The sequence below is a fragment of the Galbibacter marinus genome, from assembly GCF_000300875.1.
Classification (GTDB): domain Bacteria; phylum Bacteroidota; class Bacteroidia; order Flavobacteriales; family Flavobacteriaceae; genus Galbibacter; species Galbibacter marinus.
The window spans coordinates 1-57671 of record NZ_AMSG01000010.1 but is presented as its reverse complement, the minus strand read 5'-3'; the positions used below and the strand labels follow the sequence as shown (position 1 = coordinate 57671).

At 37.4% G+C, this 57671-nt stretch carries 43 protein-coding genes and 1 tRNA gene (1 of these 44 running past the window's edge); 18 read left to right on the top strand and 26 right to left on the bottom strand.

Features of this window, described 5'->3' with window-relative positions; genetic code table 11:
- From I215_RS08850 to I215_RS08840, 3 genes are all read right to left on the bottom strand, one after another.
- Positions 1-706, bottom strand: the 5' portion of a protein-coding gene (locus tag I215_RS08850) for a DUF58 domain-containing protein (protein WP_008991620.1). 161 nt of this gene lie to the left of the window's left edge; only the first 706 of its 867 coding nucleotides appear in the window; it begins with the start codon at positions 704-706; its stop codon lies off the left edge, out of view.
- A gap of 69 nt (positions 707-775) precedes the next feature.
- Positions 776-1777 carry an AAA family ATPase gene (locus I215_RS08845; RefSeq protein ID WP_008991619.1) on the bottom strand — a complete coding sequence of 334 codons (1002 nt, stop codon included), beginning with the start codon at positions 1775-1777 and terminating at the stop codon, positions 776-778.
- Positions 1778-1929: 152 nt separating this feature from the next.
- Positions 1930-3006 carry a DUF4382 domain-containing protein gene (locus I215_RS08840; protein WP_008991618.1) on the bottom strand — a complete coding sequence of 359 codons (1077 nt, stop codon included), beginning with the start codon at positions 3004-3006 and terminating at the stop codon, positions 1930-1932.
- Positions 3007-3267: 261 nt separating this feature from the next.
- Here I215_RS08840 and radA point away from each other — a divergent pair, with 261 nt between their 5' ends.
- Entirely contained in the window at positions 3268-4632 is a 1365-nt protein-coding gene (radA, locus tag I215_RS08835) for a DNA repair protein RadA (protein WP_008991617.1), read from the top strand.
- Positions 4633-4711: 79 nt separating this feature from the next.
- Here radA and pckA read toward each other — a convergent pair whose 3' ends face one another.
- The gene (gene pckA, locus I215_RS08830; protein WP_008991616.1) at positions 4712-6319 is read right to left on the bottom strand and encodes a phosphoenolpyruvate carboxykinase (ATP); all 1608 of its coding nucleotides are present in this window, start codon (positions 6317-6319) and stop codon (positions 4712-4714) included.
- Between the two features lie 76 nt (positions 6320-6395).
- Positions 6396-6785, bottom strand: a complete 390-nt coding sequence (locus I215_RS08825; protein ID WP_008991615.1) for a DUF423 domain-containing protein — start codon at positions 6783-6785, stop codon at positions 6396-6398.
- Between the two features lie 66 nt (positions 6786-6851).
- Here I215_RS08825 and I215_RS08820 point away from each other — a divergent pair, with 66 nt between their 5' ends.
- The 4 genes from I215_RS08820 to I215_RS08805 all read left to right on the top strand — a co-directional run bounded on the left by I215_RS08820 (position 6852) and on the right by I215_RS08805 (position 11142).
- A complete protein-coding gene (locus I215_RS08820) occupies positions 6852-8228 on the top strand; it encodes a saccharopine dehydrogenase family protein (RefSeq protein WP_008991614.1) in 1377 nt (458 codons plus the stop codon).
- Between the two features lie 71 nt (positions 8229-8299).
- Positions 8300-9058 (top strand): SDR family NAD(P)-dependent oxidoreductase, encoded by a 759-nt coding sequence (locus I215_RS08815; RefSeq protein ID WP_008991613.1) that lies wholly within the window; start codon positions 8300-8302, stop codon positions 9056-9058.
- 94 nt (positions 9059-9152) lie between these two features.
- Positions 9153-10289, top strand: coding sequence for an ATP-binding protein (locus tag I215_RS08810; RefSeq protein ID WP_008991612.1), 1137 nt, complete (start codon positions 9153-9155; stop codon positions 10287-10289).
- A 115-nt stretch (positions 10290-10404) separates the two neighbouring features.
- Complete coding sequence (locus tag I215_RS08805) at positions 10405-11142, top strand: metallophosphoesterase family protein (RefSeq protein ID WP_008991611.1); 738 nt, start codon at positions 10405-10407, stop codon at positions 11140-11142.
- A 63-nt stretch (positions 11143-11205) separates the two neighbouring features.
- Here I215_RS08805 and I215_RS08800 read toward each other — a convergent pair whose 3' ends face one another.
- On the bottom strand, positions 11206-11730 hold the full coding sequence (locus tag I215_RS08800; RefSeq protein ID WP_008991610.1) for a hypothetical protein: 525 nt from the start codon (positions 11728-11730) through the stop codon (positions 11206-11208).
- 21 nt (positions 11731-11751) lie between these two features.
- Entirely contained in the window at positions 11752-12648 is an 897-nt protein-coding gene (locus I215_RS08795; protein ID WP_040460126.1) for an OmpA family protein, read from the bottom strand.
- Positions 12649-12969: 321 nt separating this feature from the next.
- On the opposite strand from I215_RS08795, the gene I215_RS08790 reads away from it, so the two are divergent.
- A complete protein-coding gene (locus I215_RS08790) occupies positions 12970-13959 on the top strand; it encodes an acyl-ACP desaturase (RefSeq protein WP_008991608.1) in 990 nt (329 codons plus the stop codon).
- 79 nt (positions 13960-14038) lie between these two features.
- Here I215_RS08790 and amaB read toward each other — a convergent pair whose 3' ends face one another.
- Entirely contained in the window at positions 14039-15592 is a 1554-nt protein-coding gene (gene amaB, locus I215_RS08785) for an L-piperidine-6-carboxylate dehydrogenase (RefSeq protein ID WP_008991607.1), read from the bottom strand.
- 159 nt (positions 15593-15751) lie between these two features.
- Positions 15752-16294 carry a 3-hydroxyanthranilate 3,4-dioxygenase gene (locus tag I215_RS08780; protein WP_008991606.1) on the bottom strand — a complete coding sequence of 181 codons (543 nt, stop codon included), beginning with the start codon at positions 16292-16294 and terminating at the stop codon, positions 15752-15754.
- A gap of 251 nt (positions 16295-16545) precedes the next feature.
- On the opposite strand from I215_RS08780, the gene I215_RS08775 reads away from it, so the two are divergent.
- The 4 genes from I215_RS08775 (at position 16546) to I215_RS08760 (ending at position 27256) form a co-directional block, all read left to right on the top strand.
- Positions 16546-17595, top strand: a complete 1050-nt coding sequence (locus I215_RS08775) for an isoaspartyl peptidase/L-asparaginase family protein (RefSeq protein WP_008991605.1) — start codon at positions 16546-16548, stop codon at positions 17593-17595.
- A gap of 45 nt (positions 17596-17640) precedes the next feature.
- Positions 17641-23163 (top strand): alpha-2-macroglobulin family protein, encoded by a 5523-nt coding sequence (locus I215_RS08770; RefSeq protein WP_008991604.1) that lies wholly within the window; start codon positions 17641-17643, stop codon positions 23161-23163.
- A 14-nt stretch (positions 23164-23177) separates the two neighbouring features.
- Positions 23178-25541 (top strand): penicillin-binding protein 1C, encoded by a 2364-nt coding sequence (gene pbpC / locus I215_RS08765; RefSeq protein WP_008991603.1) that lies wholly within the window; start codon positions 23178-23180, stop codon positions 25539-25541.
- A 65-nt stretch (positions 25542-25606) separates the two neighbouring features.
- Entirely contained in the window at positions 25607-27256 is a 1650-nt protein-coding gene (locus I215_RS08760; RefSeq protein ID WP_008991602.1) for a glycerol-3-phosphate dehydrogenase/oxidase, read from the top strand.
- Positions 27257-27285: 29 nt separating this feature from the next.
- Here I215_RS08760 and dnaE read toward each other — a convergent pair whose 3' ends face one another.
- A complete protein-coding gene (dnaE, locus tag I215_RS08755) occupies positions 27286-31668 on the bottom strand; it encodes a DNA polymerase III subunit alpha (protein ID WP_008991601.1) in 4383 nt (1460 codons plus the stop codon).
- 229 nt (positions 31669-31897) lie between these two features.
- Between dnaE and I215_RS08750 the strand changes: the two genes are divergently transcribed.
- Positions 31898-32332 (top strand): TerB family tellurite resistance protein, encoded by a 435-nt coding sequence (locus tag I215_RS08750; protein WP_008991600.1) that lies wholly within the window; start codon positions 31898-31900, stop codon positions 32330-32332.
- Between the two features lie 66 nt (positions 32333-32398).
- On the opposite strand, the gene fbp is transcribed toward I215_RS08750, so the two are convergent.
- Positions 32399-33406: a class 1 fructose-bisphosphatase gene (gene fbp / locus I215_RS08745; protein WP_008991599.1), complete on the bottom strand. Its 1008-nt coding sequence runs from the start codon at positions 33404-33406 to the stop codon at positions 32399-32401.
- A gap of 113 nt (positions 33407-33519) precedes the next feature.
- On the opposite strand from fbp, the gene I215_RS08740 reads away from it, so the two are divergent.
- The gene (locus I215_RS08740) at positions 33520-34002 is read left to right on the top strand and encodes a GNAT family N-acetyltransferase (protein ID WP_008991598.1); all 483 of its coding nucleotides are present in this window, start codon (positions 33520-33522) and stop codon (positions 34000-34002) included.
- A complete protein-coding gene (locus I215_RS08735; protein WP_008991597.1) occupies positions 33999-35249 on the top strand; it encodes an aspartate kinase in 1251 nt (416 codons plus the stop codon). Before I215_RS08740 ends, I215_RS08735 begins: the two co-directional genes overlap by 4 nt.
- A 97-nt stretch (positions 35250-35346) precedes the next feature.
- On the opposite strand, the gene I215_RS08730 is transcribed toward I215_RS08735, so the two are convergent.
- Positions 35347-36081, bottom strand: coding sequence for a hypothetical protein (locus tag I215_RS08730; protein WP_008991596.1), 735 nt, complete (start codon positions 36079-36081; stop codon positions 35347-35349).
- Positions 36082-36644: 563 nt separating this feature from the next.
- On the opposite strand from I215_RS08730, the gene I215_RS08725 reads away from it, so the two are divergent.
- Positions 36645-38468 carry a GNAT family N-acyltransferase gene (locus I215_RS08725; RefSeq protein WP_008991595.1) on the top strand — a complete coding sequence of 608 codons (1824 nt, stop codon included), beginning with the start codon at positions 36645-36647 and terminating at the stop codon, positions 38466-38468.
- A gap of 17 nt (positions 38469-38485) precedes the next feature.
- Here I215_RS08725 and I215_RS08720 read toward each other — a convergent pair whose 3' ends face one another.
- The 11 genes from I215_RS08720 to I215_RS08670 form a co-directional block, all read right to left on the bottom strand.
- Positions 38486-38797 (bottom strand): ArsR/SmtB family transcription factor, encoded by a 312-nt coding sequence (locus I215_RS08720; protein ID WP_008991594.1) that lies wholly within the window; start codon positions 38795-38797, stop codon positions 38486-38488.
- 103 nt (positions 38798-38900) lie between these two features.
- Entirely contained in the window at positions 38901-39275 is a 375-nt protein-coding gene (locus I215_RS08715; RefSeq protein ID WP_008991593.1) for a TM2 domain-containing protein, read from the bottom strand.
- A 343-nt stretch (positions 39276-39618) separates the two neighbouring features.
- The gene (locus I215_RS08710) at positions 39619-40560 is read right to left on the bottom strand and encodes a 2-hydroxyacid dehydrogenase (RefSeq protein ID WP_008991592.1); all 942 of its coding nucleotides are present in this window, start codon (positions 40558-40560) and stop codon (positions 39619-39621) included.
- Between the two features lie 66 nt (positions 40561-40626).
- Positions 40627-41097, bottom strand: coding sequence for a hypothetical protein (locus I215_RS08705; RefSeq protein WP_008991591.1), 471 nt, complete (start codon positions 41095-41097; stop codon positions 40627-40629).
- Between the two features lie 128 nt (positions 41098-41225).
- Positions 41226-42578, bottom strand: coding sequence for a magnesium transporter (gene mgtE / locus I215_RS08700; RefSeq protein WP_008991590.1), 1353 nt, complete (start codon positions 42576-42578; stop codon positions 41226-41228).
- Positions 42579-42634: 56 nt separating this feature from the next.
- Positions 42635-43489, bottom strand: a complete 855-nt coding sequence (gene rsmA / locus I215_RS08695) for a 16S rRNA (adenine(1518)-N(6)/adenine(1519)-N(6))-dimethyltransferase RsmA (protein WP_040460124.1) — start codon at positions 43487-43489, stop codon at positions 42635-42637.
- Positions 43490-43605: 116 nt separating this feature from the next.
- Positions 43606-43917 (bottom strand): DUF4286 family protein, encoded by a 312-nt coding sequence (locus I215_RS08690; protein WP_008991588.1) that lies wholly within the window; start codon positions 43915-43917, stop codon positions 43606-43608.
- Between the two features lie 36 nt (positions 43918-43953).
- Positions 43954-45741: a tetratricopeptide repeat protein gene (locus tag I215_RS08685; protein ID WP_008991587.1), complete on the bottom strand. Its 1788-nt coding sequence runs from the start codon at positions 45739-45741 to the stop codon at positions 43954-43956.
- Between the two features lie 273 nt (positions 45742-46014).
- Positions 46015-47286, bottom strand: coding sequence for a serine--tRNA ligase (serS, locus tag I215_RS08680; protein ID WP_008991586.1), 1272 nt, complete (start codon positions 47284-47286; stop codon positions 46015-46017).
- Positions 47287-47392: 106 nt separating this feature from the next.
- Positions 47393-48718, bottom strand: a complete 1326-nt coding sequence (locus I215_RS08675) for an HTTM domain-containing protein (protein WP_008991585.1) — start codon at positions 48716-48718, stop codon at positions 47393-47395.
- Complete coding sequence (locus tag I215_RS08670) at positions 48708-49646, bottom strand: bifunctional riboflavin kinase/FAD synthetase (RefSeq protein WP_008991584.1); 939 nt, start codon at positions 49644-49646, stop codon at positions 48708-48710. Before I215_RS08670 ends, I215_RS08675 begins: the two co-directional genes overlap by 11 nt.
- Positions 49647-49846: 200 nt before the next feature.
- Here I215_RS08670 and I215_RS08665 point away from each other — a divergent pair, with 200 nt between their 5' ends.
- Both I215_RS08665 and I215_RS08660 read left to right on the top strand, forming a co-directional pair.
- Positions 49847-53620, top strand: a complete 3774-nt coding sequence (locus I215_RS08665; protein ID WP_008991583.1) for a reprolysin-like metallopeptidase — start codon at positions 49847-49849, stop codon at positions 53618-53620.
- A gap of 21 nt (positions 53621-53641) precedes the next feature.
- A complete protein-coding gene (locus I215_RS08660; RefSeq protein ID WP_008991582.1) occupies positions 53642-54328 on the top strand; it encodes a hypothetical protein in 687 nt (228 codons plus the stop codon).
- Positions 54329-54342: 14 nt separating this feature from the next.
- On the opposite strand, the gene pth is transcribed toward I215_RS08660, so the two are convergent.
- From pth to I215_RS08645, 3 genes are all read right to left on the bottom strand, one after another.
- Positions 54343-54966, bottom strand: coding sequence for an aminoacyl-tRNA hydrolase (pth, locus tag I215_RS08655; RefSeq protein ID WP_008991581.1), 624 nt, complete (start codon positions 54964-54966; stop codon positions 54343-54345).
- Positions 54967-55040: 74 nt separating this feature from the next.
- Positions 55041-55652, bottom strand: a complete 612-nt coding sequence (locus tag I215_RS08650) for a 50S ribosomal protein L25/general stress protein Ctc (protein ID WP_008991580.1) — start codon at positions 55650-55652, stop codon at positions 55041-55043.
- 23 nt (positions 55653-55675) lie between these two features.
- Positions 55676-56617, bottom strand: a complete 942-nt coding sequence (locus I215_RS08645; RefSeq protein ID WP_008991579.1) for a ribose-phosphate pyrophosphokinase — start codon at positions 56615-56617, stop codon at positions 55676-55678.
- A gap of 177 nt (positions 56618-56794) precedes the next feature.
- Between I215_RS08645 and I215_RS08640 the strand changes: the two genes are divergently transcribed.
- Together I215_RS08640 and I215_RS08635 are read left to right on the top strand one after the other, a co-directional pair.
- Positions 56795-56876 (top strand) — tRNA-Leu (locus I215_RS08640).
- Positions 56877-57114: 238 nt separating this feature from the next.
- Positions 57115-57671 (top strand): Arm DNA-binding domain-containing protein (locus tag I215_RS08635; protein ID WP_008991578.1); only part of this gene is annotated, 557 nt, incomplete at its 3' end.

Sequence of the window (57671 nt, the reverse complement as noted above, 5' to 3'; positions counted from 1 at the left end):
TATTGACAAGTAGCAATTCTCCAGTTTCTGCATCTTCCATTTGAACAAATCCGATATTGGGCATTTCAGCTTCTTTTTGATCATAGATACGAATCCCAGTGATATCGTGTTTATTTGCGGCAATTTTTAGCGCTTGATCGTAATTATCACCCATAAAATCTGAAAGAATAAACGCAATGACTCGCTTTTTACTTACCCCTGACATAAAGCGAAGGGCTTCGTCTATATTGGTTTGCTTATTCTCTGGTTTAAATTCTAAAAGTTCTCGGATAATTCTCAAGACGTGAAATCTGCCTTTTTTTGGTGGAATGTAGAGTTCTATTTTATCAGAAAATAAAATTAAGCCGATTTTATCATTGTTTTGCATGGCAGAAAAAGCCAATGTCGCAGAGATTTCAGTAATAATATCTTTTTTGAATTGCTTAGAGGTACCAAAATTCTCAGATGCACTCACATCAACCAGCAGCATCATGGTAAGCTCTCTTTCTTCTTCAAAAACTTTCACATAAGGCTCATTATATCTTGCGGTAACATTCCAATCAATATTTCTGACATCGTCCCCAAATTGATAATTTCGAACCTCACTAAAGGTCATACCTCTTCCTTTAAATGTGGAGTGATACTCTCCCCCAAAAACATGATCGCTCAATCGGCGGGTTTTAATTTCAATTTTCCTGACCTTTTTTAGTAGTTCCTTAGTGTCCATTTGAATTTGAAAGATAAACTTAAAGTTCGTATATCAATATAATTATAAACTATGGTGATAAATTACTTCCTAAGGTACGTCTATCTCATTTACAATCTTATTGATAATATCTTCAGGAGTGATATTCTCAGCTTCAGCCTCATAGGTAATCCCTACTCTGTGACGTAATACATCGAGTACAACAGCACGAACATCCTCTGGGATTACATACCCTCTACGCTTAATAAAAGCATAACACTTAGCAGCAGAAGCTAAATTAATACTTCCCCTAGGTGAGGCGCCAAAACTAATGAGTGGCTTAAGCTCTTGGAGATCATATTTTTCTGGGTATCGTGTGGCAAAAATGATATCGAGGATATACTTTTCAATCTTCTCATCCATATAAACCTCGCGAACTGCAGTTTGTGCTCTTAAAATCTGTTCGATTGAGACAACTTGATTTACCTCGGCAAAGGAACCTTTTAAATTAGCCCTTATGATGAGTTGCTCTTCATTGAGTTTTGGGTAATCAATTACAGTCTTAAGCATAAAACGGTCAACCTGTGCCTCAGGTAATGGATACGTCCCTTCCTGTTCTACTGGGTTTTGAGTAGCCATTACTAAAAAGGGTCTATCCAAAGTGAAGGTTTCATCTCCAATGGTCACTTGTTTTTCTTGCATGGCTTCCAATAATGCGGATTGTACCTTTGCAGGAGCTCGGTTAATCTCATCAGCCAAAACGAAATTGGCAAATATGGGACCCTTTTTAATGGAAAAATCATTTTCCTTTATATTATAAATCAACGTACCAACAACATCAGCTGGCAATAAATCTGGTGTGAACTGAATTCTACTAAAACTACCATGAACGGCTTTGGATAGGGTATTAATCGCTAAAGTCTTTGCCAAACCAGGCACTCCTTCTAAAAGTATATGCCCTTGTCCAAGTAATCCGATTAACAATCTTTCAACCATGTGCTTTTGCCCAACTATGACTTTATTCATCTCCGTGGTCAACAAATCAATAAAAGCACTTTCTCGCTCTATTTTTTCATTAATTGCAGTGATATCTAATGTAGTATTTTGCTCCATTTATGTTAATTTTTTGTGGCATCAATATAACACCAACTATAATAGCATGCAAATTGAAAATTTATTTAGATTGACTCTGTTAACAATAGGTTAAAATATAAAGAGTAGCCCAAAGATTAGGCTACTCTTAATACTATTTTACAGATTCTTAACTATTGCAGGGTAATCTCACCTAATGCAGTAGCTTCATTATCGGTTACTACAACATCTGTAATTTCCACTTGAGCAAAAGCAGAACCTTCAGCTGGAGTTAAAGTAACGGTGTATGTTCCGGCAGGTACACCTTCTAATGTAAATGTACCATCTTCTCCAATAGTAGTGCTCAAAGTTTCATCTGAAACCACTACAGAAACTACAACCTCAGCATCAGCATTTAAAATACTTCCACTTATACTTCCACCCTCTAAGGCAACTTCTAAATCGGTGGTTCCAACATCGGTAATTTGTCCGTTTTCAACGACCACATCAGAGACACTCGTTAGCCTGTAACCTGAGTCAGTTTCAGGTTGTAAACTTACCTGGTAGGATCCAGCAGGAACTCCGTAGAGAACATAAATACCATTCTCATTGGTAAAGCTACTAATGGTATCATTGTCCTTTGTAATTACTGAGGCTATTGTCTGAAATTCAGACGGATTAACTACCCCAGTTATTTGCCCAGAATTAACCTTCCAACTTGCGTTGATTACTGGCTTGAGGATATACTGTGAAGATTCACCTGCTTTAACGACCGATTTATCGGCGTCAAAATCCAATACAATCTCATAGGTAAATCCATCTTCTAGCTCTGTGTCATCCAAATCAATTTTTAATCCAGATTGTTGAGCACTCGGGGTCGTTAATGGTACCTCTTCTGCGTCGATTACTAATGAATTCTGATCACCTAAAACAAGTCTAATTTGTTCTAACTCTCCAGTGGCTAGATCATTTTCTGCCAAAAGTACACTTGCACCTCCTGTGAGTTCTAACAAATCATATACTCCTGTGTTCACATCAGTTAAACTTTCCCAACCACCTTCACTTTCGTCGGTTCGGTTAATCATAACATCCTGAATGTCTACATTGACCTTTTCATAGTCACCAGGGGCATCTACTAGGCGTACTGTTACCTTGGCCATTCCGTCACTAGGTAGATTTGAATCGTCGTCATCATCACTACAACTACTTGCTATAAATAATAGAGAAAAAAGAATTAGTAGGGAACTTGAAAATCCTTTTACATGTTTCATAAAAATTAATTTTAAAAATGAATTAATAATACGTTTGATAAAAAATGCTTCAGTATATATACGGACATAATACATTTTTTAGATTTGTATTTGGATTCGCTAAACTTATCACCTAAACTATCATACTTACAATTAAGAAGTTATAAGAATTCTAATCTATCTAGCTTTTCAAAAAAGTTCGATTTTCTAGTAATTAACCAAAACAATTAATCCATAACTACTTTTAGTTAATTTGTACCTTTGAGTTTTAAAAATCAAAGGATGGCTAAACTTAAAACGACCTTTTACTGTCAAAATTGCGGTGCCCAATCTGCTAAATGGCAAGGGCAATGTTCTTCATGTAAACAGTGGAATACTTTAGTAGAAGAAATTATTCAAAAGGAGGATAATAAGTCTGGGTGGAAACCCACAGATTCTTCATCCAAGCGTCTTGCAAAGCCACTTCTAGTGCATGAAATTGACGGGAGCCAGGAAATGCGTATGGCAACGGGAAGTTCTGAACTTGACCGTGTTTTAGGCGGAGGAGTCGTTCCTGGCTCCGTAACCTTATTAGGTGGAGAGCCTGGAATCGGAAAAAGTACCTTACTACTTCAAATAGCACTAAAACTTCCCTTTAAAACCTTATACGTCTCAGGAGAGGAAAGCCAAAAGCAAATCAAGATGCGTGCTCAGCGTATTCATCCCGAGAGTGAAAATTGTTTTATTCTAACAGAGACCAAAACACAAAATATATTTAGACAAATAGAAGGCATGGATCCCGATATTCTTATTATTGATTCTATTCAAACCCTTCAAACAGATTTTATTGAATCCTCAGCAGGGAGTATTAGTCAAATAAGAGAATGTACCTCCGAGCTAATTAAGTTTGCCAAACAATCAAATACTCCAGTAATTCTAATTGGGCATATTACCAAAGACGGACATATTGCAGGGCCTAAGATTTTGGAGCATATGGTGGACACGGTTTTACAATTCGAAGGAGATCGCAACCATGTTTACCGAATTGTGCGTGCCTTAAAAAATCGTTTTGGGTCGACATCTGAGTTGGGTATATATGAAATGTTAGGTAGCGGGTTAAGAGAGGTAACCAATCCTTCAGAACTTCTAATATCCAAAACAGATCAGGAGTTATCAGGTACAGCCATCTCTGCAACCTTAGAAGGAATGCGTCCACTGATGGTTGAGATTCAAGCTTTGGTAAGTACCGCTGTCTATGGGACTCCACAAAGAAGTACCACAGGATTTAATGCAAAACGTCTTAATATGCTTCTTGCGGTTTTAGAAAAAAGAGCTGGCTTCAGACTTGGAGCTAAGGATGTCTTTTTAAATATAACAGGAGGTATTTCCATCGATGACCCAGCCTTAGACCTGGCCGTTATTGCTGCGATACTTTCAAGTAACGAAGATATTGCGCTCGAGAAGGATAATTGTTTCGCAGCCGAAGTTGGACTTGCTGGTGAAATTAGGCCAGTCCAGCGTGTGGAGGCTAGGATAATAGAGGCTGAAAAATTAGGATTTACTCGGATTTTTGTATCCAAACAAAGTAAAATCACCTTAAAGAAAACAACTATACAAATACAGAGAGTAAGTAAAATCGAAGATTTAGTGTCTTTTTTATTTGGATAAAAAAGCCTCTGAATAAACAGAGGCCTTACTACTAACTATTTGGCAAGCTAGGGAGGCGCTTCACTCCCTTTATTGTGACTTATGCTGGTCCACCACTGATGATAGTTTCATCGGCATAAGCTTTGAATTTTTCAAAATTCTTATTGAACGCATTTGCGAGTTCATTTGCCTTAATGTCATATGCTTGCTTATCTTCCCAGGTGTTTTTAGGACATAAAACTTCACTTGGAACATTAGGACATTGGTTTGGATAGGCGATTAGAAAAGTAGGATGAATCGTATAGGTTTCACTAGAATAGGCTCCTAATTTTCCAGACATTGCTGCCTGGATCATAGCTCTTGTATACTTTAATTTCATACGAGAACCTACACCGTACGGACCACCAGTCCAACCTGTATTAACTAGCCAAACATTTACATTGGCGTCTTTTATCTTTTTACTGAGCATCTCAGCGTAAACCGTGGGGTGTAACGGCATAAAAGGTGCTCCAAAACATGCGGAAAATGAAGGAACTGGTTCAGTTACTCCATCTTCTGTTCCAGCGATTTTAGCCGTATATCCAGAGATAAAATGATACGCTGCCTGCCCTGGGGTTAATTTCGAAATCGGAGGAAGGACGCCGAAGGCATCGGCTGTTAGAAAAAATATGTTTTTCGGATTGTTCCCAATGGAGGGTACTTGTATATTTTTTATGTGATGAATTGGGTAACTAACCCTGGTGTTTTGAGTAATGCTTGTATCGGTATAGTCAACCTCTGCTTGTTTATCCACTATAACATTCTCTAACAGTGCTCCTTTAGTGATAGCTCCATAAATATCAGGTTCAATTTCTTCAGAGAGATTGATCACTTTGGCGTAACACCCACCCTCGAAGTTAAATATGTGATTATCTAAGGTCCAACCATGCTCATCATCTCCTATGAGTTTACGTGCAGGATCTGCTGAAAGCGTCGTTTTTCCAGTTCCAGAGAGCCCGAAGAAAATTGAAACATCTTCATCCTTACCAACATTAGCACTGCAATGCATCGGCAGGGTGTTTCTAAAAACAGGAAGTATAAAGTTCAATGCCGAAAAGATACCTTTCTTAATTTCACCAGTATAACCAGTCCCTCCAATTAATATAATCTTCTTAGTAAAGTTTATAATGGTGAAGTTTCCTTGACGCGTACCATTAACAGATGGATCTGCTTTAAATTCCGGTGCATTGACGATTAACCAGTCTTCCTTAAAATTTTCTAGTTCATCCTCACTAGGACGCAAGAACATATTATAGGCAAACAGATTACACCAGGAGTATTGATTGATTACCCGAATGTTCATTCGATAATCTTTATGAGCGCATGCATAACAATCGCGAACGTAAATTTCTTGAAGGGACAAATAGTCTACCATCTTATCGTACAAAGCATCAAATTTCTCGGGTAAAATCGGTTGGTTTATTTCTCCCCACCATACCTTATCACTAGTAATCTGATCCTTTACAATAAATCGATCCTTAGGAGCACGTCCCGTAAAAGTTCCAGTATTGACCGCCAAGGCACCTGAACTAGTCTCCACACCCATCTTATTATCGATAGTAATTTCGTGTAAATCTTCAGGATGTAATTGATAATTCACCAAGGGGCTGTCGATTCCGTATTTTTTTAACGAAATCGTTTTCGTAACTAAAGTTTTTTCCTCAGTCATTGTGTTGTGTTTGTTGTTAGATTGCACAACAAATGTATAAAAATAATCCAACTACAACGTTTGAGGCTGTGTTTTTTTACAGATTTCTCAGTTGAATAAACTTATAAATCAACACACACCAAGCAGCAATCAACAAAGCACCTCCTATTGGAGTAATAAACCCGATTTTTCTAAAATCAAAACTCGTCAAGCTATTTGTAGACAATCCATAAATCGATCCAGAAAAAAGTATAATTCCAGCTATTACCAAATACATTATTGTAGTTTTGGTGGAATTACTTAATAATGTATTTCCGCCGACAAGTAGAAGAAGTAAAGCGTGGTACATTTGATACTTCACACCTGTTTCAAAAGTTTTTACCGAATCGGGGTCTACTAAATTTTTTAAACCATGAGCACCAAAAGCCCCTAAGATCACCGCCAAGGCGCCGAATACAGCACCCGTAATTAAAATTCCTTTATTCATTGTTTGATTTTTTTTGTTATAAATACAACATTTTAATACATTAGTGTGAAATTTTAAACCAAAACTATGAGAACCATTCTTCTAATCGGTGCAGGAAAATCAACTTCCTATTTATTGCAGTACTTACTGCGCAACGCTGAAAAAGAACAGTTACATATTTTAGTTGGGGATAAAGACCCAAACAATGCTATAGAGCTGTTAAATAATCACCCACTTAGTACCGCTATAAAATTAGATATTTTTAATGAGCAACAGCGTGTAAATGCCATAAAAAAAGCGGATTTGGTGATATCCATGCTGCCGGCAAGATTTCATATTCAGGTGGCTAAAGATTGTCTTGCTTATGGGAAAAATATGGTTACTGCTTCCTATGTAAGCCCAGATATGGAGCAGCTCGATTCACAGGTAAAAAACAAAGGCCTTATATTTCTAAATGAAATTGGAGTAGACCCTGGCATAGATCACATGAGTGCCATGAAGGTCATTGATGAAATTCGATCTAAAGGCGGGAAAATGTTAATGTTCGAATCCTCTACGGGTGGGTTAGTTGCTCCAGAGAGTGATACCAACCTATGGAACTATAAGTTTACTTGGAATCCACGCAATGTAGTGGTGGCAGGCCAAGGTGGAACCGCTAAATTTATACAAGAAGGAAAATTCAAATACATCCCTTATCACAGACTCTTTAGAAGAACCGAATTTATAGATATCGAAAATTATGGGAAATTTGAGGTGTACGCCAATAGAGATTCTTTAAAATACCGAAATGCATACGGACTTAAAGATACCCTCACCTTATTTAGGGGTACAATTAGAAGGGTGGGCTTCTCCAAAGCCTGGGATATGTTTGTACAATTAGGTCTTACTGATGATTCGTATACCTTGGATAATTCAGAGCGTATGACCTATCGGGAGTTTATAAATACATTTTTGCCCTATTCTCCAACGGATTCAGTAGAGCTCAAACTACGGCATTATTTAAAAATAGATCAAGACGATATTATGTGGGGAAAATTAACCGAACTCGACTTGTTTAATCAACAAAAGACAATAGGTATTGTAAATGCCACTCCAGCACAAGCCCTTCAAAAGATACTGGAAGAAAAATGGACCTTAGATAAGGATGATAAAGATATGATTGTGATGTATCATAAGTTCGGGTACGAGCTAGAAGGTAATAACCATCAGATTGATTCGAGCATGGTAGCCATTGGGAAGGACACCAAATACACTGCTATGGCAAAAACCGTAGGATTACCCTTAGGTATCGCCGCGTTAAAAATTCTCAACAAACAAATTACCACCACTGGGGTTATTATTCCAATTTTAAAAAATGTGTATCAGCCCATTCTCGAAGAACTAGAAAATCACGACATTATATTTAAAGAAAAAGAAGTTCCTTATATCGGATACAATCCTTTAAAAGACGCCCGCACAATTTAAATTAGAGTTTGGAAGGTTATAATTTTTCTAATACCTAACTTGCAATAACGAACTTTTAAATACAAATTCGAATGCGCAAAACGGCCTTAATTACAGGAGCAAGTAGTGGTATTGGAAGAGCCACAGCTAGGATATTTGCCGATAACGGCATTAACCTTATTATATGTGGACGACGCAAGGAACGGTTAGAAAAACTACAAAAACAGCTCCGAGCTAAAGTAGATATTCATGTTCTCGATTTTGATATTCGAGATAAAAGCGCTGTATTTAAAGCATATGATTCGTTGCCAGAAGAGTTTTCTAAAATTGATATATTAATTAACAATGCTGGAAATGCTCATGGTCTTTCTCCAATCGACCAGGGAGATATTGATGATTGGGATGCTATGATGGATATTAATGTAAAAGGATTACTCTATATAAGTAAGGCCATTATTCCCTCGATGATTAAAAACAACACAGGTCAAATTATCAATATTGGTTCAACCGCTGGCAAGGAAGTATATCCAGGGGGCAATGTATATTGTGCAAGTAAGCATGCCGTGGATGCCATTAACCAGGCCATGCGAATTGATCTTAATCAATATGGCATACGCGTTGGTGCCATAAACCCTGGACTGGTCGAAACTGAATTTAGTGAAGTTCGCTTTAAAGGAGACCGTGATAGGGCAAAACAAGTATATCAGGGTTACACACCCCTTACAGCAGAGGATGTTGCAGAAATTATTTATTTTACCGTAAGTCGCCCGGCGCATGTCAATATCGCTGATTTAATCGTGATGCCAACCGACCAAGCCAGCAGTACTATAGTAAACAAAAAGTTGCTTTGATTTAAATCCAAAAAAATCAAAAAAGGTTAAATCTTTTTGTACGTAAATCGTAACGTCCTATATTTAAGAGCAAAAGGAAACCCTTGCTACAAACATGATTAATAAACGACTTTTAATTAAAAATTTACTTGCTCATAATGATGAGAATAGTTTTTATGACAAGAAAAGGTTTATCAACATTGGGGACAAACAAGGCAAGGCAAAGTTTATCAAGCACATATGTGCTTTGGCTAACTCTAATCCCAAAAACAACTCTTTTATAGTAATTGGTGTTGAGGATGAGGATAACAGTATTGTAGGGGTTGATTTTTTTGATGATAGTAAGATCCAAAATCTTGTGAATGCCTATATTCAAAATCCCCCAATGATCGCATATGAAAACATTCGTTTTCCGGATCTTCCGGAAGATAAGGTAGTAGGTCTTGTAACCATACGCTCCTCTGGAAAACTGGCTGCACTTCGTAAAAATATTTGGAAATACTGGGGAGGAACAGTGTTTTTTAGAGATGGTAGCATTAGCATGCCCAAGGTTTTCGACATTGAAATCAAAGACACCAATTCTGCTATTGTAGCGGAAATCGAACGACATGCTAAAAACAATATCGAACTCACCTTAGATGGGGTGATTGATTTTATAGTCAACCGACATGCTGCCCTGAATCCCAAGTACAAAGTTTTTAAAGAACAATTTATAGTTTGCTGGGCTGGAATTGAAAAAAAAATTGGAGAGGAGAAGTATTATTCCCGTGTAGACATCGAACTTATCAATGAGCAGGTAAAACTTTTTTATTCAGCACTTGATGAGGTACAAATTGAAATCGATGAACACCATTTCTCCATTACCGAATATCTACAACTTGGCCTACATAACAACAAGCAGCTTTATCCTTTGGAAAAAGTGGAAATCCAATTCAATGACAATGGCTCTTATAAAATAGATAGCACCTTGATCTTTGATCCGCCACTATATGATCGTAAAATGCTCTATCATATTTTCAATACCAACAACACTATTTTGGAAAAACTTAAAAAGAAACTGCCTTTAAGTACTCAGGACGAAAAAGATCTAAAAAACATTCCTGCTACTCATTTGATATGCTATTTAAACGGTTTTAGTGGCGCCAAACAAATGCTTGAGGATTACCGATGGTATGTAAAAGCCTATGATCGTATGACCTACAAATCCTTAAAGGAAGCCTTGCGTATTTTGCGCAAAGTCCAGTATGCTTAAAAACTCGGTTTGATCACTAAGATTGCTTTTCTTTTCCACGGTTTTTGGTAATTTTTGTGTTTTCCTAAGGTCGTTTCTACACTAAAGCTTAAATTTCCATAAAATTTGATATTACATGTCTAAACAAAACAGAACATTTGTTATAGGTGATATACATGGCGCAAACAAAGCACTCATACAAGTACTTAAGCGCGCTGAGGTTAAACCTGAGGAAACCTTGATATTTTTGGGAGACTATGTAGATGGTTGGAGTGAATCACCAGAGGTTATCAACACCTTGATTCAATTAAATAATACCCATAACTGCATTTTTATAAAAGGGAATCACGACGCATTATTTTTAGAGTGGCAACAAACCAAAAAGTACAATCAAAATTGGCTCCTTCATGGCGGTCAAGCTACCCTAGATGCCTACGACAAGATCGACAGAACCACTTTGAATATACATCTTCGTTTTTTCGAAAACCTAGATTACTACCACATCGATAAGCAAAACAGGTTGTTTGTTCACGCAGGTTTCTCAAATATCCACGGAGTTTCAAACGAGTATTTCCCAGAAATGGTATATTGGGATCGCTCACTTTGGGAAATGGTCCTTGCTATGGATAAATCACTTAATGAAGATGACTTGCTTTACCCACAACGACTTCGACACTACGCGGAAATTTTTATTGGCCACACCCCCACAATCCGCCTTAATCAGACAACGCCTATTCAAATGGACAAGGTCTGGAATGTAGACACTGGCGCGGCATATAAGAGCCCGTTGACTATTATGGATGTCGATACTAAAGAATTCTGGCAAAGCGATAATGTAAACACGCTTTATCCCGATGAGATTGGCAGAAATTAAAAAAGACATCATCTATTAAACAATGTCCTTTTCAAATTGGTTGGTTAGTCTACGTTAAAAATCTTATCGGCCACCATCAAGGGTTTTTTGCCATTGCCTTAATTCCTCCCAAAGACCGTTATAAGCCATCTCTGCTTGTTTAGGCCAGGTATCTGGTCTGTGTATTTCAAAGGCCTTTCCGCCTGATTTTAATATTTTCTTGCATCGTAGTACAGTAGTTTCTGAAAGATCCTTCCAAGTTTTAATACCGTTATTGTGGAAAAGCTCTTCGATTTTTGGCCCTATACCTTCTATAATTTTAAGATCGTCCTGTCTAACTTTTTTACCAAATACAGCCTTCACCTTAGCCGCATCAAAAGGTAAGACACTTCCAACAGAGTCCATCTCCCTTTCTAATTCTAATGATTTTCTACATTCGGCCAATTGCCCTTCTAAGTCTGCATATTTCTGCCTCCATTTTAACACTTGTGTGTTATCAACGTCTTTAATAACCTTTGTAGTGGAAGGGGCCGATTGCTTTCCTAATAAATACCCCAACAGAGCACATATTAGGCCGACAATTAAAGGAATAATAAAACACCAGTTCATAAAAATTATATTTTTAGTTTATTAATTCACCGTTATAACTATTCTTCTATTTTGAGCTCTTCCTTCTTGGGTGTCATTACCCGCGATAGGTTCTAGTTGGCCTTTGGATACTGTTTGAATCCGGATAGGTGCAATACCGTTACTAACCAAATATTCCTTTATAAATTCGGCTCGTTTTCTACCCAGTACTTGGTTTGCTTCCGCCTCACCGGTATTGTCTGTATGCCCTTCCACCAATATCGATACATTATCAACCTTGTCTAATGCCCTGACCATGTTTAGGTACTTCTCTCGTTGATTTTGATTTAATCGTATACTACTTTTTCCAGAATCAAAATACAATACAATTGGGTGCTGTTTAATGTTATCTATAATAGCCTGCGCATCTTTAATATTGGCATTTTCGGTGATAGCAATTGCTATGGGTCCCTCCACAATAGATTCTTCTTCCATTACTAAGACTTCTTTAGAGCTTCCATGAATATTTAATTTCTTAGAAGACACCCCTAAAGACAACAGGTAGTTTTTTACAGCATTCGCTCTTGCTAATCCTAAATTAGGGAATGCAGAATTATTTTCTTCCATTGGATCATAAAACCCAGTGATATCCACAAACTTATTATTTTGATTGCCTATATATGATTTTAGAGATACAACACCCTTCTCAATTTGGGATGAAACTGGTCTTTTAATAATGAAGTTAGATTTATTAAAATAGAAATTGGAATCTGACTTAAACAAGAAATCACCCGTTTGGTCTCTGATGATAAGTGGACTTGCTAAAGATGTTACATTTTCTTTAGCTCCATTTTCATCTTCAGCACCGAGGACATTATCAGACTCGCAGCAGAGGATCCAGTTGAAAAAACTACCCAAAATAATGGACAGCACTATACCGACTAGATATACAGGTTTCATTTCTATTTGGTTGGTTTGTAAAATATTACACTCAAAATTAGTTAATTTATTACAAAATCCCATCTATTGTCCAAAAAACTTTAACACTTTGCCTAGTTATACCGCTTCTAGAAAGAGATTTTGAGATTATTTTTGTACCTTTAATATTATCATAAATAGCTTTTATAGTTCTTGACAGAATTCTATCTTAGCCAAAAATACTAGTGCTGACGGTCATCTTGCCTTTTAATAACGACTTAAATCAGGATTTTAAAGTAAGTGCAGTAAAAAAATCACTCTTGGGTTTATTAGAGTTGATTTAAAGAATTAAAATAAAATATTATGTCACTACATAACATTAGATTAGAAGTAATGAAAACGATGGAAAAGAGAATTGACTCTTTTCTAGAGGATTACTTGATACCAGTAGATAAAATATGGCAGCCAACAGATTTCTTACCAAACTCTCAAGGAGATAATTTCTTTGAGGAAGTTCGACAATTAAGAGGTGAGGCAAAAGAATTGGGTTATGATTTTTGGGTAGTCCTTGTAGGAGATACCATTACAGAGGAAGCGCTTCCGACGTATGAGTCTTGGCTTATGGACGTAGAGGGTGTTGATCAGCATGCAAACAACGGATGGGCTAAGTGGGTAAAACATTGGTCCGCTGAAGAAAACAGACACGGAGACGTGCTCAACAAATATCTTTATCTCGCTGGTCGAGTAAATATGAAAGAAATTGAAAAAACCACGCAACATCTTATTGCTGATGGTTTTGATGCAGGAACAGATAGAGATCCGTATAAGAACTTTGTATACACTTCCTTCCAAGAGTTAGCCACTAATATTTCTCATAAAAGAGTGGGTCAACTTGCTAAAAAGAGTGGAAGCAAGATGCTATCCAAAATGTGTAATGTAATTGCTGGTGATGAAATGAGACACCATTTGGCATACCGAGAATTTGTGAAAATAATTTTAGAGTATGATCCAAATGAAATGCTCAACGCCTTTGCACATATGATGAAACAGAAAATTGTTATGCCTGCACAATTTGTTCGGGAAGCAGGTGAACCTATCGGAAGTGCCTTTGAGAATTTCTCCAATGCCGCTCAGCGATTAGGCGTTTATACAGCCTTAGATTATGTTGATATTCTAGAGCGTTTAAACCAGTATTGGGAGATTGATAAACTTAGAGAATTAAATGATCAAGGTGAACGCTCAAGAGATTATTTGATGAAACTTCCAGATCGACTAAGAAGAATCTCTTCTAGAATAGCCACCCCTGTGGATCAACATATCTTTAAGTGGGTTGAACCAAACGGAGTGATATAATAAAAACATCAAACACGATATAATCAAAATGCTGTAAATGATCTAATCTTTTACAGCATTTTGACTTTTAAATACCTTTTTACAAATCAAACTTTATACCTTGAGCAAGCGGGATGGTTGTGGTATAATTAATAGTATTGGTTTGTCTTCGCATATAAACCTTCCAGGCATCAGATCCACTTTCACGTCCTCCTCCTGTTTCCTTTTCTCCACCAAATGCGCCTCCAATTTCAGCACCACTGGTTCCAATGTTCACATTGGCTATACCACAATCAGAACCCTGATTGGACAAGAACAGTTCGGCTTCTCGAAGATTATTTGTCATAATGGCCGAAGAAAGACCTTGAACGACTCCATTTTGCATGGCGATGGCGTTTTCAAGATCACCATCGTATTTTATTAGATATAAAATCGGTGCGAAGGTTTCTTGTTGAACGATATTAAAATCATTGGATGCCTCCACTACAGCCGGCCTTACATAACATCCACTTTGGTACTCATTCCCTTCTAGCCTTCCACTTTCAGTAAGTACTACCGCTCCTTGTTCCTTGGCTTTTTCTAGTGCATCAAGATACATTTTCACTGCATCTGTATCTATTAGTGGCCCTACGTGATTCGCCTCGTTTAAAGGATCACCGATCTTTAGTTGCCCATAGGCTTCCACTAAGGCGTCTTTCACTTGATCGTAAACCTTTTGGTGCACAATTAGTCTTCTTGTGGAAGTACAACGTTGACCGCAGGTTCCTACTGCTCCAAAAACTGCTCCAATCACGGTCATTTTAATATCAGCATCTGGAGTGACAATTATTGCGTTGTTTCCCCCTAGTTCTAATAAGGATTTTCCAAGTCTACTTGCGACGGCCTTCGCTACAATTTTACCCATACGCGTTGATCCTGTTGCAGACACAAGTGGGATACGGGTATCTTTACTAAGTAGCTCACCTACTCGAGAATCACCGGTCACTAAACATGAGATTCCCTCAGGTAGACTATTATCACTTAGAACTTGGGATAATAATTTTTGACATGCCACGGCCGTAAGAGGAGTCTTTTCAGACGGTTTCCAAACGCATACATCCCCACAAACAAGTGCTAGTGCAGAATTCCACGACCATACGGCTACGGGGAAATTAAAAGCAGATATGATCCCGACAATACCCAGAGGGTGCCATTGTTCATACATACGATGTCCTGGTCGCTCAGAATGCATGGTCAAACCGTGCAATTGTCTTGAGAGTCCTACAGCAAAATCACAAATATCAATCATCTCCTGAACCTCCCCGAGTCCCTCTTGAAAAGATTTTCCCATTTCATAGGAAACCAGTTCTCCTAGTGCAGTTTTATTAGCCCTGAGTTTATCAGCGAATTGCCGTACGATTTCTCCTCGTTGTGGCGCAGGGACTTTTTTCCACTTCTCAAAGGCCGCGGTGGCAGTTTCAATTACCTTATTATAATCTTCCTTGCTAGAGGTCTGGACTTTGGCCATCAAATTTCCATCAACTGGTGATACAACATCAATCCATTCTCCGCTTGAAAACCAATTCGTACCAGTTGAACTTCCTTTATTTTCTCCTGCTATTCCAAGGATTTCTAAAACATTTTGATATGAGGATCCTTTTGTTTGAATTGTCATTTTTGTAACTTTTTTAATTCAATTTGTTAAATTTGACACCAATATAGGGATTCTTTCAGGAAATCAGTAGAAAAACATAGTTAATCCCATGAACCTATTTCATATAGGTACAACTTATACGGTGTTTATCCTAAAGCTTTATGGGAAAGCAGAAAAGTATTACTGATCCTCGGAGACAAAACCTGGAGCCACTGGCATAACGGTTCCGCAATTGTCACAGCTACGAAGATTTTCGTCTTTATAAAACTCATTAAAGTGTTTTAAAAAATCCTTTTCAATGTTATTTAGTGGGAAATAGACCTCATGTAATTTATGATTGCAATTATCACAGTACCATATTAAGCCATCCTCAATATCGAGATCAATTCGTTTACGTTCAATCACTAAACCTATGGAACCTTCATTTCGTTCTGGACAGTGAGGTACCTTAGCTGGATGTAGGTACATATCACCAGGTCCGAGTTCCATTGTTCTCTTTTTTCCATCTTCTTGTATGTGGACCCTTATATGACCTTCTAACTGATAGAACAATTCTTCTGTCTCGTTATAATGATAATCCTTTCTCGCGTTTGGACCCGCAACGACCATCACTATATAATCACCAGCATCCTGGTAAAGATTCTTATTCCCAACAGGTGGTTTTAATAAGTCTCTATTTTCATCCAGCCAATGCTGTAAATTAAAAGGAGGTTTGATCGCCATAGTATAAATTTTTAAAATCCAAAGTTAATCATCTTCACAAAAGAATTAAAAAAAGTTGACCTTTTTAATAAATTCGCATCGGTAAAAGTGAAAACACAACATAATTTTCCTTCTTATCCGTAGGAAAAACAAACAACACTTTGAATTTAAATGACATACTGCGTCAATCAAATTATTATTTTTTACTGCATTGCTCTTTCTGAAACTGTATAATTTAGTATCTTAAACTTTTAAATCATGTCTTTTATCTAATGAAAAAAACTATTCTTTTCATCTGCATCAGCCTGCTATTGTATGCTTGCACTGAAGGAAACAAAGCATCCAACGCTTCTGACCCAACACCTACCCAAACAGAAAAGCAACCATTTGCCATAGTAATACATGGCGGCGCAGGAACAATTTTAAAAGAAAACATTTCTGATTCTATGGAATTGGCCTATAAAACTGTTTTAGAACAATCAGTTCGCATGGGATATAAAATTCTTAACGATGGGGGCAGTAGTTTAGATGCAGTTGAAGCTTGCATTAGAATATTAGAAGATTCTCCACTTTTTAATGCTGGAAAAGGCGCTGTATTCACTAATAATGCCACTAACGAACTCGATGCTTCTATTATGGAAGGAAGAACTAAAAATGCTGGTGCGGTGGCTGGGGTAACCACCATAAAAAACCCTATTACCCTGGCTAGGGCAGTTATGGAGCAGTCTGAACATGTTATGCTTGCTAGAGAAGGAGCTGAAGAGTTTGCCAAACAGGTCGGAGTCACCTTAGTGGATCCAGAATACTTCTATACAGAAAGTCGAATGAAGGCTTTAAAGGTTGCACAAAATAAAAATAGTATTTCACAAACTAGCCTTTACGATCCATACGCAAAGGATGATAAATTCGGGACCGTAGGCTGCGTCGCACTAGACAAAGAAGGAAATATTGCTGCAGGCACCTCCACCGGTGGCATGAATAATAAACGCTGGGGACGCATAGGGGATTCTCCTGTTATTGGGGCAGGTACATATGCAAATAACAGAACCTGCGGAATATCTGCCACAGGATGGGGCGAATACTTTATTCGAGGGGTGGTTGCGTATGATATCTCTGCGATGATGGAATATGCAAACCTTGGTTTAAATGATGCTGCTCATAAAGTCATACATGAAAAGTTACCAGAAATGGGCGGAGACGGTGGAATTATCGGAATTGATCATATGGGCAATATTGCCATGGTATTTAACACCCCTGGAATGTTTAGAGCCAGTATTGATAAAACTGGAGATTTGTCCATCAAATTGTACAGTGAAGATTAGTAAATCAAACTTATAACACCCAATTTTAACTTAAAAGCCAACAAAATGTCTATCAAAAAAATTCTGTTTATTACTCTTGCAATAGTGCTTGTAGGATGTAAAGACAAAAAAGATACTGCCTTGGAGCAGCGTGAAAATTTATATGAATTTCGCCAATATATCTCCAATGTCACAAGCGGGGTTATTTCAACCCAATCCGATGTAAGGGTGGTACTTAGAAACCCAACGGCAAAGTTTCAAGGTAATCAGATTTTGGAAGATGACATTCTGAAAGTTTCACCACAAACACAAGGTAAAGTGGTTGCTCTGAATAATCAGAGCATTGCATTTGTTCCTGAGAATGGCTTTAAGCAGGATACTGAATATAGCTTTACCTTGGACCTAAAGGCCATTATAGACACCATCGATTCCGATTATAAGAACTTTACTTTCAAAGTAAAAACTATAAAACAGCAATTTAATATTACCACTGAACATCTTCAATCTTACAGCAAAGATTGGCAGTACGTACAAGGAATACTAAGAAGTAGTGATGTTATGGATCTCAGAACCGCCAAATCTCTAGTTAGTGCTTCTCAAAATGGAAAGTCCTTATCGATCAAATTCAATGAAGCTGTTAAAAAATCAACGCAAATCCCCTTCACTATCGACAGTATTCAACGACTTGATGAAGACTCAGAAATCGTGATACAATGGGATGGTTCTGATCATAACATCCAAGACAAAGGTGAGGCCTCGGTAACCATCCCTGGAAAATCCAATTTTACAATTGTAGATGTGTTAACCTTCGGGGGCGAAGACCAACACCTAGAAATCAATTTTTCAGATCCACTTAAAAAAGATCAAAACATAGATGGATTAGTAAGTTTACAAGGGGCAAACAAACTTTCATTTATCATAGAAGGGAATGTGCTAAAGGTCTATCCAGATCAAAAAATAAAAGGAGTTTCTGACTTAACTGTATTTGAAGGAATTGTCAACAGTCAAGGCAATCCATTAAAAAGCATACTACAGGAAAAGGTTGCTTTTGAACAATTAAAGCCACAAGTTCGGCTTCTTAGCAGTGGGAATATCCTTCCGAGCTCCAATAACTTGAAGATTAATTTCGAAGCTGTTAACCTTAGAGCAGTAGATGTAACTGTGATTAAAATTTACCAAGATAACATTTTACAATTTCTTCAAAATTCCGATTTAAACCAATCAGGGAGCCTTAGGAATGTCGGAAGACCTATTGCAAAAAAAGCAATTCAACTCCAAAATAATTTAACAAACAACTCAGGGGATTGGAAAGCATATGCCCTAGATCTTCGAGAGATCATTAGCCCGGACCCTGGTGCTATATATCGGGTCGAATTTTCTTTTGATAAAAAATATAGCGCATATACTTGCCAGGATAATAGCGATAATTTTGAGTTAAATAATTTTGAGGATTTCAAACAAGATATGCTTGATTCCAAACAATGGGATCCCACGGATGATTCATACTACTATGACAATTATAGCTACGATTACAATTGGAATGACAGGGAAGATCCGTGTACAAATTCATACTACTACAACAAGGAAGCTTCCACTAATATTATAGCAAGTGATCTTGCGTTGACCGTAAAGAAAGGAAAGAATGAATCCTATTTTGTAGCTGTAAACCATATTGTATCCACTGAGCCACTACCAGGTGCCAAAATAACCTTTTACAATTACCAACAACAGCCTATCGGGGACATCACAACCGATCAAACAGGAACAGCAATTTTTGACTCCCCTATGCCAGCTTATTTTGCGATTGCTGAAAATGACAATCAAAAGACCTATATCAAACTTAATGATGGAAATGCCCTATCTATAAGTAAGTTTGACGTCTCTGGTGTGGAGTTACATAAAGGCATCAAAGGATTTATATACGGAGAACGAGGTGTATGGCGACCTGGAGACACCATCCATTTGAATTTCATTCTCAACGATACCAAAAGCCCTATTCCATCACAACATCCTGTGGTGTTTGAACTCTCAGACCCTTATGGAAAAGTGATCGACAAAAAGACTAATATAGAGGGCGAAGGTGGTTTCTATAACTTTTCTACACCAACGAATCCCGAGGCCACCACTGGTAACTACCTAGCTAAGGTTAAAATAGGTGGCGCTACTTTTAGCAAACGCATTAAGGTAGAAACCATTAAACCAAATCGTCTTAAAATAAAGACTAGTTTTGATCATGAAATTCTAAGCTCACAACAACCTATAGAAGGAGAGCTTGAGGTGCATTGGTTACATGGGGCAATTGCCAAGAATTTAAAAAGTGATATTAATGTTCGTTTTTCTAAAACAAAAACTAGTTTCAAAGACTTTCCAAATTACGTATTTGACGATCCTACTTCCTCTTTTAATTCACAGGATCTCACCATTTTCAATGGTAGTGTTAACGCAGAAGGTAAAGCAAGTTTTAGTCTTAATCCAGAATTAAAAGGTAAAGCGCCAGGACAATTACAAGCTACTTTTATCACTAAGGTTTATGAGAACGGCGGTGATTTCAGCACAGATGTTACTTCTGTTTCTTACTCCCCTTACCAGACTTTTGTGGGATTAAAGGTCCCAGAAGGTGATCAAAGAAATATGCTGGTGACAGATCAAGATCATAATTTTGAGGTGGTCACAGTAAATACAGCCGGTGAGCCAGAGGCGGTGGAAGATTTGGAGGTTTCTGTGTATAAAGTCAATTGGAGATGGTGGTGGGATACCTCCCAGGAAAATTTGTCCACATTTAACAGCAGCAATTACCAAGAAAAAGTCTACAGCACCACTATAAGTACGAAATCCAATGGAAAAGCTTCTTTTAATTTCAGTATCGAATACCCAGAATGGGGAAGGTATTTAGTGCGCGTTGAGGATAAAAAAGGGATGCATTCAACCGCAGAGACAGTATATATTGACTGGCCAGGTTGGGCTGGAAAATCCAAAAATCAAGATTCAGAAGCCGCTACTATGTTAGTCTTCTCCACAGATAAGGAGTTCTATACCGTGGGCCAAGAAGCCATGGTGACTTTTCCTTCATCGCTGGGTGGCCGTGCACTAGTTACCATTGAAAACGGAAATGAGGTCTTGGAATCCTTATGGGTTTTAACACAACAGGGAGAAACTAAATTTCAATTACCTATCTCTGGGGAATATGCTCCAAATGTTTATATCCATATTTCTTTAATTCAACCACACGCTAAGACTGAAAATGATGCGCCTATACGCATGTATGGTGTGATTCCAATAAAAGTTACAGATCCAGAAACGGTTTTACACCCCCGCATCGCTATGCCTGATAAATTAGCACCCGAGGGCAACTTTACGATAGAAATTTCGGAGGAAAATTCCAAAGCAATGACATATACAGTAGCCATAGTTGATGAAGGGCTATTGGATCTAACTAATTTTATAACCCCTAATCCATGGGATGATTTCTTTGCAAGAGAAGCACTAGGGGTTAAAACATGGGATGTGTACGATCAGGTTGTAGGTGCATTCGGAGGACGAATAGACCAGGTATTCAGTATTGGTGGTGATGGTATGGCCTCGGCAGCAAGTACTAAAAAAGCCAATCGTTTTGAACCCATGGTCCTATTTTTAGGCCCTTTCCAATTAGGTCAAGGGGAGAAAAATAGCCATAAGATTCATGTGCCAAAATACATCGGTTCTGTACGAACTATGGTTATTGCTGGCAATGTTGATCAAAACGCCTATGGGATTGCAGAGAAAACTACGCCTGTAAAAAAACCACTAATGGTGCTAGCCTCTGCGCCCAGAAAAATAACACCAAAGGAGCGAGTGACATTGCCAGTAACGGTATTTGCGATGGAGTCGTCAGTTAAAAATGTCACCGTAAAATTAAAGGAAAACCCTCATTTTGAAATTATAGGTCAGGATACAAAAACGGTACAATTTGATCAACCTGATGAGAAAATGGTTTTCTTTGATCTTCAGGTAAACCAAATTACAGGAATAGGTGAAATTGAAGTTCTCGCACAGGCAGCAAATCAAAAAGCTAGCTATGAAATTGAGCTCGATGTTATCAATCCTAATCCAGTCACCACACAGGTTACTCCACTGACCTTAGAAGGGAATAAACAAGCGGATTTGGATTTTAAAACCTTCGGAATCACTGGTAGCAATACAGCAGAAATAGAGTTCTCTACTTTACCTCCAATGGATTTTACTAATCGCTTGCAATACCTTATTAGATATCCATATGGCTGTATAGAGCAGATCACCTCAGCTGCCTTCCCACAACTTTATTTGGAGAGCATCTTTGACCTGACATTTGATAAGAAAAAAGACATTCAACGCAATGTGGAAAAAACTATTGAGCGGTTAGGTAGATTTCAACTAGTAGGTGGAGGATTTTCATATTGGCCAGGCCAATCTTATGCCAATGATTGGAGCAGTTCATATGCAGGCCATTTCTTATTGGAGGCTGAGAAATTAGGATATGTAATGCCAATTGGATTCAAATCAAAGTGGGTACAATACCAACAACAACGCGCTAGGGCCTGGAGGTCTTCAGCTAATGGTTCCTCACTTGCTCAGGCCTACCGTCTGTATACTTTAGCCTTAGCAGGTCAACCTGACGTCTCTTCTATGAATAGACTTAGAGAAACTCCTAAAATCTCAAATTATGCCAAGTTAAGACTTGCTGCAGCATACGCCCTTATTGGTCAAGCCCAAGTAGCTTCCACTATTTTTGAAAATGCAAACATTAGCTACGATGCTGTAAATTACGACTATTACACCTATGGATCAAAAGAGAGAAATATGGCCATGGGATTGGAAACATTAGTACTTCTGGATCGAAAAGAACGGGCATTGGAACTGGCTCAGTCCATTGCAAAAGCTTTGGAGTCTGATCAGTGGATGAGTACTCAAACAACAGCTTATAGCTTACTATCCATGTCCAAATTTGCCAACTATATTGGGGGGAAAGCCATGAAACTCTCCTATACCATCAATGGAAAAAGCGAATCTATTACAACCGAAAAATCCTTAGCCAATCGTGCACTAGCAATCAATGAAGGACAACAAAGTATCCGCATCGATAACCAGGGAGATAACACCGTTTTTGTTAGATTGATCACAAGTGGAAAACTAGAGGTTGGCTCAGAAAAACCACTTTCGAGAAACCTAAAAACCTCGGTAGTTTACAAAGGACGTAATGGTGAGGCAATGGATGTTTCCCGGCTAAGTCAAGGAACAAACTTTATCTCTGAGATTACCATTACAAATACCCAAGGAGATGACATTAATAATCTTGCACTCACCCAGTTCATACCAAGTGGTTGGGAAATTGTAAACACTCGTTTTACAGACTTTGGAAACTTTAAAGAAAACGACCTCACGCATACTGACCTTCGAGATGATCGCTCTAATTTCTTTTTTGACTTAAAGGCGCATCAGAGCAAAACAATAAGATTGTTACTCAATGCTTCATATCTGGGTAGATATTACTTACCAGGGGTACAGTGTCAAGCCATGTATGATAATAATTATCTCGCTAGAACTAGTGGAATGTGGGTAGAGGTTACACAATAAGTAAGAACTAAAGGGTGAGATATAAAGGGATTAGAGGTATTACCAAAAATAATAGCATTCTAATAATAGTAGTGATAATTTTAGCTATTGCCTATTATTTTTGTTTGCCAAGCAGCTTGTTCTCTGTACCGAGTGCTACCGTAATTCAAAGTCGGGAGGGGGAGTTACTAAGTGCTAGAATTGCAGAAGACCAGCAATGGCGCTTTCCAGAAATGGACAGTGTTCCCGATAAGTTTAAAACCTGTATTTTAGAATTTGAGGATGCTTATTTTTATTACCACAAGGGCTATAATCCAGTCTCAATATTCAAAGCGTTATGGAGTAATATTAAAGCAGGCAAAATAGTTAGAGGAGGTAGCACTCTTACCCAGCAAGTTATCCGACTCTCCCGAGAAGGAAAAAGGCGGACCTATTTTGAAAAAGGTATCGAACTCATATTAGCCACCAGAGCAGAACTCAAATATACCAAGGATGAATTATTAAACTTGTACGCCTCTCATGCCCCATTTGGCGGAAATGTTGTAGGATTGGAGATGGCATCTTGGCGTTATTTTGGATTATCTCCAGATCAACTATCATGGGCGCAAAGCGCGACCTTGGCGGTTCTTCCCAACGCCCCAGGGCTGATCTATCCTGGAAGGAATAAATCAGCCCTTAAGATGAAAAGAGATTCTCTACTCAACAAATTATTTAAGAGTCAGAAAATAGATTCACTCACCTATCAGCTCGCACTTACCGAACCTCTTCCTGATAAACCTTTTTCCCTACCCCATCATGCTCCCCATCTATTACAAGAAATAGCTCTTAAAAACAAAGGTCATAAGATCACTACAACCATCGATTACCACTTGCAACTTCAGGTGAATAATTTGGTCAAAAGACATCACGGACATTTAAAACAAAATGGGGTTCACAATACGGCCGTTATGGTGATGGATATTTCAACTAGAGAAGTATTAGCCTACATTGGAAATAGTCCAACAAGTAGTGCCCATCAAAAGGATGTGGATATTATCAAAGCTCCTAGAAGTACAGGAAGTTTATTAAAACCTTTTCTGTATGCAGCTATGTTAGACAATGGAACCCTTTTACCCGAGGCATTAGTAGCGGACGTTCCTACACAAATCGCTGGATATCGTCCCGAGAATTATAGCCAGCAATACGTGGGTGCGGTGAGTGCTAGAAGGGCTTTAATACAATCCTTAAACGTTCCCTCGGTACGATTACTGCAGTCCTATGGTTTGGATAAATTTCATACCCAACTTAAAGGGCTCAAACAAGATTACATCGATAAACCTGCCAATTATTACGGATTATCTCTTATACTCGGAGGTGCAGAAAGCAGTCTTTGGGATCTGTGCAAGGCATATGCTGGCATGGCTTCCACAGTGAATCATTACACACAAACATCCAGTGAATATTACAGCAATGAATTTATTGACCCCATTGTAATAAAAGGGGAAGTAGCCGATTTTGGCCAACGTTCCTTACAACCACCACTTTTTGATGCCGGAAGCTTTTTTCAAACCCTTGAAGCACTAAAGGAAGTGAATCGTCCTGATGGAGAACAGGCATGGATGTATTATAAAGATGCAAGACCAGTTTCATGGAAAACAGGGACAAGTTTTGGTAATCGAGATGCTTGGGCCATAGGTGTAACCTCAAAATACCTTGTTGGAGTTTGGGTTGGTAATGCAGATGGTGAAGGAAGGCCTATGACAACAGGGGTGGGAAGCGCGGCTCCACTAATGTTTGATGTTTTTAATACCCTAGCGCAAAATCCCTGGTTTGAAACCCCTTTTGATGCCCTGACAGAGGTTTTTGTTTGTGCCAATAGTGGCTATTTGGCTTCCCCAATTTGCCCAGTTGAAACTACGGCGGTTCCTATAGCTGGAAGTCGTTTTAAAGTATGTCCCTATCATCGCCTAGTCCACCTAGATGATAAAAAGCAATTTCAAGTAAACACCTCATGTTATCCTATGGATAAGATGGTCACTACTTCATGGTTTGTCCTACCCTCCCTTATGGCCTATTATTACAAAACATCCAACCCCTATTATAAAAATTTACCGCCACTTAGGTCAGATTGTAAGACAAGTGAATCCATAGTGCCATTCGAATTTATCTATCCAAAGGATCAAAGTAAAATTGTGCTTACAAAGGGTTTCAATGGTAAAACCAACGAACTAATTTGTAAAATTGCGCATTCAGATCCTAAGGCGACGGTATATTGGTATTTAGACGACCATTTTATAGGGCAAACAAAACGATTTCACGAAATGGCTATATTGCCCAGTGAAGGTATACATCGTATTACCCTTGTCGATACCTATGGAAATCAGCAAAGTATTTCAATTGAAATTCAAAAAACACATTAAACCCAAGGAGTAAAAATCCATATTAATGTCGTATCTTCATGGGTAGTATAGAATCAATATTCCCAATGAACATTAAAACTTTTTCCAACCTCAACAGACAAGAAAACAGCCACGAAATTCGCAACAACACCTATGATCTTATCGTTATTGGAGGCGGAATCACAGGAGCTGGAATCCTGTTGGATGCTGCATCAAGAGGGTTAAAAACACTGCTTATTGAAAAAGGAGATTATTCCTCTGGTACTAGTAGCAAATCCACTAAACTTATCCATGGTGGTTTGCGTTATTTAAAACAATTTGACTTTTGGTTAGTAAAAGAAGTAGGAACAGAACGAGCCATCGTTCACAAGCTTGCTCCACATTTGGTACAGCCAGAAAAAATGCTACTCCCATTAGTTGAAAAAGGCTCCTATGGGAAATGGTTAACATCCATAGGACTTAAAATTTATGATATTTTAGCAGATGTCGAAGGTGAAGATCAGCGACAAATGTTAGATAAGAAGCAGGCCTTGGAAAAAGAACCTTTGTTACCGAAGAAAATTCTTAAAGGTGCAGGTTACTACGCAGAATACAGAACGGATGATGCAAGGTTAACTTTGGAGGTAATTAAAACTGCCTTAAGATATGATGCTGTGGCAATAAATTACACCGAAGTTCTAGAGTTTATCTATAAGGACAATCTGGTCAAAGGCGTGAAGGTTTTTGACCATTTACTTAAAGAAGAATATAAAATAGATGCTACCCACATTATCAATGCGACTGGACCTTGGGTTGATGATATTAGACATCTCAATAAAAGCTTACAAGGAGACACCTTACAATTAACTAAGGGTGTACATCTGGTTTTCCCACATGAAAAACTGCCAGTGACTCAGTCCATCTATTTTGATGTTCCTGATGGAAGAATGATATTCGCCATTCCAAGGGCAAAGGTAACCTATGTAGGGACAACCGATACGCTTTATAATAAAAATAAGGAAGAAGTGCGTACTGAGGTTGTGGATGCTATATATTTAATCGAGGCAGTGAATCACATGTTTCCAAAGGTAAACCTCACCCTAGAAGACGTGGTTTCATCTTGGGCTGGTCTTAGACCGTTAATTCAACAAGAGGGGAAATCACCTTCAGAACTATCTCGAAAAGATGAGATCTTTATATCTCCTTCTGATCTCATTAGTATTGCTGGGGGCAAACTTACTGGCTATCGAAAAATGGCAGAGCGAGCAGTTGATAAAGTCATCGATCGCATCGAAAAGCACAAGGGTGATTTACTGAAAAATTGCCATACAGATACCATCACAATAAGTGGAGGTCCATGGGAACATTATAACGAAGTTTTGCAGTACATCCAAAAAGTTTTTAAAAATATAGAACCGTTAGGATTTACCCAACATGATGCATGGTTTTTAGTCACCACCTATGGCAAACAGGTAGAGAAAATTTTAAAAATCTATGATAGTATAAATGAAAAAGACATCTACAAAAGACTAATTCAAGCTGAATTTCAATTTTGCACTGAATATGAAATGATCGCCACCCCTTCTGATTTTTTCATTCGTAGAACAGGGCGTTTATTTTTCGACATTCAAAGCCTAAAAGACCATTTAGACACTATATTACAGGCTTATAAGTACCATTTTAAAGTCAGGGATAGCCAAGTCGAGAAGGAGAAATCAAAATTATTGAATGCTATTAAAAACAGTGAGCTTCACTGATTTAAATGCTAATTAAACTTGTATTTAATTTAATTTAATTTATACACCAATTTTTGATTCTTTAATTCAACTAAGAGTTCATTGGATATCTGTACTTTTAGTTTTCTTGAAGGCATGGTCAATTTGATTTTATGTTCTTTTTCATGGACCACAAAATTCAAAGTACGATCTCCACTGTGATAGGAGAGCAAATCTTTTAAGTTTCTAATTCGCTCTTCCTTTAACTCGTTTAATTTCAAGTGAATTGTGAGTTTTCTAGCGTATTTCTCCAAGACATCTTGTAATTGTTCCATATTGTTGAACTGAATCCGCGGATCTCCTTTTTTACCAGTGTCTCTATTAACCCATCCTTCACGGATAAAAGCCTTAATATAGATAAAGGAATTGAGCATTAAGAAATGACGGAATCTAAGATATTCTTCTCCAAAGATCCTAAACTCATGTGATTCGTTGTAGTCCTCAACTGTAAATAACGCCCAACCTTTACCGTTCTTTGAAGTTCGATGTTGCACATCAGAAATAACACCAGCGAACGATATTTCTTTATTGACCAGTTCCTCCAAGTGGTTAAACAATCCGATATGTCCATTACAGAATACAGTGATTTCAGTTTTAAAATCGTCTAAGGGGTGTCCGGATATATAAATTCCCACGACCTCTTTTTCACGTCTGAGTTTTTCCATGGTTCCCCAAGTTTCACAAGGTGGAACCTCAGGTTCTGGGATCTGAACATCACTGGATTCCCCAAATAAACTTACCTGGGCTGAGTTTTTATTTTCTTGATATTTAGACCCATATTTCACAGCCTTTTCTAAAAACGACACTCCATCGCCTTCATGATGGAAATACTGCGCTCTATGCGTAGTTGAGAAAGAATCAAAGCCGCCAGCTAAGGCAAGGTTTTCAAAGGCTTTTTTATTAGCCGATCGAAGATCAATGCGCTTGGCTAGATCAAATACCGATCTATATTTTCCATCCTTTCTACAATTCACAATGGTTTCTACTGCTGCTTTTCCAACACCTTTCACTGCACCCATTCCGAATCGAATTGCCCCCATGTCATTTACAGTAAACTTATAAAAGGATTCGTTCACATCTGGCCCTAACACTTGTATTCCCATTCGTTTACACTCCTCTAAGAAAAAGGTCACTTGCTTGATATCATTCATATTATTAGAAAGTACCGCAGCCATGTACTCAGCTGGGTAATTTGCTTTAAGATAAGCTGTTTGATATCCAATCCACGCATAACAAGTAGAATGCGACTTATTAAAGGCGTAACTCGCGAAGGCCTCCCAATCTTTCCATACTTTTTCTAATATATCACGAGGATGTCCTTTTGCTTCCCCTCCATCGAGGAACTTAGGTTTTAATTCCTCCAAGAGGGCAAATATCTTTTTACCCATCGCTTTACGAAGCATATCCGCTTCCCCCTTGGTAAAACCTGCCAAAGTTTGAGATAACAACATCACCTGTTCTTGGTATACTGTAATTCCGTAGGTTTCATCCAGATACTCTTCCATCGCTGGTAAATCGTATTCTATGGGTTCATCACCGTGCTTTCTTCGAATAAAACTCGGAATGTATTCTAACGGACCCGGGCGATACAAGGCGTTCATCGCAATTAAATCGGCAAACACCGTGGGCTTTAGATCCTTCATATGTTTTTGCATCCCGGCAGATTCATATTGGAATATCCCAACAGTTTCTCCTGCTTGAAACAATTCATATGTCTTTTGATCATCTAAAGGAAAATCATCTGGATTTAAATCAATCCCGTGTTTGAATTTCACCAATTTGACCGTGTCCTTGATCAGAGTCAGTGTTTTCAGACCCAAGAAGTCCATCTTTAGAAGCCCTGCGCTTTCCACCACAGAGTTGTCAAACTGAGTCACATATAAATCCGAATCTTTGGCTATGGATACGGGTACGAATTTGGTAATATCATCTGGAGTAATAATAACCCCACAGGCATGAATTCCAGTATTTCGAAGCGATCCTTCTAGGACTCTAGCCTGATTTACCGTAAGTGCCTCTAGGTCATCCCCTTCGGAAATATTCTTTAGCTCAAAAACTTTATCTAGTTCTTCAGCCCGCAGACTCTCCTTTAACTTACTATCCTCCATCCCAAATATTTTACCCAATTTCATATTTGGAATAAGCTTTGCGATCCGATCGGCATCGTGAAGGGGTAAATCCAAAACTCTAGCAGTATCTCTAATGGAAGATTTTGCTGCCATGGTTCCGTAGGTGATAATTTGTGCTACCTGATTTGCACCATACTTGTTGATCACATAATCCATAACTCTGCTTCGTCCTTCATCGTCAAAGTCAATATCAATATCGGGAAGGGACACACGATCAGGATTAAGAAAACGCTCAAAAAGTAAGTCGTATTCAATGGGATCTAAATTGGTGATCCCCAAGCAATAAGCCACGGCAGATCCAGCAGCAGACCCACGACCTGGACCAACGGAAACATCCATTTCTCGGGCTGCGGCTATGAAATCTTGAACAATGAGAAAGTAACCAGGATAACCTGTGTTTTCAATAACACTTAGCTCGAAATCCAATCGTTCTTTAATCTCCTCGGTTATTTCAGCATACCTTCTTTTGGCACCCTGGTAGGTCAAGTGTTTTAAATATTTATTTTCACCTCTTTTTCCGCCATCAGTCTTGTCTTCCTCTACCTGGAATTGCTCAGGAATATCAAAAGCAGGTAATAGAACATCTCTAGCTAGCTCATAAGGTTCTACCTTGTCAATAATCTCCTCAATAGAGTAGATCGCATCAGGGATATCCTTAAATATCTCCTTCATTTCTTGACTACTCTTATAGTAATATTCTTGATTTGGCAGCCCATATCTATACCCACGCCCTCTTCCAATAGGTGTATTTTTTTTCTCCCCGTCTTTTACACAAAGTAGAATATCATGAGCGTTGGCATCTTCTTTACTTATGTAATAAGTGTTGTTAGTGGCTACAAGTTTCAGCCCATGTTTTTGGGCTAATTTGATCAAATCTCCATTGACACGATTTTCATCCTCTTGGTTATGACGAATCACCTCCACGTAAAGATCCTCACCAAATTGCTGTTTCCACCATAAAAGCGCGTCTTCAGCCTGAACCTCTCCTACGTTTAATAATTTCGAAGGAACCTCACCATAGAGGTTTCCAGTGAGCACTATAATATCCTCCTTATATTGTTCTACAACTTTTTTATCAATGCGAGGAACATAGTAAAATCCTTCTGTATAGGCAATAGAAGACATTTTAGCCAGATTGTGATAGCCTTTTTTATTTTTAGCCAACATCACTATTTGATATCCGTTATCCTTTACAGATTTATCCAAGTGATTTTCACACACATTGATGGTACAACCAACTATGGGTTTAATCGGTACTTGTGATGGCGGGATTCCAGCTTCTTCATCAGCCTTGTTTTGAGCTAATGCAGCTTTATTATGATTTCCTACTTCTTTGACAAAATGGAAAGCTCCCATCATGTTATTCATATCGGTAATGGAAACCGCAGGCATTTTGTTATCAGCGGTAGCTTTGACCAAATCTGAAATACTAGCAGTAGATTGTAGTATAGAGAACTGTGAATAATTATGGAGGTGTGCAAAGGTTGCTCCCTCGAGATCTTTAATGTTTTTATGAAGCTCTTCTTTGGATAATTCTTCATCAGGAGCCTGTTTGGCAAGTTTTTTTCGAATCTTATCCGAGGCTACTTTTAGGTTAATATGTTTTAATCCTATAAGCCTGATTGGCAAAGGATTCGCCTGTGTAAAATTTCTGAAATAATCCTCAGGAACATCCAATTCTTCTCGCGTAAAAACTTGCCTACGAATCAGTTCTAGAAAACAACGAGTTGTGGCTTCAACATCCGCAGTTGCATTATGGGCCTCCGCAAAAGGTTCTTCAAACAAAAATTCATGAAGTTCTGTCAAGGTCGGTAATTTAAATTTACCTCCTCTTCCTCCAGGAATTTGACACATACTAGCGGTGACCTCTGTACAGGTATCTAAAATAGGTAGGTTTTCCATGGCGTTTGCCACACCTAACCGATAGAACTCAGCACCCATAATATTGACATCAAAACCAACATTTTGACCCACTATAAATTTGGTTTTTTCGAGTGCCTTAGAAAACTTCTCTAATACCTCTTGTAATGAAACGCCTTGCTCCTTTGCAAGTTCTGTAGAAATTCCGTGGATTTTCTCTGCGTCAAAAGGAATATTAAACCCTTCAGGGTTAATGAGATAATCCTGATGTTCGATCACAGTTCCCATCTCATCGTGCAACTGCCATGCGATTTGAACAGCCCTTGGCCAATTATCAACATCACTTATAGGGGCATCCCATCGCTTTGGCAATCCAGTGGTTTCTGTATCAAAAATCAGGTACATATATCGCTATCTGTTTAGTATTGAAGATCTTAGTCAAATTGACTTTAAAAGCTTAAAAATACGTAATTTAAAGGGAGTTTAAAACAGAAACCAAAAAGAGTTATCAACGACAAATTCTTGAAAAGCTAAGCTTACAACTCTTTGATTTTTAATGATTTTAAAACAGCAAAAAATTATAGATTAATTTGTGGGTTTAATTATCTTTGTCGATCACATAAACCTATTATCAATGTCAATTTCAGATTTATATTCACCAGGTTTTAGAGAGAGAAACCGTGATCATTTTGCAGCAATCGTAAGAGTTGCCTTGTCCGATGGTGAAATTAATGCTCAGGAAAAAGCCTTTTTGGATCGCCTCGCAGACAACCTGGACATCTCAATGGAGTTATACTCAAAGGTATTGGAGAACCCTACCGCTTACCCGATAAATCCTCCAATATCCTATGAGTCTAGATTAGATCGTCTTTACGACATTGCTCGAATGATCTATGTTGATCATATCGAAGATGAAGACGAAATGCGCGTGATGCGAAGACTAGCAATTGGCCTTGGATTTCGATCAGAAATTGTAAATGACCTCACCAAAAAAGCACTTGAACTAATTCATGAAGGTGTTGATTTGGATGACTTTTCAGATGGCATAAGAAATCTTGTTCCAGCGTAAAATGGTGAACTTTATACTCTGACCACCTAAAGAAAAGCATCTTAAATACGGATTTTCTTTATGTGGTTAGTTGTATTTTGCAATAAACTCCTCAGCCTTGGCTACCATGTTTTCACTGCCACAGAAAAATGGGATTCGCTGGTGTAATTCCGTGGGCACCACATCAAGTATGGGCTTATATCCGTCGCTTGCTCTTCCTCCTGCTTGTTCTGCAATAAAGGCCATTGGGTTACATTCGTACAACAAACGCAACTTACCGTTGTTTGATAAACTACTCTTGGGATAGATAAATATCCCACCTTTTATCATATTTCTATGAAAATCAGAAACTAAAGACCCTATGTATCGAGAGGTATAAGGCCGATCCTCCTCTTCCTCTTGACAGTATTTGATATATTTTTTAACTCCTACAGGGAAATGAACATAATTACCCTCATTGACCGAATAGATTCTTCCATCCTTAGGATACTGCATATTAGGATGTGATAAGTAGAATGTTCCAATAGCGGGGTTTAATGTAAACCCATTAACACCAAATCCTGTGGTATAAACTAACATAGTTGAGGTCCCGTAAACCACATAACCAGCAGCAACTTGTTGCCTGCCAGGCTGCAAGAAATCCTCAATACTCACCGGGGTCCCAATAGGGGTAATTCTACGGTAGACTGAAAAGATCGTTCCAACAGAAACATTTACATCAATATTACTTGAACCGTCCAAGGGATCGAAAAGCACAACATACTTGTTTTGATGATTGTTATCCTTGCTATTTATAACCACAAAATCATCCTCCTCTTCAGAAGCTATACCACAGACAATTTCTCTATTGGTCAAGGATTGTATAAATTTCTCATTGGCCAGAACATCCAATTTCTGTTGATCCTCTCCTTGCGCATTTATATCTCCGCTTGAGCCGAGAATATCCACAAGCCCTGCTTTATTTACCTCGTAGTTAACTACCTTTGCCGCCAGACGAATGGCGTTGATTAATTTTGATAACTCCCCTGTAGAATAGGGGAAAGCCTTTTGATTTTCAATAATAAACTCCCCTAGAGTTTGATTTTTTTTGGTCATGATGTTTTTTAAGTTTTTCAGCACACAAATATCGGTATTTTTGTGAAACTACAACGTTTTCGTTAAAAATCATTTTTATAGTATTATAACTTTAAGTTATATTTGTAACAGATATGAAACACACAATTCGCATAGCAACAAAAAGTGATATGAGTCAAGTTCTTGAACTTATTAAGGAACTGGCTGAGTTTGAAAAAGAAGCAGATGCCGTAGTGATCACCAAAGAAGATCTGGAAAGAGATGGTTTCTCTGAGCATCCTTTATTTAAATGTTTTGTTGCAGAAATGGATGGCCACATAGATGGTATTGCTCTTTTCTATCCTCGGTATTCCACTTGGAAAGGAAGAACACTTCATTTAGAGGACTTGGTAGTTCGAGGTAATAAACGTGGGTTAGGATTGGGAAGTGCGCTATTTAAAGAGGTGATTGCTTATGGATCCAAGCAAGGTGTGAGACGTATCGAATGGGTAGTTCTTAATTGGAATGAAACAGCGGTCGAATTTTACAAGAAAAATGGTGCGTTAGTTTTAAGTGATTGGGATACCGTTCAAATGGATGAAAACGGAATAAAAAAATTTATAGCTAAGAATTCATGAGAATTTTCAAATTTGGAGGAGCCTCTGTTCAAGATGCACCTGGAATACAAAATGTAGTTAAAGTCCTAGAAACTGTTGGACATCAGAATACACTTTTGGTCGTATCGGCAATGGGGAAAACAACCAACGCTATGGAAGTGGTGGTAAAGAATTACTTCGAAGACAAGGGTAAACTTCAAGAAAGTTTTGATACCATTTATGATTATCACTATAAAATAGCCCTGGAGCTTTTTGAAACCAAACAGCATCCAATTTTTGCTCGATTAGATGAATTATTCGAGCAAGTTCGTGGATTTCTAGCGTGGAATAAATCTCCAAAATACAGTTTTGTTTATGACCAAGTCGTAGGTTATGGTGAACTCATCTCTACTAGTATTATTAGCGCATATTTAGCTAAATGCGGAATGACAAACAGCTGGCTTGATGTGAGAGATTGTATAAAAACCAATGACAACTATCGTGAGGGTACTGTTGACTGGGAACATACCCAGCAGTGTATCGCTGAGAAGGTAGATAAGAATAAGCTATATGTCACCCAAGGTTTCTTAGGTAGTGATGACAATAATTTCACAACAACCTTGGGAAGAGAAGGTTCAGATTATACCGCTGCAATTTTCGCTTATTGTCTAAATGCTGACTCTGTTACAATCTGGAAAGACGTTCCTGGGGTATTAAATGCAGATCCGAGGTATTTTGAAAATGCAGAATTACTTAACAAAATCTCCTATAGAGAAGCAATAGAACTTGCTTTTTACGGGGCTTCTGTAATACATCCAAAGACACTACAGCCCCTACAACGAAAAGAAATACCGCTACACGTAAAGTCATTTGCTAATCCGACAGCCGAAGGAACTGTAGTTATGAAAGGAGAAAGTATCTCTCCTAAAATCCCGTGTTTTATCGTTAAAAAGGACCTCGTACTTATGAAGTTATCTTCCTTAGATTTTTCCTTTATAGTGGAAGAAAACATCAGCGAGATCTTTAAATTATTTAGCGATAATCGCATGAAGGTTGATCTAATTCAAAATTCTGCAATTAGTTTTTCTGTTTGCGTTGACAACAAATTCAATAAGTTAGACGATTTGCTAAACACCCTAAAATCCAAGTTCAAAGTATCGCATTACGAAGACGTATCCCTATATACCATAAGACACTTTAACGATCAAGCAATAAATTCTTTACAAAATGGAAAGGAAGTATTGGTTGAACAAAGAACACAACAAACTGTTCAACTAGTTGTCAAGTGAAAAATACCATAATTATAAAAGCCTAAATCTGTAGGGGTACACCACAGATTTAGGCTTTATAAATTTAGTGACTTTAAGAAAGTTACAGTAAATCAAATTAATTTCGATCGATAATAGTCTCCTTCACTTGGGTTAGAATATTACTGTCCAAAATAATATTTAAACCATCTTCAGCGCATATCATAAATCTGTGAACCTCATTAGATCCTACGCTAACTTCACTACTCAAAGTATAATTATTCAATTGCAAAGTTCCAGCGACTAATCCTAATCCTTCTGCATTTCTATAATAAATGTTATAATAAGTCCCAAAGTCAAATAACTCAACTCCACCAAACACTGGAACACTTGTAATTGCTTTGTTCTTAACTACCATAATACTCGCATAATCATTGGTAACTGTTACATCTACATTTTCTAATATGCTAAAATCAACTTCACTCTCCCCATAAAGGTATAACACATCGGAATGCAATGGTAATTCCCACCGTCCATTTTGTGTGGTGTGGTTGGTCACAATCACTTTGTATTTTCTGGCTGGAACTTCAAAGATTGTTTTCCCTATTCCTACATCAGTGTGTTCAATAGTAGCCGCCGAACCATCTATGGGAATAAAATACACATTGAAGGATGATGGGATGGTATGCTCGTACAATGCTGGAAAATCACAAGTAGCCCTGCGTTGCATCATTGGTCTTGTTTCACTAGCCATCAATACATCCATATTCAATGTAACATTTTTTACTCCCAGTTCTACTTCTTCAATAAGGGCATCTGAATCTGAACTACAAGCTGCCATTACCACAGCTAAGACTAAAATTAACTTTTTCATTTTTTTGTAAATTATTTATTTGTTGTTTAAAATAAAGCACAAGAAAGCATGGGTCCAAAATAGATTTTTACCTACACATGAACGATTTTTAGAATCGAATAAAATTCCTAATTTTTAAGGTTCGGGTAGTTGGGGATACCATTAAAAATAATATTAAAAAGAGTGAGATTTTAGCTGCTCATCGATAATATTTACCACTTGTCGATTCCACTCATTTTTCCTTGTAACCACTTATTTTACAAGGGCTGGCAAAAGTAATATTTAAAAACAATACACACAAGAAAGAATAGTAATTTGTTATCTTTTTATCAAATTTCACCATAGATTTTTTTGATAATACACATTTATTAAATTAGACATTCAGCCAAAATAGAAGGAAATTAAAATTTTCTAAGATATACTTTTATACTATATTACAAACAGCTTTAATACGACAAAGGATTTTAGTCGCAAAAAGACCCTAGTATATTTATTAAAACAGAAAGTTCACATAAGATTAAGATTCTATAATACTGCAATCATTCTTTTTCTATATTTGTATGTATATGATAATTCATTGCTAAATGGGATTGGTAAGCGCAAAAGAAGTCGCTAAAGTTATAAAGGCAGATAAGTTAGGTGTCCTAGGAACTTTTAGTGGATGGTTTTTAATGAAGGTGTTAAATTTATCAACACTCAATGCTGTCTATGATAAACACAAGGATAAACAAGACTTGCATTTTTTAAACTCCATTCTCGAGGAGTTTGAAATTAATTTTGAAATCCCAGAAGAGGATTTTAAAAGAATCCCTAAAGATGGTGCATACATTACGGTATCGAATCATCCACTTGGAGGAATCGATGGAATTCTACTATTAAAATTACTTTTAGAGCATCGTAGTGACTATAAAATTATAGCGAACTTTTTGCTACACCGTATTGTTCCTTTAAAACCCTATATCATGCCAGTGAATCCTTTTGAAACACATAAGGATGCCAAGAGCAGTATTAGTGGATTTAAACAAGCTTTATCGCACTTAAAGCAGGGACATCCATTAGGAATTTTTCCCGCTGGAGAAGTTTCTACCAATAAGGATGGTAATCTGGTGGTAGATAAACCTTGGGAGCCAGCAGCAATGAAACTTATAAAAAAGGCAGAAGTCCCAGTTGTCCCTATATATTTTCACGCTAAAAACAGCAATCTATTTTACCGATTGTCTAATTTTAGTGACACGCTAAGGACCGCTAAGTTACCTTCTGAATTACTTAATCAGAGAAATCGAGTAATTAGAGTTCGCATAGGTAGACCTATTAGCGTGGAAGCTCAACAGGAATTTGACAACCTTCCAGAATTTACAGATTTTCTTAGAAGGAAAACCTATATGCTTTCCAACTCCTATGATCAAGATAGATTACTAGATAAAGTAACTACAAGCCTAAAATTCCCGAGATCCCCAAAAGAGATTATAACCCCAGTGGATAAAACTCTTATGGAACAGGATGTCGACAAACTCAGAGAAGAGGATTTGCGCCTATTCCAAAGTAAGAATTATGAAGTCTTTTTGTCTACCGCTCAAAAGATGCCAAATATCATCAGAGAAATTGGTCGCCTGAGAGAAATCACATTTAGAGCAGTGGGTGAAGGGACTAATCGCGCCATTGATTTGGACGAATTTGATTTGTATTACCACCATTTATTCCTTTGGGATAATAAAGAGAAGGCTATCGTGGGTGCCTATCGTATGGGCTTGGGATCCGAAATTTTTAAATCTCGCGGGATTGATGGTTTCTACCTCCAAGATCTATTTAAATTTGAACCCGAACTCTATCGGATGATGAGCGAATCTATAGAGATGGGGCGTGCATTTATTGTAAGTGATTATCAGCAAAAACCGATGCCTTTATTTCTACTATGGAAAGGAATCGTACATACCACTCTTCGCCACCCTGAACACAAATATCTCATCGGAGGAGTAAGTATAAGCAACCAATTTACAAACTTCTCTAAGTCCCTGATGATTGAGTTTATGAAATCTCATTATTGGGATCCATACGTAGCACAGTACGTACGCCCGAAGAAAGAGTTTAAAGTAAAACTAAAGGATGCAGATAAGGAGTTCGTCTTTGATGAAACCGCATCAGACCTTAATAAATTTGATCGGTTAATCGACGAAGTAGAACCAGGAAGTCTTCGACTACCTGTTCTTATTAAAAAATACATTAAGCAAAATGCAAAAGTAGTAGCCTTTAACGTGGATCCGTTATTTAATAATTCAGTAGATGGTTTGATGTATATCAAAATTGCAGATCTTCCCGAGAGTACGGTAAAACCCGTAATGGAAGAATTTCAAGCTGAATTAGAACGCAAACATATAGAGGAGTTAAAAAACAATCACAATGAGTCCTAAGGAGGCGTTAAACATCTTTAGTTTTGTTCCTGGAAAAAGGTGCCAACAAGTTGTTTAACCTCATAGAGCTTGTCGATATTAATAGTGTAACAAACCTTCTTCCCTTTTTGGGAACTTTTAATTAGTGCTACTTTTCTTAATTCGACAAGGTGCTGTGAAATAGTTGCCTGTGCCAGATCAATTTCCTTAACCATATCGTTGCAAATACAGCCCGGATTTGAACTTATAAACTGTAGAATTGCAATCCGAGCAGGATGCCCCAAGGCTTTAAACGTTTTTGATAGTTCGTTATGCTCCATTGTATGAGCTGCAATTTTCGTAAACCCCATAAATTCTATTCATCTGTTGTCAAAGTGGTGGTTTGGGGGCAGTCACGTATCTTTGCCATTATTCCTTTAATATACACCTAAGATAGGAGCTATGCTCCTATCTTTAGAACCAAGGCTTTCTACCTATTTGGTAAGTGGCATAAAATTCTGCATCTGATTTGGTGAGGTAAATAATTCCTTCGATCAAACCAATTATCATCGTTAATCCAGCACCCATTCCACAGGTAATACCTCCTAAAATTAAGGTGACGGCCAGCATAATAATACCCTCTTTATTATAGCCCAGAATAAATTTATGAATTCCAAAAGCCCCAAAGACAATCGCTAGTATTCCAGCCAATACTTTTTTATTATCACTTCCTCCAAAGGCATCTTTCATACCATCTGTAAACTCATTTGCTGATTGTTTTGCGCTTTCGCCAGTCTTCTTAGCAAAATCTTTTGCCTTTTCGTCAAAGTCTTTTTCGTTCTCGTTCATAGTGTTATCTTTAAATTAGTTAGTCCAGACTAATTTACTAAAAAAGTAGATACTTTAACAAAAAAAGACAGATTAACCGTAATATGCACCATTGTAGCGCATTTACCCCATCCAACTAGCGCTGAAAACATTACTCTAATGCGACTTTAGAGAGCAATATTCACCGATAAGGATATTTTCTATCTTACATCCTAGGTCAGTTTATGGGTCTATTTTTTACTGTTTTGGTCACCTGATCTTTAAAAAGAGTCGTAGGCATTACAAAGAATAGCCAAAATGTGCCAATTTCAATCTTTCAAAAAGAGATCATTGAAAAAGAAGTGATACCATAAAAAAAGTAAATCTAACTCACTGCAAATTCTTGTGTTATTTTATCTAAAATAGTTTGAGATAATTTAATTTTACTCTCTATAGTCCATCCAGCTATATGCGGGCTCAACAGTACATTATCAGCTTGGATTAAATACTTAAAAGCCTCAGGCATATCATCCCCAAATAAATTTTCAAAGGAAGCCTTCTCATACTCTAAAACATCTAAACCAGCACCTAAAATTTTTCCTGATTTTAAGGCAGCTACTAAATCCTCTGTAACCACACTTCTTCCCCTTGCTGTGTTAATCAGCCAAAATGGTTTATGAAATTCTTCGATAAACTCCTTATTGATCATATTGATCGTTAATCCCGTTTGTGGGGTGTGAAGGCTAAGAATATCGACCCGCTTTTTGAACTCCAGCATTCCAACTTGTCGTGCGTTCTGATCACCAACCCCTCCTAGGATATCATAGCAGATCACATCACAATCAAATCCTTTTAGTTTCTTAGCAAAGGCCTTGCCCATATTTCCGTACCCAATAATTCCAACTGTTTTGCCTTCAATTTCAATGCCTCGGTTTTCTTCTCTTTTCCAGATACCACCTCGCACCTGCTTATCAACACGATTAAGGTGATTAAGCAACGATAACAGCATTCCTAAGGCCTGTTCCCCAACAGCATTCCTATTGCCTTCAGGAGCATTAAAAAGACGAATATCCATTTCCTGAGCCTTATCAACATCTATGTTTTCTAGTCCTGCACCAACTCGACCTATGAACTTCAAATTTGTCGCTTTTGTTAAAAATTCTGCATCTATTGGAATACGACTGCGAATAATTAACCCTTGATAATCTCCTATTTTAGATATAATTTCATCCTTTGGTGATTTGTAGTCGATATGATTTTCATAACCTAGAGCTTGAAGTCCTTCTATAAGTAACGGATGGTTTTCATCCAAGTGCAATACTTTCACGATAAAACAATTTAAATTCTGTTTACAAAAGTATTAACTTTTCTAGGTTATTTTGAGTAAAGTTTTTTAATAGTAGGTATTGACCATTTTTCTCAGAGCACTGATTCGGCCTTGTTGCTGCCGAGCGTGGACTATAATAAAATCCTCTAAAGCTCCGTTTTTACCGAGATTTTGATCCATCATTTGGTTTAAAATTTCAGCACTCTTTTCCTCAAGCGTAAGTGCTTTATTTAACAAATACTTTATTTCTTTTGATTTAAATATCAGACAAAAAGTGATATGTGTTATATAATATATACTTTTTACTTTGGGAAGAAAAAGGTCGATGGGATTATTGGATTTAATATGACGGTGAAGCTCATTACAAAATTTTGATTTCGTGAAAAAACTAGTTTCGTAGAAAGTTTTCAAACCTTCAAAAGACATATAATATTGGCATTCATTATAGGTCTCCTTAAGCTTTATACTAACAGCATACAACTCTAGGGTGTTTCGCCTAATTTGATTATTATGTTCATTATTCTCGAAGTCACCCATTTAAGTAGTATAATAATGACAAATATACGCCAATTAAGGAATATAAGTCTTTACAAAAAAACAGAATATAAAGATGTTAGTGAAAATAATTATCCAAAATGCGTGAAAATTCGGTAAAGTTAACCCTCTCAGAAGCCGAGGATTAATTTCGCAATGGTAAAGTAAATTAAAATTCCAAAAACATCGTTACTCGTGGTGATAAATGGACCCGTTGCCACAGCTGGGTCGATACCCTTTTTATCCAAAAATATTGGAACAAAAGTTCCTACCAAAGCTGCAATAATAATCACTGCAATCAACGCTACACCAATGGTTGCGGACACCAGATAGGAGGTCTGAAACAAAAAATGGCTAATAATTAAAACTACCAGAGCGATTGCACAACCATTAATTAAACCAAGTATAAATTCTTTTCCTAGTCGTTTAAATAACTCACCTCTTATGGTGTCGTTAGCGAGTCCTTGTACAACAATAGCAGAGGATTGAACACCCATATTACCTGCAGTTGCTTGTATTAAAGGTACGAAACTAAGTAAAATTGGATTGGCCATTGCCCCTTGAAAACTACCGATGATACTAGCTGCCCCTAGCCCCCCAAACATTCCAATTAATAACCATGGAAGGCGCGCTTTAGTATGAACCCATACATCGTCATCCGCTTCTACATCCTGGGTAATACCCGCTGCCAACTGATAATCCTTTTCGGCTTCTTCTTTAATTACATCTACGATATCATCAATGGTAATCCTCCCCACCAATCGACCTAATTCATCAATAACAGGGATCGCCTCCAAATCATACTTGGACATCAATCTTGCTACATCTTCGGCTCTATCATGTACCGTCACATAATCCACCTTCGGAATATAAACACTACTAATTTGAGCCTTTGTCGAGGTAGTCAATAAATCCTTTAAGGATAATCGCCCTTTTAGTTTTTCATCGTTATCTACCACATATATTGAATGCACCCTAGTGACATTTTCAGCCTGTCGTCTCATTTCTTTGACACAGGTAAGAACATTCCAATTTTCATTTACTTTTACTAACTCCTTTGCCATAAGTCCCCCAGCAGTATCTTCATCATAACGCAAAAGTTCAACTATATCACGGGCGTGTTCTTTATCATCGATCTGGGCGATAATTTCATTTACCCTGTCCTCTGGAAGCTCGGCTATAATATCTACCGCATCATCGGTGTCTAGTTCACTTATTTCATCTGCGATCTCCTTAGCCGAGAGATTACTTAGAATCTGTTCCCTGATATTCTCATCGAGTTCTGTAAGAACCTCGGAGGTCTTTTCGCTATCAAGTAACTTAATAATATAGGTGGCATGCTCAAAATTGAGTTCATTTATGATTTCCGCAATATCAGCATAGTGAAAGTCCTCCATCTTCATTCGTAAGGCTGAATCAGACTTACTATCAATCAGGAGTTCAATTTCTTCAATTAATCCATCACTAAGCTTAAATGGAATCATAGGCCTATATATTTTCAGAATTCTTCCTTTTCTATGTCAAAGGGCATTCCATGTGTTTAACTTAAATCTTGTTCTACTAGTGTACAAAGTTTTATAAAATCTTCAACACTTAATTGTTCGGGTCGCAAATTGAACAGTTCTGTTGCTCTTAATTCTTCTGAAAGGTCAAATGGTTTTAAACTATTTCGAATCGTCTTTCTACGCTGTCCGAATGCTGTCTTAACTAACCTAAAATACAACTTTTCATCACAGCCAAGGTTAAAACCTTCTTTTCTTTTTAATCGAAGCACACCAGATTCTACCTTTGGTGGGGGATTAAAAACCGATGGCGGAACCGTAAATAGATACTCCGCGTGGTAGTATGTTTGAGTCAACACCGACAATATTCCATACGCCTTTGTTCCGTGCTTCTCACATATTCTTTGCGCAACCTCCTTTTGAAACATTCCAGTAAATTCTGGAATTTGAGATCGCCATTCTAATGCCTTAAACACGATCTGTGTTGAAATATTATAGGGAAAGTTTCCTGTAATAGCGAAGGAGTCATCCCCAAATAGCTTAGATAAATCATACTTTAGAAAATCTGCTTCTACAATCTTAAAAACGCTCTTAGATGGTTTTACTAATGGGTATTCAAGTAAAAATGAATCATTGAGATAAGCGATCGATTCTCTATCCAAATCCATGGCATATAAATCAACTCCTTTTGCTAATATGTGTTTTGTTAAAACTCCTGTTCCTGGACCTATTTCTAACACCTTGGAGTAATTTTCTAAACTTAACGTATTCGCAATTTTCTGTGCAATATTCTCATCTTTTAAAAAATGCTGACCAAGATGCTTTTTGGCTCTTACTGGATCTTTGCTATGATGGTGCTGATCTGGTGTTTTATAAAATTTCTTCTTTTTCAAAGCCTTTAAGTTTACGGAGTTTAATACCGAGAATTGAAAGTCCGGCAACAGATCTTTCGAAGGTCAAAAATACAGTTTCCTAAGCCAATGACCATAAAAAATACATCCTGAATAATTTAATGCTCACTTAACACCTGAAGTTCGGTGGTAAAACTAACTATATTATCTGAGAAATGCTGTTTTTCTTTTGCCCTAAAGTCCTGATCGAAATCTAAATAATACCGCTCAAGGGACGTTTTGTCTTTAGCATAATACTGAACCGAAAATGTCATACCACCCATTTCTTCATCCACAAGAACCCTCAAAATCCTAGCATTTGTAAAAAGATTAGTTTGCAACATTTTAGGAATATAGGTTTCTTTCATCCACTTAAGCCATTGCTGGTGTATGGCCTCATCTACATTTACAGTTACATTGTATATATACATAACATAATATTTATTCAGTTATTCAATTGTTCTTTTCTACTCCAATTGATCTCCACGAATGGCACGATAAAGTTCCCTTGCTTGAACAAAATAGATACTATCTTGATGTTCAAAGATGATACGTTCGAGTAGTTTTTTAGCCTCTTCAGGCATATTTCTCTTTTCAAAGTTCAAGACTCCTAAATGAAAAAGGGCATCGTCCATCAGAATACCATCCGGGTAAAATGCAATAATTTTTTCATAATTCATGACCGCTTTATCAAACTGTTTAGATTTTTCATACAGCTCTCCTAGCTTTAATAAGGCTTCATCTTCAATAGCATCTCCCTTGTGATTCTCCAAGATTTCGTGTAAAATGTTTATGCTTTGCTCAGTATTGTTTTGATAGGCCAGCAAATCTGCTCTGGCATATAATTTAAGGGCTGTATGGGTGGAATCCTTCTGTATGTTATCAGAGATCAATAGTTTTAATTCCAGAGCATCATTGGCAATTAATTGTGAGGTTGAAGATTTTAAAACATTTAACTGAGTTTCTGCCCAAGCAAAATCCCCTTTGTAAAAGCTAGTTTGAGCAACTTTAAATCTAGCATATTGACCCCTTACATCATTTTTCAGATCCTTTTGAACCTGGGTGTAATAAATAAGGGCTTGATTAAATTTCTCATCGTACACTAATATATCAGCAAGGGTAATTTTTAATTGTGCTTGCATAAAACGATCTTTTGACAATGTCAACGCTTGTCTTAAAAGTTGATGAGCATTGGAAGATTCTCCCAATTGAAAGGCTAAAAATTTTGCGTATTGACTTTGAACTACCAGCGTGTTTACCGTATTCCCATATTCATTTAATAAGTCTTCAAAATCCTTTTTGATAGAATTGTATTTACCTTTTTCACCCTCTGAGATTTTCAAGTTAATTAGAGTCAATTTCGCTTGAATAGTTAATTGCAAATCCGTTGACTGTTCTATTACAAACTCGTAAATAGCTCGCGCGGTATCTTCATCTTTATATTCCAATGCCAAAACTCCCAAATCTACAATGTTTTGAAGGCTACTTGCTTGAGAGCGTTTATATACTGCCTTTTGCTGTACAAAAGCATTTCTGTAATCCTTTTGTTGTACAAACATCCAACTCAACATCTCATTCCACAGTACATCAGGATCAGATTGAGTTTTTCTTAGCAAAGTTTTTTTAAACAATATATTGTTTTCACTTTCGGGATCCTCAGTGACAAAACGGTTGAGATTCCTTTTAATAGTGGGAGCTAAATTTGGGCTCTTTTTGATCAGCTCCAGAAACATCGTATACATGAGTTCAACCTCTCCACGTTCACCATAAATGGTAGCAAGATCATAATTGAAATTCAATTGATCATTGAGCTGCATAGCCTTTTTATAACTACTAATAGCTTGGTCCAAAAGAGTTTTCGATCTAAAGGTTCTTCCAAGAATATAGGCGTAATTGGGATTGTTATCTATCAAAGAAATTGCCTTGTCGTAATAGGTGTTTGCTTTGTTGTCATTCCCCATAAGATGGTAATTATAACCAACCTCCACATAAATAACAGGGTTAACCTTATCACCTTTGGCAGCGTCCAAGAGAAGTGCTTCCGCTTCTTTATATCTTTCTAGTTGCTGATAGGTCTCAACAAGAGGAACAATCACCCCACTATTATGAGGGTTATTTTTATAAAATCGTTCATAGTAAACTACGGCTTTCTCGAAATTACCCTCTTCAAAATACTGACGTGCGATGATTTGATCTTGAGCATAGGACTCAAAATTCGCCAGAAGTATCAAAATGAAAATAATTAAAGTACGCATCTCTTGAACAATAATAAGAACGACAGCAAATTACAACGGAAAATTAGGTATAAAAAAGTTTTCTTAAATTATTGCCTCCAATTGGACTATCTTAGAAGAAAGTCCGGAATACTCCGGACTTTGCAATTCGGTGACTTGCTATTAACCAACTTAATAATAGATTTTGAAAAAATCTTCTACATCACCGTATTCTAAAAATAACGAAAATTATTGTATTCACCTAATTAGATGTTATAATTTCACAAACACACTAGTTTTGAGGTAATTGTGATTTTAATCGATTTTATCAAAACCTGTATATGGAACCAATACTTCTGGAATTTGTATTCCATCCTCAGTTTGATAGTTTTCTAAAATACCAGCCAGTATTCGTGGTAATGCTAATGAACTTCCATTTAAAGTATGTGCCAATACATTTTTTCCTGATTCGTTTTTGTAACGAAGCTTTAAGCGATTCGCTTGAAAGGATTCAAAATTAGAAACAGAACTCACCTCCAACCAACGCTCTTGTGCAGTGGAATATACCTCAAAATCGAATGTTAAAGCAGCAGTAAATCCTAAATCACCACCACAAAGTCTCAATATTCGATAAGGTAATTTAAGTTCACGCAACAGTTCCTGTACATGAGCCACCATACCATCTAAAGCTTTATAGGAGTTATCAGGATGTTCTACTCGAACTAGCTCAACCTTATCAAATTGATGCAGTCGATTTAGACCTCTAACATGCGCCCCATAACTACCCGCCTCTCTTCTAAAACAAGGAGTATAAGCTGTGCAGCAAATTGGAAAATCTTTTTCTGCCAACAATTGATCTCTGAAAAAATTAGTGATAGGAACCTCAGCAGTGGGAATTAAATATAGATTATCCTCACCGATGTGATACATTTGACCTTCCTTATCTGGTAATTGCCCTGTCCCATAACCAGAAGTTTCATTTACTAAATGCGGTACTTGGTATTCGGTATATCCAGCTTGGGTATTCTGATCTAAGAAATAAGCAATAAGAGCACGCTGTAATCTCGCTCCTTTTCCTTTGTATACGGGAAAACCTGCTCCTGTTATTTTCGCTCCTAAATCAAGATCAATAATATCATACTTCTTCGCCAGTTCCCAATGAGGCAGTGCTCCTTTAATTAACGTTGGCACCTCACCTTCTTTAAAAATCTCCTCGTTATCCTGGTCAGAATTTCCAGCTGGCACAGAAGGGTGCGGTAAATTTGGAATCGTATATAGTAGTGATTGAAGCTTCTCAGCAGTTATATTCAGATTCTCACCTAGTGATTTTGATTCCTCTTTTAAAACAAGCGACTGGGCCTTTAATTCATTAGCCTTATCTACCTGTTTGGTTTTAAACAAGTCACCTATCTCATTTGACAACTTTTTGGATTGCGCCAGGGTGTTGTCTAAATTGGACTGTAGTGTCCTGCGCTTTTCATCCAAGGCGATAACTTCTTCCACAACGGAAGTTGCGTCAATGTTTCTGACTTTTAATCGCGTGATGACCTCCTCCTTATTGTCTCTGATAAATTGTAACTGAAGCATGGAAATACTCTATTAAATTAATTTTCAAATATGTTGTTTTTATGATCCTAACAAAATTTGCTATAATCAAAGCAACAAATTTAAAGCTTTCCCTTTATTAACCTGCTTATTTAGATTCTTTTTTATACGGAAAGATCCATGGTTCATGGCCGAAGTAATGCCATGGTTGAGCAGCTAAATCAACATTGGGTTTCACAAAGTCTTGCCAAGGTCCACCGTTTATGCTTACCCTGCTCCCACTGGCAAACACGCTCACCTGATAACCTTGATCCTTATATTGTTTTTTAAGTCTTTGTGCAAATTGCCAAATCATATCAGGTTTACTTCCGATAACTCTACGTTGTTTAGCAGATAAGTACTCATTAAGATCAACACTATGCTGTTTTTTTGTTTGGTGGTTAAGTACTTTAAATTCGATCATTCCTGCCTTACTCCTAAGCATCATTCGCCAACTCATTCGATGCCCTTCCTCAGTCCAAAGTACAGGTTGGGGTATAAACAGATGTCTAATAGGTAATGCGATCTGAATAATTGCGTACATGGCAAAGAGCATTACAACCACTTTGTGGTAATAAGGTTTTTCTATTTGTCCATCTATAAAAAGTGGTTTGCGCTTTAAAAAAATCTTCCGAATTGTTTTTGGCTCAAAGAAAAATATACACAAGGCCAAAGACATATAAGGAAATATCCCTATCTGGAAGATCACAGAATTAAACAAATGAAATCCAACTGCGGCTACAAATGCCCATTTACGCGTTTTCTTTATAAGAAGTAGGGGAATAATTAAAAAATCAAAGGCAATGCCGCTGACCATTAAAAACCAATGTAACGACTCGTTTTGAAGCAAGTCCCCCACTAGGGGATAATGTATTTTGGACCCCATTAAAACCTTAAAGAAAGAAAGATCAAGCCATCCAGGGTAGAGTTTAGCGATAGCTGCATAGGTATAAACTACCAAAAGTTGAAAAACGATTAACCATTTACACCAACTATACATCCAAATCTTCTGTTGCTCTGGGCGCCTTTTCACATCCATCGACAAATACGAATGTGCTGGGAGGACCATCATAATTAAACACAGTAAAAGCAAGAGGTAATAGTGATTGTTATAGGAGGCCTTTTGCATAAAATAAACTCCAGCCCACATAAGGGTAAATGCACTCATACTAAACCTGTAGCGATATCCAATCATCACGAGAAACCCTAGCAGTCCCATAATGGCAAAGTAATAGTACATTCCATTTCCCGAAAGGGGTTGTAGAAAATCTAATCCAATATAATTGAAGGTAAATTGAGGATTGACCAAGGTATCGCGTACCCATCCAGTAAAAATAGCTCCGACACTTTCCAAAAGGATAAGCAGACCAAAGATGACCCGAAATACAATCAGTGAGTTATTATCAATTTTAGTGAAAAGAAATTTAGTCAGCATGAAGCTTTTCTATATGGGAGAGTGATACTGCTTTATCCTTTTCCAATTGAAGTCTTAATTCTTCAACAGAATCAAATTTTTGCTCATCTCTCAGACGCTGCAATAGCTCAACACTCAAGGTTTCTCCATACAAATCCCCTTGAAAATCAAATAAATGTACCTCGATTGTTTGTTTATCTCCTTGAACGGTAGGGTTAAATCCTATGTTCATCATCCCATAAAGAAGCTTTCCGCGATAAAGAGTTCTAATAACATAAACCCCAACTTTAGGGATTAGTTTATACTTCTCTTCGATATGTATATTTGCCGTAGCAAATCCTAAGTCTTTTCCAATACCTCTACCACGAGTAATCACCCCACCGAGCATATAACAATAACCCAGATACGCATTGGCTGTCTTCACATCACCATCCTCTAAGGCCTTCCTAATTTTAGTAGAACTTACTGAAACTTCATTAACCTCCTCTGCAGAAATTTGTTCAACTTCAAAACCGTACTTCTCACCATAACTAACAAGGTCCTCAATTGTCGCAGTTCGGTTTCTCCCAAAGCGATGGTCATATCCGATAATAACCTTCTTTGCTTTAATATGATCTACTAATACTTCTTTGACATACTTCTCAGCGCTCAAACGTGAGAACTCCTTTGTAAATGGATGAATAATCAATTGATCCAATCCAGATTTTTCAAGTATCGCTATTTTCTCATCAAGAGTATTGAGCAATTTTAAATCTGTTGCCTGTTGCAACACCATCCTTGGATGTGGAAAAAAAGTAAGTATAGTAGACCTCAGCTTATTCGCCTTGGCAATGGTGACCAGCTTATCGATGATTTTTCGGTGTCCAACATGTACTCCATCAAAGGTTCCAATGGTGACAACCGTGTGATAATTTTCGTCTTTGTCAAAAAGATTTCTTTTGATAATCACTTATGCGTTCTTTAATATTAAACTCATACCACAAAATAACGAATTTAAAAGAGAATAATTAAGGCTATAAGAGCGGGTATTTGTCTTTTTTTAAAATTAAGAGCGTAAATTTAACTATTTTTATTCCCTGACAGTAAGTAGAAATGGGCAAGTTTTCACGTTTATTCCTGGGGTTTTTGACCCTAATTTATTGTAGTTCAATGTATTCTCAACAAGAGGATGTATGGAGTAAATCGGTGAGTAGTGTGAAAAATAATCTCATCAAACCTACCTATACTCCGTCTTATTTTCAAGTAGAACTTTCTCAGTTTAAAAATCAACTTCCAACTAATCTAAATTCCAAGGGTTTACCTGCGGCTAGGTCTTCTAAAGCTATAATTAGTTTTCCAATCTCGGAAAATAATTTTGAACAATTTGAAGTAAAAGAGCACAGTGTCTTATCCAAGGCATTATCTGATAAATACCCTGAAATAAAATCATATAAGGGAACATCGGTTAATAATCCCTTAATACAAATTTATTTCTCAGTAGACCCTCAGGGTTTTCATGGATTAATAAAGGATAAAGCCAAAGGCAAAGTCACCTATATCAACCCAAGTAAAGACGAATCAGACACCTATTACCTTATTGATAAGGAAGGATTTAACACCAAAGAATTCAGTTGTAGGGTACAACAAAACAACAAACAATTTAGCGTAAACACGAACGATGAAGACCTAATGATGCGACCCGTCGATGACAGTACTCTTAGGACTTATCGATTAGCGCTAGCTTGTTCGGCCGAATACGCTGAATTTCATATACTGCAGGCTGATCTTAGTCCAACGGCCACAGATCAAGAAAAGAAAGCAACTGTACTCGCAGCTATGAACACTACTATAACGCGAGTAAATAGTATTTACGAAAATGATTTGGCAATCCACCTAGAGATTATTGAGGACAATGACCTTCTTATATTTTTAGATCCTGATACTGATGGACTAACCAATAATGATTCAGAAATAATTATCAATAACGAAATCCAAACACTTATTGACTCGGCAATTGGTGTAGCTAATTACGACATCGGTCATGTGTTTACTAAAACCAGTTCAGGTGGTGACGGAATTGCGCAATTGCGCTCTGTATGTACACCCAACAAAGCAAGAGGAATTACAGGTTTCTATTTCCCAGAAGGTGATGCCTTCGATATTGATTTTGTAGCTCATGAAATGGGTCATCAATTCGGAGCAACACATACCTTTAATAACTCATGCAAGGCCAATAGAACTAGTTCCACTGCGGTTGAACCTGGTAGTGGCTCAACAGTGATGAGTTATGCTGGGATTTGTCCAGATAACATCCAAGGAAATAGCGATGCTTATTTCCACGCCGTGAGTATTTCTCAAATATGGGATAACATCATATACGGAAACAGTGATTGTGCTACAGAGTCTGCCATTGCCAATCAGGCTCCAGTGATTTCAACTTTATCAAATTACACCATTCCCGCTAGAACAGCCTTCGTTTTAGATGGGGATGTTAGCGACGTGGATGGGGATGTGTTGACATATTCATGGGAGCAACAGGACAATGAGGTTGCAGTACAACCTCCTTCCGCTGAATCAAAAGTTGGACCCTTATTTCGCTCACTCCCTCCTAATACATCCTCGAAACGGTATTTCCCCTCTAAGGAGGCGTTACTCACAAACGATCTAACCCCAACTTGGGAAGTAATACCTGAAGTTTCTAGAGATTTGAATTTTTCATTATTAGTGAGAGACAACAATCCAGAAGGAGGACAAATTGCGCGTTCAAATCTTGTTGTAACGACCGTAGATACTGGTGAAACTTTTGAGGTCACATCTCAAAATACCACAGAAACTCTGCGTGGTGGAGAAGTATATACCATCAATTGGAATGTGGCTCAAACCAATGCACTTCCAATTCAGACCGATTTTGTCGATATATATCTTATCCTCGAATCAAATCTAGAAACACCCATTGTACTAAAGGAAAATACCGAAAATGATGGAGAGGCAAGAATTGTAATTCCTGGAGATATCAATAGTACAAATGCTAGAATTATGGTCAAAGCTGCAAATAATGTTTTCTTTGCCATAAACAAAGCAGTCCTTTCAATTAGTCCAGCTAACTATGCATTGATATTTGACAGTCTTGAATACCAAGTCTGTCAGCCAGAAGATATAGACATTCCTTTTACCTATCAGACCTACTCTGGTTACAATGAAACCACGACGTTTTCTGTCACAGATGCACCTGTTGGATTAGTAGTTAGTTTTAGCCAAAATCAAGCAAACTCTACAGACACCCAAGTAACCATAAGTATAAGTGGCACAGAAACTCTTGACTCAGGAACCAGTGTTTTAACTGTAATTGCAGAATCCTCCACAGGAGAACCAAAAGAGTACCCTATACAACTTTCAATGTATAATGTAACAATGGATCCTCTTGTTTTAAAAACACCAATGGATCAACAAACTGATGTTCCAATTCAAAGTATCCTAACTTGGGAAGATTATCCAAATGCAAGTCAATTTGAAGTCCAAGTATCTACGGCTCCAGATTTTAGCATTTTACTTGATAATGGCCTTGTTAATACAACAGAATTTGCCGTAGATGACCTTGAAGCTACCACAACTTATTACTGGAGAGTAAAACCAATAAACACTTGTGGCGATGGAGAATTCTCCAATACTTTCAGTTTTACAACCATCAACATCTCATGTAAATCCGAAAACAACACTGATAATGTAACAATTTCTTCTATGGGAGCATCCTCGGTCACTAGTGCCATCGATTTTCTTGAGGCAGGAGAAATTAATCAAGTTAGTGTCTTGGTTGATATCACACATTCTTGGTTAGAAGATTTAAGTATTTCATTGATATCTCCTTCAGGCACCACTATTCCATTATTAACTCAACAATGCGGCAATCAAAAGGATATCAATGTAACTTTTACCGATCAAGGCACCACGATCACATGTTTATATGAAGTTCCATCTCTTAGTGGTCAAATAAGACCTGAACAACCTTTATCTGCCTTAAAAGGTGAGCCTAGTAAAGGTTTATGGCAATTAGTAGTAGAGGACAGCAACAGTCATGACGGGGGCACCATTAATAATTTTGGACTAAACATCTGTATAAGTGGCGAGTACATTACGGATTCAGATAAAGATGGTGTATTAGATACTGATGACCTTTGCCCAAACACACCACAAGGTGCTAGGGTCGATGTCAACGGTTGCGAAATTTTTAGCATCGATGAACAAAACTATCATCTAACTCTTACTGCTGAAAGTTGTATTGACCAAAATGATGGATCCATAAAAATAGATATTGTAGATAGCAGCTATGATTACACGGTGAGACTCACAGGCAATGGAACAGATCTTTCCGTAGATTTAAATCAAACTAGCAGCTTTGCTTCCCTGTCTTCTGGTAATTATACATTGTGTTTCACAGTGGCGCAAAATCCCGATTATCAGCAGTGTTTTGATGTAGTTATCGCTCAACCTGAATTACTCTCCGTTTATGCCAAACAATTAGAGGGCGATATATTAAGACTACAGCTCACTGGTTCAGACCTATACACCATAAACCTCAATGGAAACATATCTAGGACTAATAGACAGTTTATCGAGCTTCGCTTGGACAAAGACATAAATACCCTACGCGTTAGCACCAATAAAGATTGCCAAGGAACTTTTGAAAAGATATTTGTTTCCCAGCAAACGTTTTTAGCTTATCCCAATCCTTTTCAAAATGAGGTACAACTCCAAACTCCCTTTATGGACACCTCCTTTAAAATTTCGATATATGACCTCGCTGGCCGAAGGCTAATGAACCTAGATACCAATACAGACAGCCAAGGGAACATACAGTTAGATATCATTGGACTTTCTTCTGGCACCTATGTACTAAGAGCAGAAAACAAAACCATTTCAGAGGTTATTAAACTGGTTAAACGATAATAGGAAGTAAAAAATTAATAAATGAAAAAGATAGCTCTTATACTTGGTTTAGTGATCATCACATTGGCATGTAATAGCAAGGATGACAACCCTCGACCAACCAAACCTGAGGTAGCTACCCTTTTATTTCCTGAAAAGGATGAGACTTGTACCCAGGGTGTTCTTATTGACCAAAACAGAAGTAGTATTACATTTGAGTGGGAGCCCAACAAGGGAGCAGACAATTTCACCCTAACGGTTAGAAATTTACTTTCGAACCGTATCGAAACCTATACTACTAAAGAGACTTTTAAAGAAGTTGTCCTTTCAAGAAACACCCCTTATTCATGGTTTGTTATCTCTATAAACACTAAAAGTGGAGACAGTACCACTAGTAATCTCTGGAAGTTTTACAATGCAGGAGAAGGGGTGGTAAGTTACCCTCCATTTCCAGCCGAACTTATCAATCCGAAAACAGGTAGTACTTCTTATAATACAACCAATATTGAATTGACTTGGAAGGGCACTGATGTCGATAACGATATTAAAGAATATGAAGTCTTTTTGGACTCCCTCAGTCCGCCAACTAAAAATGTAGCTGTGGGATTATCCGATCAAACGCATACATTGGCGCCTTTATCTTCGAATGTCTATTATTGGTATGTCAACACCATAGATCAGTCTGGAAATCGTACTCCATCGAGTATTGGAGAATTTAGAATCGAGTAACTAAAAACTTTTTTTCAGGTATTATTAAAAGTATTCATCGTTATTTGTACCCCAGCGGTTGCAAAAGAATTAACAAGCTCTCTTGCTCTTTCAATACGCTCTTCTAGTTTAGCTTCCTCTTCTGGGCTCCACTGACCTAGCACATATTCTATTTGTCTACCCTTTGAGAATTCAGCTCCAATTCCAAAACGAAAACGGGAGTATTGTTGTGTTCCTAATTGCAGTTGAATATCTTTTAAGCCATTGTGTCCACCGTCACTTCCTTTTGTTTTCAGGCGTATAGTACCAAAGCTAAGATTAATATCGTCTGTTATGATTAAGATGTTTTCCAAAGGTATTTTTTCCTTGGTCATCCAATAGCGAACAGCCTTACCACTGAGGTTCATGTAGGTGCTTGGCTTTAGTAAAACAAGTGTTCTTCCTTTAAACTTATATTGGGTTATAGCCCCTAATTTATTAGACTGAAAACTTAGATCTTCTTTTTTCGCCAAATGATCTAACACTTTAAATCCTATGTTATGCCTTGTGTTTTCGTATTCAGAACCAATGTTCCCAAGGCCAACGATCAAATACTTTTTCATAACATCGTGGTCTTTACTACCGCTTTTAGTTAAAAGATTTTTTAGAAAACGTATCATATTGAAATGCTATATAATTTAAAAGGCATCCCAAAATGAGATGCCTAGTAATATAGTAAATACTTTTAAAAAACTTATTCAGCCTTTTTAGCACCAGCTGCTTTTTCTTCTTTAGCCGCATCTTGAGCAGCTTTCATCGCAGCACGTGATACTCTAACTTGACATACTACAGTGTTATCTGGGTGCATGATTTTGTAATTCTCATTTGCAACCTTGGTAACATATAATTTGTTTCCAATTTCAAGTCCTGAAATATCAGCTTCGATATAATCTGGAAGGTTCGCTGGCAATGCTTTTACTTTTAGTTTACGACTGTTAAGACGTAACACACCACCTGCTAAAACGCCTGGTGCAACACCTACAGTCCTAACTGGAATTTCAATAGTAACTTCTCTATCATCTTCTAATTGATAAAAATCAATATGTAGAATAGTATCAGTTACAGGGTGAAATTGAATGTCCTGTAAAATAGCATTGTAAGATGCTCCATCTTCCAATGAAATAACTACAGTGTGCGCATTTGGAGTGTACACCAAGTCTTTAAATGCTTTTTCTTCAGCTGAAAAGTGTAGTGCTTTATCCCCTCCGTAAATAACGCAAGGAACCTTTCCAGCATTACGTAAGGCTTTGGTCGATACCTTGCCCACGCTTTCTCTTTGAGATCCTTTAATTGTAATTGACTTCATTATATATAAAAAATTAATAAATTTTACATTAAAAATTTAGAGCTTATTGAAGTATTGTGATGCACTCTGTGCATTACATCTGCAAATAACTCTGCACAGCTGATAACTCTTACTTTATCACTCTGCTGTTTCAGTGGAATTGAATCTGTAACGATCAATTCAGATAATTTAGAGTTTTCAATTTTCTCGTATGCGTTCCCTGATAGCAATGCATGAGTTGCGATTGCTCTTACACTAATCGCTCCTCGTTCTATCATCAAGTCTGCAGCCTTTGTCAAAGTTCCTGCAGTATCAACCATATCATCTACTAGAACTACATTCTTTCCTGTCACATCTCCTATTAGCTCCATGTGTTCGATCACATTGGCTTCAGCTCTTTGTTTGTAACAAATCACTACGTCGGAACTTAAAAACTTAGAATAAGCATAAGCTCTCTTAGATCCACCCATATCAGGAGATGCAATGGTCAAATTTTTCAAATTCAACTCTTGCAAGTACGGCAAGAATACAGTTGATGCAAACATATGATCAACTGGCTTTTCAAAAAAGCCTTGAATTTGATCCGCATGTAGATCCATAGTAATTATCCTTGTCGCTCCTGCTGCCTCTAATAATTTAGCAACCAACTTAGCACCTATTGGGACTCTAGGCTTATCTTTTCTATCCTGTCTAGCCCATCCAAAATAAGGTATAACCGCTGTAATGTGTCTTGCTGACGCTCTCTTAGCTGCGTCTAACATTAACAACATTTCCATTAAATTTTCAGAACTTGGATTTGTAGAACCAATAATAAAAACGCGTGCTCCTCTGACAGATTCTTCAAACGATGGTTGAAACTCGCCATCACTATATCTTGTGAAGGCTACATTTCCTAATTCCGCTCCAAAAGCTTTTGCTATTTTCTCTGCTAAAATTTTACTTTGCGTACAAGCAAATATCTTTGGATCTGGCACCGAATAAGGCATTTCTATTATGTTGTTTAATAGTTAATTAAAGTCCGTTATACAAATCGAGGTGCAAATTTAGACATTTATTTCAACTGATGAAGGATAAATCTTAGTATTTTTAGTTTGCTTATTAGATTTTTTTTATAGATTTGCATCCCTAAAATAGCACAACTCTACCTGAAGCTTTTTAGATACGCTCGAGTGGCGGAATTGGTAGACGCGCTGGATTCAAAATCCAGTTCTTTCGGGAGTGTGGGTTCGATTCCCACCTCGAGTACTTTTAACATATCAAATGACATTAAAACCCTGTAAAACATCAGATTTTACAGGGTTTTTTAATTCCTTATATTCATTTAAATTCAATTGATATCAACCAAAACGTGCATCATTAGGGGACACTTTGGGTGTCACTACAGGTGCGCCCGAATAGATGTTAAATACTTATAAATCAGTATTTTGAAATTTTCATGTTTGCCTATTTTCAACTACCTTTAAAAGAGAAGAAGGTGTAACCTATGCAAGATTTATTATCCATATTATTTTATATCAGAAAAAGTAAAGCGCAAGATTTAGAACTTGGAACTATTTATTTACGCATTACTTATAGTGGTGAGCGTTCCGAATTAAGCACCTTTTTAAAAGTGAGTTTAGAGAAATGGAATGCCAAAGCCAAAAAGCTAATGGGTAGCTCTCCCGCTACCAAAGAAGTAAACAGAAACCTAGAAATAATTAAAAAGAATGTATATCGGGCTTATCAGGAAATGATGGATAAGCAACAGGTAATCACAGCTATGAAAATTCGTAATAGGTATTTAGGAAAAGATGGTACAAGAAAACATATTCTTGAAGTGATTGAAGAACATAACATAAAAATGGCAAAACTAGTTGGTAAGGATTATACGGCTAGAACCTTGCAGCGCTATAAAACAACCAAAAGAGATATATGCGATTTTAACAAAGCTACTTATTCTATACTTCCCCCCACTGGTTGGACAAAAAAATTAAAAATAAGTAAGATAATGGTGTTGAAAGAGGGCCGGGGGGCTTCATCGAGTTGTGCTACCGAAGTAGT

Excerpts from the sequence above, each read along its gene's own strand:
- I215_RS08740 (WP_008991598.1), top strand. The coding sequence starts at position 33,520 with ATGAAACACACAATTCGCATAGCAACAAAAAGTGATATGAGTCAAGTT.
- I215_RS08815 (WP_008991613.1), top strand. The coding sequence starts at position 8,300 with ATGCGCAAAACGGCCTTAATTACAGGAGCAAGTAGTGGTATTGGAAGA.
- I215_RS08735 (WP_008991597.1), top strand. The coding sequence starts at position 33,999 with ATGAGAATTTTCAAATTTGGAGGAGCCTCTGTTCAAGATGCACCTGGA.
- I215_RS08845 (WP_008991619.1), bottom strand. The coding sequence starts at position 1,777 with ATGGAGCAAAATACTACATTAGATATCACTGCAATTAATGAAAAAATA.
- I215_RS08810 (WP_008991612.1), top strand. The coding sequence starts at position 9,153 with ATGATTAATAAACGACTTTTAATTAAAAATTTACTTGCTCATAATGAT.
- I215_RS08675 (WP_008991585.1), bottom strand. The coding sequence starts at position 48,718 with ATGCTGACTAAATTTCTTTTCACTAAAATTGATAATAACTCACTGATT.
- I215_RS08790 (WP_008991608.1), top strand. The coding sequence starts at position 12,970 with ATGTCACTACATAACATTAGATTAGAAGTAATGAAAACGATGGAAAAG.
- I215_RS08665 (WP_008991583.1), top strand. The coding sequence starts at position 49,847 with ATGTATTCTCAACAAGAGGATGTATGGAGTAAATCGGTGAGTAGTGTG.
- I215_RS08730 (WP_008991596.1), bottom strand. The coding sequence starts at position 36,081 with ATGAAAAAGTTAATTTTAGTCTTAGCTGTGGTAATGGCAGCTTGTAGT.
- I215_RS08750 (WP_008991600.1), top strand. The coding sequence starts at position 31,898 with ATGTCAATTTCAGATTTATATTCACCAGGTTTTAGAGAGAGAAACCGT.
- pth (WP_008991581.1), bottom strand. The coding sequence starts at position 54,966 with ATGATACGTTTTCTAAAAAATCTTTTAACTAAAAGCGGTAGTAAAGAC.
- I215_RS08645 (WP_008991579.1), bottom strand. The coding sequence starts at position 56,617 with ATGCCTTATTCGGTGCCAGATCCAAAGATATTTGCTTGTACGCAAAGT.
- I215_RS08775 (WP_008991605.1), top strand. The coding sequence starts at position 16,546 with ATGAAAAAAACTATTCTTTTCATCTGCATCAGCCTGCTATTGTATGCT.
- I215_RS08795 (WP_040460126.1), bottom strand. The coding sequence starts at position 12,648 with ATGAAACCTGTATATCTAGTCGGTATAGTGCTGTCCATTATTTTGGGT.
- I215_RS08805 (WP_008991611.1), top strand. The coding sequence starts at position 10,405 with ATGTCTAAACAAAACAGAACATTTGTTATAGGTGATATACATGGCGCA.
- I215_RS08725 (WP_008991595.1), top strand. The coding sequence starts at position 36,645 with ATGGGATTGGTAAGCGCAAAAGAAGTCGCTAAAGTTATAAAGGCAGAT.
- I215_RS08720 (WP_008991594.1), bottom strand. The coding sequence starts at position 38,797 with ATGGGGTTTACGAAAATTGCAGCTCATACAATGGAGCATAACGAACTA.
- I215_RS08825 (WP_008991615.1), bottom strand. The coding sequence starts at position 6,785 with ATGAATAAAGGAATTTTAATTACGGGTGCTGTATTCGGCGCCTTGGCG.
- radA (WP_008991617.1), top strand. The coding sequence starts at position 3,268 with ATGGCTAAACTTAAAACGACCTTTTACTGTCAAAATTGCGGTGCCCAA.
- I215_RS08715 (WP_008991593.1), bottom strand. The coding sequence starts at position 39,275 with ATGAACGAGAACGAAAAAGACTTTGACGAAAAGGCAAAAGATTTTGCT.
- pckA (WP_008991616.1), bottom strand. The coding sequence starts at position 6,319 with ATGACTGAGGAAAAAACTTTAGTTACGAAAACGATTTCGTTAAAAAAA.
- I215_RS08685 (WP_008991587.1), bottom strand. The coding sequence starts at position 45,741 with ATGCGTACTTTAATTATTTTCATTTTGATACTTCTGGCGAATTTTGAG.
- I215_RS08820 (WP_008991614.1), top strand. The coding sequence starts at position 6,852 with ATGAGAACCATTCTTCTAATCGGTGCAGGAAAATCAACTTCCTATTTA.
- I215_RS08705 (WP_008991591.1), bottom strand. The coding sequence starts at position 41,097 with ATGGGTGACTTCGAGAATAATGAACATAATAATCAAATTAGGCGAAAC.
- I215_RS08770 (WP_008991604.1), top strand. The coding sequence starts at position 17,641 with ATGTCTATCAAAAAAATTCTGTTTATTACTCTTGCAATAGTGCTTGTA.
- I215_RS08760 (WP_008991602.1), top strand. The coding sequence starts at position 25,607 with ATGAACATTAAAACTTTTTCCAACCTCAACAGACAAGAAAACAGCCAC.
- I215_RS08690 (WP_008991588.1), bottom strand. The coding sequence starts at position 43,917 with ATGTATATATACAATGTAACTGTAAATGTAGATGAGGCCATACACCAG.
- I215_RS08660 (WP_008991582.1), top strand. The coding sequence starts at position 53,642 with ATGAAAAAGATAGCTCTTATACTTGGTTTAGTGATCATCACATTGGCA.
- serS (WP_008991586.1), bottom strand. The coding sequence starts at position 47,286 with ATGCTTCAGTTACAATTTATCAGAGACAATAAGGAGGAGGTCATCACG.
- I215_RS08840 (WP_008991618.1), bottom strand. The coding sequence starts at position 3,006 with ATGAAACATGTAAAAGGATTTTCAAGTTCCCTACTAATTCTTTTTTCT.
- I215_RS08780 (WP_008991606.1), bottom strand. The coding sequence starts at position 16,294 with ATGGCGATCAAACCTCCTTTTAATTTACAGCATTGGCTGGATGAAAAT.
- fbp (WP_008991599.1), bottom strand. The coding sequence starts at position 33,406 with ATGACCAAAAAAAATCAAACTCTAGGGGAGTTTATTATTGAAAATCAA.
- I215_RS08650 (WP_008991580.1), bottom strand. The coding sequence starts at position 55,652 with ATGAAGTCAATTACAATTAAAGGATCTCAAAGAGAAAGCGTGGGCAAG.
- dnaE (WP_008991601.1), bottom strand. The coding sequence starts at position 31,668 with ATGTACCTGATTTTTGATACAGAAACCACTGGATTGCCAAAGCGATGG.
- amaB (WP_008991607.1), bottom strand. The coding sequence starts at position 15,592 with ATGACAATTCAAACAAAAGGATCCTCATATCAAAATGTTTTAGAAATC.
- I215_RS08800 (WP_008991610.1), bottom strand. The coding sequence starts at position 11,730 with ATGAACTGGTGTTTTATTATTCCTTTAATTGTCGGCCTAATATGTGCT.
- mgtE (WP_008991590.1), bottom strand. The coding sequence starts at position 42,578 with ATGATTCCATTTAAGCTTAGTGATGGATTAATTGAAGAAATTGAACTC.